This is a genomic window from Hymenobacter sp. BT491, assembly GCF_014349165.1.
Taxonomy (GTDB): Bacteria; Bacteroidota; Bacteroidia; order Cytophagales; family Hymenobacteraceae; genus Hymenobacter; species Hymenobacter jejuensis.
This window is the reverse complement of the sequence record NZ_JACSJJ010000012.1, coordinates 1-56,108: the sequence shown is the minus strand read 5'-3', so window position 1 is coordinate 56,108 and position 56,108 is coordinate 1. Positions and strand designations below refer to the sequence as shown.

At 56.4% G+C, this 56,108-nt stretch carries 55 protein-coding genes and 1 pseudogene; 34 read left to right on the top strand and 22 right to left on the bottom strand.

Annotated elements, in window-relative coordinates; genetic code table 11:
- From H9I52_RS22820 to H9I52_RS22760, 13 genes are all read left to right on the top strand, one after another.
- On the top strand, window positions 1–434 hold a 434-nt coding region (locus H9I52_RS22820; protein ID WP_187455793.1), incomplete at its 5' end, for a transposase.
- 101 nt (window positions 435–535) lie between these two features.
- Window positions 536–889, top strand: coding sequence for a hypothetical protein (locus H9I52_RS22815; protein ID WP_187455792.1), 354 nt, complete (start codon window positions 536–538; stop codon window positions 887–889).
- 462 nt (window positions 890–1,351) lie between these two features.
- Window positions 1,352–2,023 carry a sigma-70 family RNA polymerase sigma factor gene (locus H9I52_RS22810; RefSeq protein ID WP_187455791.1) on the top strand — a complete coding sequence of 224 codons (672 nt, stop codon included), beginning with the start codon at window positions 1,352–1,354 and terminating at the stop codon, window positions 2,021–2,023.
- 63 nt (window positions 2,024–2,086) lie between these two features.
- Window positions 2,087–3,265: a FecR family protein gene (locus H9I52_RS22805; RefSeq protein ID WP_187455790.1), complete on the top strand. Its 1,179-nt coding sequence runs from the start codon at window positions 2,087–2,089 to the stop codon at window positions 3,263–3,265.
- Window positions 3,262–4,749: a hypothetical protein gene (locus H9I52_RS22800; RefSeq protein ID WP_187455789.1), complete on the top strand. Its 1,488-nt coding sequence runs from the start codon at window positions 3,262–3,264 to the stop codon at window positions 4,747–4,749. Before H9I52_RS22805 ends, H9I52_RS22800 begins: the two co-directional genes overlap by 4 nt.
- Window positions 4,750–5,377: 628 nt before the next feature.
- Complete coding sequence (locus H9I52_RS22795) at window positions 5,378–5,665, top strand: acyl carrier protein (RefSeq protein ID WP_187455788.1); 288 nt, start codon at window positions 5,378–5,380, stop codon at window positions 5,663–5,665.
- A 65-nt stretch (window positions 5,666–5,730) separates the two neighbouring features.
- The gene (locus tag H9I52_RS22790; protein WP_222940622.1) at window positions 5,731–6,915 is read left to right on the top strand and encodes a cytochrome-c peroxidase; all 1,185 of its coding nucleotides are present in this window, start codon (window positions 5,731–5,733) and stop codon (window positions 6,913–6,915) included.
- Between the two features lie 35 nt (window positions 6,916–6,950).
- The gene (locus tag H9I52_RS22785; RefSeq protein ID WP_187455787.1) at window positions 6,951–7,121 is read left to right on the top strand and encodes a hypothetical protein; all 171 of its coding nucleotides are present in this window, start codon (window positions 6,951–6,953) and stop codon (window positions 7,119–7,121) included.
- Between the two features lie 293 nt (window positions 7,122–7,414).
- On the top strand, window positions 7,415–9,361 hold the full coding sequence (locus tag H9I52_RS22780) for a gliding motility-associated C-terminal domain-containing protein (protein ID WP_187455786.1): 1,947 nt from the start codon (window positions 7,415–7,417) through the stop codon (window positions 9,359–9,361).
- A gap of 229 nt (window positions 9,362–9,590) precedes the next feature.
- On the top strand, window positions 9,591–10,259 hold the full coding sequence (locus H9I52_RS22775) for an ion channel (RefSeq protein ID WP_187455785.1): 669 nt from the start codon (window positions 9,591–9,593) through the stop codon (window positions 10,257–10,259).
- 212 nt (window positions 10,260–10,471) lie between these two features.
- Complete coding sequence (locus H9I52_RS22770) at window positions 10,472–11,206, top strand: intradiol ring-cleavage dioxygenase (RefSeq protein ID WP_187455784.1); 735 nt, start codon at window positions 10,472–10,474, stop codon at window positions 11,204–11,206.
- Between the two features lie 73 nt (window positions 11,207–11,279).
- Window positions 11,280–11,780, top strand: coding sequence for a hypothetical protein (locus H9I52_RS22765; protein WP_187455783.1), 501 nt, complete (start codon window positions 11,280–11,282; stop codon window positions 11,778–11,780).
- Window position 11,781: 1 nt separating this feature from the next.
- Window positions 11,782–12,501 carry a hypothetical protein gene (locus H9I52_RS22760; protein WP_187455782.1) on the top strand — a complete coding sequence of 240 codons (720 nt, stop codon included), beginning with the start codon at window positions 11,782–11,784 and terminating at the stop codon, window positions 12,499–12,501.
- A 188-nt stretch (window positions 12,502–12,689) separates the two neighbouring features.
- Here H9I52_RS22760 and H9I52_RS22755 read toward each other — a convergent pair whose 3' ends face one another.
- The 11 genes from H9I52_RS22755 to H9I52_RS22705 all read right to left on the bottom strand — a co-directional run bounded on the left by H9I52_RS22755 (window position 12,690) and on the right by H9I52_RS22705 (window position 23,353).
- A complete protein-coding gene (locus tag H9I52_RS22755) occupies window positions 12,690–13,340 on the bottom strand; it encodes an HAD family hydrolase (protein ID WP_187455781.1) in 651 nt (216 codons plus the stop codon).
- A 127-nt stretch (window positions 13,341–13,467) separates the two neighbouring features.
- Window positions 13,468–14,187, bottom strand: a complete 720-nt coding sequence (locus tag H9I52_RS22750) for a LytR/AlgR family response regulator transcription factor (protein WP_187455780.1) — start codon at window positions 14,185–14,187, stop codon at window positions 13,468–13,470.
- Window positions 14,162–15,337, bottom strand: coding sequence for a sensor histidine kinase (locus H9I52_RS22745; protein ID WP_187455779.1), 1,176 nt, complete (start codon window positions 15,335–15,337; stop codon window positions 14,162–14,164). The genes H9I52_RS22750 and H9I52_RS22745 overlap by 26 nt, the downstream gene beginning before the upstream one ends.
- A gap of 12 nt (window positions 15,338–15,349) precedes the next feature.
- Window positions 15,350–15,496, bottom strand: coding sequence for a hypothetical protein (locus tag H9I52_RS22740; protein ID WP_187455778.1), 147 nt, complete (start codon window positions 15,494–15,496; stop codon window positions 15,350–15,352).
- A gap of 447 nt (window positions 15,497–15,943) precedes the next feature.
- Window positions 15,944–16,339, bottom strand: a complete 396-nt coding sequence (locus H9I52_RS22735) for a hypothetical protein (protein ID WP_187455777.1) — start codon at window positions 16,337–16,339, stop codon at window positions 15,944–15,946.
- 100 nt (window positions 16,340–16,439) lie between these two features.
- Window positions 16,440–17,870 carry a toprim domain-containing protein gene (locus H9I52_RS22730; RefSeq protein WP_222940621.1) on the bottom strand — a complete coding sequence of 477 codons (1,431 nt, stop codon included), beginning with the start codon at window positions 17,868–17,870 and terminating at the stop codon, window positions 16,440–16,442.
- Between the two features lie 100 nt (window positions 17,871–17,970).
- The gene (locus H9I52_RS22725; RefSeq protein WP_187455775.1) at window positions 17,971–19,398 is read right to left on the bottom strand and encodes a DUF4099 domain-containing protein; all 1,428 of its coding nucleotides are present in this window, start codon (window positions 19,396–19,398) and stop codon (window positions 17,971–17,973) included.
- A 146-nt stretch (window positions 19,399–19,544) separates the two neighbouring features.
- Window positions 19,545–19,910 (bottom strand): hypothetical protein, encoded by a 366-nt coding sequence (locus tag H9I52_RS22720; RefSeq protein ID WP_187455774.1) that lies wholly within the window; start codon window positions 19,908–19,910, stop codon window positions 19,545–19,547.
- Window positions 19,907–21,934 carry a conjugal transfer protein MobC gene (gene mobC, locus H9I52_RS22715; RefSeq protein WP_187455773.1) on the bottom strand — a complete coding sequence of 676 codons (2,028 nt, stop codon included), beginning with the start codon at window positions 21,932–21,934 and terminating at the stop codon, window positions 19,907–19,909. The genes H9I52_RS22720 and mobC overlap by 4 nt, the downstream gene beginning before the upstream one ends.
- Before the next feature lie 127 nt (window positions 21,935–22,061).
- The gene (locus tag H9I52_RS22710) at window positions 22,062–23,024 is read right to left on the bottom strand and encodes a relaxase/mobilization nuclease domain-containing protein (RefSeq protein ID WP_187455772.1); all 963 of its coding nucleotides are present in this window, start codon (window positions 23,022–23,024) and stop codon (window positions 22,062–22,064) included.
- Entirely contained in the window at window positions 23,021–23,353 is a 333-nt protein-coding gene (locus tag H9I52_RS22705) for a plasmid mobilization protein (protein ID WP_187455771.1), read from the bottom strand. Before H9I52_RS22705 ends, H9I52_RS22710 begins: the two co-directional genes overlap by 4 nt.
- A gap of 584 nt (window positions 23,354–23,937) precedes the next feature.
- Between H9I52_RS22705 and H9I52_RS22700 the strand changes: the two genes are divergently transcribed.
- From H9I52_RS22700 to H9I52_RS22635, 14 genes are all read left to right on the top strand, one after another.
- The gene (locus H9I52_RS22700; RefSeq protein WP_187455770.1) at window positions 23,938–24,705 is read left to right on the top strand and encodes a ParA family protein; all 768 of its coding nucleotides are present in this window, start codon (window positions 23,938–23,940) and stop codon (window positions 24,703–24,705) included.
- Between the two features lie 11 nt (window positions 24,706–24,716).
- Window positions 24,717–25,205 (top strand): DUF3408 domain-containing protein, encoded by a 489-nt coding sequence (locus H9I52_RS22695; protein ID WP_187455769.1) that lies wholly within the window; start codon window positions 24,717–24,719, stop codon window positions 25,203–25,205.
- Between the two features lie 96 nt (window positions 25,206–25,301).
- Complete coding sequence (locus tag H9I52_RS22690) at window positions 25,302–25,985, top strand: hypothetical protein (protein WP_187455768.1); 684 nt, start codon at window positions 25,302–25,304, stop codon at window positions 25,983–25,985.
- 67 nt (window positions 25,986–26,052) lie between these two features.
- Window positions 26,053–26,397: a DUF4134 domain-containing protein gene (locus tag H9I52_RS22685; RefSeq protein ID WP_187455767.1), complete on the top strand. Its 345-nt coding sequence runs from the start codon at window positions 26,053–26,055 to the stop codon at window positions 26,395–26,397.
- Window positions 26,398–26,401: 4 nt separating this feature from the next.
- The gene (locus H9I52_RS22680) at window positions 26,402–26,719 is read left to right on the top strand and encodes a DUF4133 domain-containing protein (protein ID WP_187455766.1); all 318 of its coding nucleotides are present in this window, start codon (window positions 26,402–26,404) and stop codon (window positions 26,717–26,719) included.
- On the top strand, window positions 26,716–29,184 hold the full coding sequence (locus H9I52_RS22675; protein WP_187455765.1) for a TraG family conjugative transposon ATPase: 2,469 nt from the start codon (window positions 26,716–26,718) through the stop codon (window positions 29,182–29,184). The genes H9I52_RS22680 and H9I52_RS22675 overlap by 4 nt, the downstream gene beginning before the upstream one ends.
- Window positions 29,185–29,226: 42 nt before the next feature.
- A complete protein-coding gene (locus tag H9I52_RS22670; RefSeq protein ID WP_187455764.1) occupies window positions 29,227–29,784 on the top strand; it encodes a hypothetical protein in 558 nt (185 codons plus the stop codon).
- A gap of 29 nt (window positions 29,785–29,813) precedes the next feature.
- Entirely contained in the window at window positions 29,814–30,470 is a 657-nt protein-coding gene (locus tag H9I52_RS22665) for a hypothetical protein (RefSeq protein WP_187455763.1), read from the top strand.
- Complete coding sequence (locus tag H9I52_RS22660) at window positions 30,467–31,108, top strand: hypothetical protein (protein WP_187455762.1); 642 nt, start codon at window positions 30,467–30,469, stop codon at window positions 31,106–31,108. The genes H9I52_RS22665 and H9I52_RS22660 overlap by 4 nt, the downstream gene beginning before the upstream one ends.
- Entirely contained in the window at window positions 31,108–32,169 is a 1,062-nt protein-coding gene (traJ, locus tag H9I52_RS22655) for a conjugative transposon protein TraJ (protein WP_187455761.1), read from the top strand. Before H9I52_RS22660 ends, traJ begins: the two co-directional genes overlap by 1 nt.
- Before the next feature lie 21 nt (window positions 32,170–32,190).
- The gene (traK, locus tag H9I52_RS22650; RefSeq protein WP_187455760.1) at window positions 32,191–32,808 is read left to right on the top strand and encodes a conjugative transposon protein TraK; all 618 of its coding nucleotides are present in this window, start codon (window positions 32,191–32,193) and stop codon (window positions 32,806–32,808) included.
- Window positions 32,809–32,819: 11 nt separating this feature from the next.
- Window positions 32,820–34,043 carry a conjugative transposon protein TraM gene (gene traM / locus H9I52_RS22645; protein WP_187455759.1) on the top strand — a complete coding sequence of 408 codons (1,224 nt, stop codon included), beginning with the start codon at window positions 32,820–32,822 and terminating at the stop codon, window positions 34,041–34,043.
- The gene (traN, locus tag H9I52_RS22640; RefSeq protein ID WP_187455758.1) at window positions 34,040–34,939 is read left to right on the top strand and encodes a conjugative transposon protein TraN; all 900 of its coding nucleotides are present in this window, start codon (window positions 34,040–34,042) and stop codon (window positions 34,937–34,939) included. Before traM ends, traN begins: the two co-directional genes overlap by 4 nt.
- A 62-nt stretch (window positions 34,940–35,001) precedes the next feature.
- The gene (locus tag H9I52_RS22635) at window positions 35,002–35,172 is read left to right on the top strand and encodes a hypothetical protein (RefSeq protein ID WP_187455757.1); all 171 of its coding nucleotides are present in this window, start codon (window positions 35,002–35,004) and stop codon (window positions 35,170–35,172) included.
- Between the two features lie 994 nt (window positions 35,173–36,166).
- Here H9I52_RS22635 and H9I52_RS22630 read toward each other — a convergent pair.
- The 11 genes and pseudogenes from H9I52_RS22630 to H9I52_RS22585 form a co-directional block, all read right to left on the bottom strand.
- A complete protein-coding gene (locus H9I52_RS22630; protein ID WP_187455756.1) occupies window positions 36,167–37,351 on the bottom strand; it encodes a replication initiation protein in 1,185 nt (394 codons plus the stop codon).
- A gap of 309 nt (window positions 37,352–37,660) precedes the next feature.
- Entirely contained in the window at window positions 37,661–38,032 is a 372-nt protein-coding gene (locus H9I52_RS22625; protein WP_187455755.1) for a hypothetical protein, read from the bottom strand.
- Window positions 38,029–38,793, bottom strand: a complete 765-nt coding sequence (locus H9I52_RS22620; RefSeq protein ID WP_187455754.1) for a ParA family protein — start codon at window positions 38,791–38,793, stop codon at window positions 38,029–38,031. The genes H9I52_RS22625 and H9I52_RS22620 overlap by 4 nt, the downstream gene beginning before the upstream one ends.
- A gap of 591 nt (window positions 38,794–39,384) precedes the next feature.
- A complete protein-coding gene (locus tag H9I52_RS22615) occupies window positions 39,385–39,705 on the bottom strand; it encodes a hypothetical protein (protein WP_187455753.1) in 321 nt (106 codons plus the stop codon).
- 44 nt (window positions 39,706–39,749) lie between these two features.
- Entirely contained in the window at window positions 39,750–40,055 is a 306-nt protein-coding gene (locus tag H9I52_RS22610; RefSeq protein ID WP_187455752.1) for a hypothetical protein, read from the bottom strand.
- Between the two features lie 162 nt (window positions 40,056–40,217).
- Window positions 40,218–41,105 (bottom strand): annotated as a pseudogene (locus H9I52_RS23340) (ArdC family protein); the annotation flags it as partial.
- A 210-nt stretch (window positions 41,106–41,315) separates the two neighbouring features.
- The gene (locus tag H9I52_RS22920; protein ID WP_222940620.1) at window positions 41,316–41,585 is read right to left on the bottom strand and encodes a hypothetical protein; all 270 of its coding nucleotides are present in this window, start codon (window positions 41,583–41,585) and stop codon (window positions 41,316–41,318) included.
- Between the two features lie 235 nt (window positions 41,586–41,820).
- Window positions 41,821–43,416, bottom strand: a complete 1,596-nt coding sequence (locus H9I52_RS22600) for a c-type cytochrome (protein WP_262386200.1) — start codon at window positions 43,414–43,416, stop codon at window positions 41,821–41,823.
- A 467-nt stretch (window positions 43,417–43,883) separates the two neighbouring features.
- On the bottom strand, window positions 43,884–44,018 hold the full coding sequence (locus H9I52_RS22915; RefSeq protein WP_222940619.1) for a DUF4113 domain-containing protein: 135 nt from the start codon (window positions 44,016–44,018) through the stop codon (window positions 43,884–43,886).
- A 298-nt stretch (window positions 44,019–44,316) separates the two neighbouring features.
- Entirely contained in the window at window positions 44,317–45,066 is a 750-nt protein-coding gene (locus tag H9I52_RS22590; RefSeq protein WP_316248074.1) for a recombinase family protein, read from the bottom strand.
- A 573-nt stretch (window positions 45,067–45,639) separates the two neighbouring features.
- A complete protein-coding gene (locus H9I52_RS22585) occupies window positions 45,640–46,629 on the bottom strand; it encodes an IS110 family transposase (protein WP_187455750.1) in 990 nt (329 codons plus the stop codon).
- Window positions 46,630–47,142: 513 nt separating this feature from the next.
- Here H9I52_RS22585 and H9I52_RS22910 point away from each other — a divergent pair.
- The 7 genes from H9I52_RS22910 to H9I52_RS22560 all read left to right on the top strand — a co-directional run bounded on the left by H9I52_RS22910 (window position 47,143) and on the right by H9I52_RS22560 (window position 56,010).
- Window positions 47,143–47,538: a transposase gene (locus H9I52_RS22910; protein ID WP_222940618.1), complete on the top strand. Its 396-nt coding sequence runs from the start codon at window positions 47,143–47,145 to the stop codon at window positions 47,536–47,538.
- A 72-nt stretch (window positions 47,539–47,610) separates the two neighbouring features.
- Window positions 47,611–48,030, top strand: coding sequence for a hypothetical protein (locus H9I52_RS22905; protein ID WP_222940617.1), 420 nt, complete (start codon window positions 47,611–47,613; stop codon window positions 48,028–48,030).
- Window positions 48,031–48,048: 18 nt separating this feature from the next.
- Window positions 48,049–48,795, top strand: a complete 747-nt coding sequence (locus H9I52_RS22900) for a transposase (protein ID WP_222940616.1) — start codon at window positions 48,049–48,051, stop codon at window positions 48,793–48,795.
- 836 nt (window positions 48,796–49,631) lie between these two features.
- Complete coding sequence (locus H9I52_RS22575) at window positions 49,632–51,242, top strand: S8 family peptidase (protein ID WP_187455749.1); 1,611 nt, start codon at window positions 49,632–49,634, stop codon at window positions 51,240–51,242.
- A gap of 507 nt (window positions 51,243–51,749) precedes the next feature.
- Window positions 51,750–52,271 carry a hypothetical protein gene (locus H9I52_RS22570; RefSeq protein WP_187455748.1) on the top strand — a complete coding sequence of 174 codons (522 nt, stop codon included), beginning with the start codon at window positions 51,750–51,752 and terminating at the stop codon, window positions 52,269–52,271.
- A gap of 920 nt (window positions 52,272–53,191) precedes the next feature.
- Complete coding sequence (locus H9I52_RS22565) at window positions 53,192–54,472, top strand: hypothetical protein (RefSeq protein ID WP_187455747.1); 1,281 nt, start codon at window positions 53,192–53,194, stop codon at window positions 54,470–54,472.
- A gap of 59 nt (window positions 54,473–54,531) precedes the next feature.
- On the top strand, window positions 54,532–56,010 hold the full coding sequence (locus tag H9I52_RS22560; RefSeq protein WP_187455746.1) for a caspase domain-containing protein: 1,479 nt from the start codon (window positions 54,532–54,534) through the stop codon (window positions 56,008–56,010).
- Window positions 56,011–56,108 lie beyond the last annotated feature (98 nt).

The window sequence follows — 56,108 nt, the reverse complement described above, 5'->3', positions numbered from 1 at the left end:
CCCTCTTAGAACAGCGCTTTGGCTCGGAACTGGCGCTGCTCTGCTCCATTCCCGGTAGTGGGCGAAAGACCGCGGGCCTGTTGCTCTTGTTTGCCAGTGGCTTTGTGCATCTCGATAACTACCGCCAGCTCATCGCGATGGCCGGCTTGTCGCCCCGGGAGCACACGTCGGGCACCCGCATTCGGGGCAAGGTCCGTATCACCAAGATGGGTGGGGCCTTGATCCGGGCCAAGCTCTTCAGGTGCAGCTTTTCGGCGAAGAAAACGAATAACGCCTGTGGGGCGCTCTTCGACCGACTCGTGGCGAAAGGCAAGAACAAGAAGTTGGCCTTGATTGCCGTCTGCAACAAACTGCTGAAACAAGCCTTCGCCATTGTCAGATCGGGGGTGCCGTATCAGGCTGGTTTTACTTCTAAACCGGCCCTGAATCCTTGACTTTCAACACAGTTCGTGTTAATGAGTTTTTTAGCAAGGAGTTGGTAATATGCATCTTCCTAATGGCTCTAAAATTCTATTTTAGGAATGCGTAATACTCCATGGAAGATCTGAAGGCAAGAACCGAATGGTTCGACGATACGGCCAACCTTTGTGGCGTTGATGTGAACGGCTCAGCAGAAGTACTCGAAGGAGTTCTGTATGAGGATTTTGCGGTATCAGTCCACACCTTCTTTCATCCGGATAACTTGGCCGTATTAGCCCGTGCCGGCATTCTTACGGCAGAAATAACAGACCTATGCACGTTGATCCGAGACCAGGTAGCGTTGTTAACCGAAATGCCTGAAACAGCTACCAGCAGATCTCAGAAATGGGCCGCAGTGATTTCCGCATGCGAGCAAGTGCGGGTACTAAAGCAGGAGCATACGAGGAAGAAGCGCGACTTGCAACAGTAGCGTAAGAAAGCCAGCAGTGGAGGGACCTTCTGAATCTAAATCAGAAGAGGTGTCTTAGAAGTCATTTTTATGTTAAGCAAGCGTACCGGGTGGGGCGTTTTTTGGCACCTATGCCAGTCGGTGCTACGTTAAAAAGACCTCTAAACCGTTCTAATGCTCTTTTTGAGCGATTCCAGCCAGGCATAGCGGTGATTTGCCCTTGTACCGGCAGTCCTTATAAAATCAACGCTATGAGCAGGGCCTGGGCAGCTTGTGGGAACCGTCCAGCAAGGCTGCTAGCTCGGCGATGCACACGGGCAAGCGCGGGACGCGGGAACAACAATTGCCAATCCTATTCCGTTAGCTGGCACGGCCGCCGGGATCGGATGCAATAGCGGCAATCCGTTTGTCCGTTGTATCTTGGGCGGGCCGACAAGAGCGGCCGCGGCCGCCGACAACCTGCTCCTTATCCGTTTTCGCTGAATGGCTGCTTCCGATGACGCTTCGCTGAATGCCCGCCTGGCGCGGCTGCGCCAGACCGACCCCGAGGCCTTTTTCGAGCAGCTCTTTGAGGCCTTGTACTCCCCGTTGGGCACGGCCGTGTACCGGGTAGTGCCCGACCGGGAGGCCGTCGAGGACATTCTACAGGAAACCTTTCTGGGTATATGGCAGGGGCTCGACGCGTTGCCGGTCATTGAATCGTACCGCGCCTATTTCACGCGGATGGCTGTGAATGGGGCCTTGCGCTACCTGCAACGAAATAAACGCCAGGTGGCTTGGGACGAGGTCCTACCCGTTGACCCGGTAGCCCCCGATGCCTTGGAAGGCCTGCATGCCGCGGAAGCTGCCGCGGCAGTGGCGGCGGCCCTGGCGCAACTTCCACGCCAGTGCCGGATTATCTTTGAGCTAAGCCGCTACGAGGAATTGAGTTACCAGCAGATTGCGGAGGCGCTGGAGCTTTCGCCTAAAACGGTGGAAAACCAGATGGGCAAAGCCTTGCGGATCCTGCGCCGGGAACTGGCCGGCGTGTTGAAAAACTTGTACTGGCTGCTGTTGTGCTGCAGTATGACCAGCTTGCGGCAACCAGCGCACGGAGGAGACACGGGTTCCCGTTCGCCGGAGCGGCCCGCGCCCAATTATTTTCGGACCGCATAGGGGTTGCGCGGCAAAAATCGTATCCTTTATGTACGGCACGTGCATTTTCCTTCGGCCTTTCCCATGACAACCAACTACCCCGACCCAGCCGACGCACCCTGGACGCTGCTGGCCCGCCACCTGGCGGCCGAAACGACGGCGGCCGAGCGGGCCGACCTGCGCGCGTGGGTGCAGGCAGATCCCGCTCACCTGCAAATCCTGACTACTGTCACCCGGGCTTGGGAACGGGCGGGCGAGGCAGAGGCGGGTCCCGTGTTGTTTTCGCCTGCCGACGTGCAAGCGGCGTGGCAACGCCTTCGTCCCAAGATGGCTGCCGTTCGGCCCGCCGCCGTTACTGTTGCTGCGCCCACGCCACCAGCTGCAACGGCGGCCCACGCCCCAGCCACCCAGCCGCTCTGGCCGCTGCAACGGCGGGTGGCAGCCCGGCGCCGGCAACTGGCAGTCGGCTTGGTACTGGTACTGGGCGTTGGGTTTGCCCTCGCCCGGGTGTTTAGGGCTAAGCCGCCCACGCAGGTGCAGGCCTATGCCAGCACCACCGGCCGTCGGATGGTGCGCCTGCCCGACGGCAGTACGGTCTGGCTCAACGCGCATTCGCGGCTGCATTACACAGGGGTAGAGACATCGGATGCCCATGGGCCGCGGGCCGTGCAGCTGACAGGCGAAGCGTATTTTGAAGTTCAGCCCAATCCGGACCGACCCTTCGTGGTGACCACCACCACGGCCCGCGTGCGCGTGACGGGCACGGCCTTTAATGTGCGGGCCTACGCGGCCGAGGATTCGGTTGAGGTCAGCGTCACGCACGGCCAGGTCTGGCTGGGGCACGTTCTCCCCGCGGATAGCGTGCAGCTCACCGCCGGTACACGTGCGGCGCTGCACGCCACCGACGCCCCGGGTCGGATAGCCGCCCGGCTTCGCCGCGCCCCGCTCGCCGACCCCAACTTCCGGGCTTGGCAGACCGACACCTTGCGGTTTACCGACGCGCCCGTTGCCCAGGTGGTGCGTACCCTGCGGGCCACCTTTGGTACCCAGGTGCAGGTGGGCAGCGCGGCGCTGGCGCGGTATCGCTTCACTGGTACGTTTCCGCATCCGCAGCCCAACCAGGTGCTGGCCGTGCTGGCCGCCGCTACTGCCAGCCAGATGACACCCGACGGCCAGGGTGGATACCAGCTATCCGGTGCAGGCTGCCCGTTGGCGGCTCCCAAGTCGGATTCAGCCTCGCCTACCCGTGCACCTCAGCTGTGAGAAAACCCAGTACGCCTCGGATTGCCCGACCCTGGGCCTGGCTGTGGGCGGTCGTGCTGGGGTATTTGCTGCCCGTTGGGCTGGCGTGGGGCCAGGGTTCTCCCCCGCCGCTGCTGCGCTCGGTGCGGCTTGCTCCCGGCACACGTCCCTTGAGCGAGGTGCTGGCGGAGTTGTCACGCCAAGCCCAGCTGCCGTTCAGCTACAGCAGTTCCCTGGTGCCGGTTAGCCACCCGTGTATCCTGCGGCCGGGGCCGGCCCGCCCGTTGAACGTGGTATTGCGCGAGGTGTTAGCCGCGGAACACTTGTCTTATGGACTGGTAGAAGGGCAGCTGGTGCTCTGGCCTGCCCACCTGGCCCCACCCGCGGGCGTGACGTCGGTGAATGGTCGCGCAGTACCCTCCCGGACTGCCGCCGTGGCGTCTTCAGCTACCGGTGCGCCCCAGCCGGCAGTTGCTGACGCTCGTTCCGCCGGCAGTCCGGCGGTAACGTCTGGCGTGAAGCCACGGACGGGCACTTCTCCACCGACGCGGACCGCAACATTGAGCAGCAAGGCTTGGCTGCGGGCAAAACGGGTAGCACCGGGTGGCCAGGCAGGGGGCTCTGTGGCCCGGCCGTACCCTGAATCCAAATCGCCCCGGCGGGCCACACCTGGCAGCCCGCCCACTCGCTCCGTAGCCTCCATTTCAGCTAATGCGGGTAATAGAAAGCCCCTCAAGCCGAACCATATAACTCCTGCCCCGCACCGAGGCCAACCTCGGGAGCAGGCTGCCGAGCAAGGCGGACGGCGGACGCCGAGCAGGGTGGCAGCTTCTTCATCGCCCCGCCAGATACGGGTAGGGTGGGGGCTGTCATCCCTTGCGACCATTCCCGCCCTACCCGTATCGGTAAAATCATTGCCGGAACCCAGCGGTATGCCGACGGTTAGTCAGCCGGCAGCGGCGGGAACAGTTGCGCCCACCCCTGCGCGGGTTTCCAAGTCCGTTCCGGCTGCCGATTCTGGTGCAGAACAATCACATACGCGCACGAGTTGGCTGCACGGCCAGGTCTGGGCGAGTGAATGCCTGCCGCTCAACGTCGCCGTGCAGATTGGGCCTCCCCGGATCTATGCCCTCGTGGGCGCGGCGGCCGGACCGCGAGAGTACCGGTCGAGCTGGGCGTTGGGGGCGGGCGCCGGAACTTCCGGCAGGTCTTGGGGCCGCTTCACGCCCAGCTTGGAGGTGCTGCAGTGGCTGTTGGTCAACGAACGGGAAGACCCGCAGGGGTGGTTGACGCAGCTCCGGCCCTTGGTCAGCTGGCAAGTCAAACAAGGCCGGCGTGGGCAGCTCGTGGGCGGGCCGACGTTGAACCTGGCCGCTGCCCCCCGCGAGCGGGGAAGAACCCGCTGGGCGCTGGGCCAGGACCAATGGCTCTGGCTCAATGTAGCAGACCGGGGGCAACCCCGCCTGCGCCTGTGGCCGGGTGTGCAGTTGGGCCTACGATTCTAAGTCGCCTCCTGCACTAGCCTGCATAAGTACCGGGACCCGCCCGCTTTGAGGTGGCCGAACAATTTTTCACCTCGGTCCCTGGCCGGGGCTTTTTGTGGGCCGCTCCGCGCCTCTTAGTTAGTGCTTGTGATCGTGCCGACGCTCATGCAGCTTGGTTCGGCGAGTGGTTCGTGGGGCAGGCGGCTCCAATGCTTTTAACGTTGCTCCCAGCCCTAGTCTATACTTGGGCAGCTCCGTAAGACGATGAGAGGCACCAAGAGCACGTGCCGCCCTGCGCCAGAGGTGCTAGACCGTCGACTTGAAAGATTCTGCGGTTACCAATGCGGTTGCATTTCATCATTAGTGAACTGATAGTAAAAGGCTTGCCTGCTGTGCTGGGGGCAGGTGAAAAATATTTTTTGCCAGCGAATGGGGGTAAGCCCAGCCGCCGAGCATCTTACTACTAGACCGCCGCGCCTAGCTGCCCCACTCGACCTGGGGTAACGAGGGGTGCTGGCACCAACGCGGCAGCCCTTTTCTCATCACCTGATCACTTTCACCAACAGCTTCAAGCACAAGGCGCTGACTCAAAGCGGCTTCGCGCCCCTCGACGTCTTCCAGACCCTGTGCGTGGCGCAAACTCTCCGTTATGGCTACCCAGCTTTTATCCGCGTCGCCCTCGCCGACCAAGTTAACCCGGCAGGTCCAGCACATAATCCGTCGGCGTAAACATCTGTCTCTGAGCCGTTTGAGCCCGGCAGCCGATCTGCACACAGAACTGGGTTTTGACATGCTGGACGTGGTCGACATCATTCTGGAGGTGGAGCAACGCTACCAACTCACCATTCCGGACGAAGTGCCGCTGCGTACCATCAACGATTTCGTGCGCTTCCTCGGCCCTTGCGTGACGGGCGCCTCTGCGGCCCAGGCAGCCTGATCTTCGGCTGCTGGCCAAACGGTTGATCAGACCCCTTTGCCCATTTGCCCCACTATTCCTGCCTTATGTTCTCCTCTGCCGGTTGCCTGAAGCGCCCCGTGGTTTCCCGAATGCTGCTGTTGCTGGCCGGCGCCGGATGGTTATGCGTGGGGTCCTGCCAGCGGCAGGACCCCACCCCCACCAATGACTTCGCCGCTTTGCCAGCTACGGTCGCGGCACCGGCGGATAACCCCGGCAGTCCGGCCAAAGTAGTCCTGGGCCGGGCTTTGTTCTGGGACCCCGTGCTTTCGGGGCAGCGCGACGTGAGCTGCGCCACCTGCCACCACCCCAGCGAGGGCTACGCCGATGGACTGGACCTCTCCATCGGCGTCAACGGGCAGGGCCTGGGCACTGCCCGCCGCTTCCGGGTGCCCAACGCCATTCCGTTCACGAAGCGCAACTGCACCAGCGTGCTCAACGCGGCCTTCAACCGCATGGCGGCCGACGGCAGCTACAACCCCAGCACGGCCGTCATGTTCTGGGATAACCGGGCGCAGTCACTGGAGGCCCAGGCGTTAATGCCCATCGCCACACTAGAAGAAATGCGCAGCGACCGTTACTCCGAGTCGCTGGCGTTGGACTCGGTGGTGGCGCGGCTGCGGCGGATTCCGGCGTATGGTACGCTGTTTCAGGCGGCCTTCGCCGGGTCCGCGCCCGTCACGGCGATCAACCTGGGCAAGGCCCTAGCTAGCTTCGAGCGCACGCTGGTGGCCACGGATTCGCCCTTCGACGAGTACTTGCGCGGCAACACCAGCGCCATGACCGCACAACAGGTGCAGGGCCTGAATGCCTTCGTCGCGACGGGGTGTGCCAAGTGCCACAGCGGCCCCATGCTCAGCGACTTCCAGCCCCACGTGCTCGGGATAGCGGATAACGGCAAGCTGGCGGCATCCGACGCGGGTGTGAACGGCAGCTACGCCTTCCGCACGCCGAGCCTGCGCAACGTGGCCCTGACGGCGCCTTACATGCACAACGGCACGCTGACCACCCTGCAGGCGGTGCTCGACTTCTACGACAGGGGCGGGCGTAACCGGCGCATCTCGCAAAACCCGCACGTGGCCGCCCGCCAACTCGACCCGCTGCTGCCCAACGGCGTGCAAAACACCCAAGCCATTCTGGCCTTTCTGAATGCCCTCACCGCCAAAAGTTTCGACCGCACGGTTCCGGCTGCAGTGCCCAGCGGGCTGCCGGTTGGCGGAAACATCTATTGATTCCTTTACTTTTTTCATCCTTTAACTACTTCTGTATGAGCACTTCCACCATCCTGCGCACGGCTTGCGGCTTGCTACTGTTCCTCTCCATCAGCAGCTTTGCGGGCTGCGACAAATCGGGCGACGCCCACCCACGCAGCGGCAAAGACTGCAACAAAACGACGACCACCGCGGCGGATTCCACCAGCACCGGCGGCGCCAGTTAACGACCCGCGCCCGCTGCCCCGCCCAGACTCCGTTCCGGGCGGGGCAGCCTAGGGCCGCAGCCGACGGCTGCATCTCCGGAATGATTGCTGCGAATGCAGGCGACTGGCTAGGCATTCCGAAGTTGTCCGTTTGCCAACGGCAGCCTTATAGAAAGGGGGTCGCGGCTCGACGCGCATCTCCCCGGCATTGGCCTTTGCTGGCCTCCGGCTTCCCTATTCTCTTTTCCCGCTTTTTTCCTCCTGCCGACGGGGCCCCAACGGCCCCGCCAAGCGAGCCATTCCCTTTTTAGACGATGACGCTACCTGCCAAAGGTCCCATTTCTAGTCGCCGTGCTTGGTGGACTCGCGTGCCGGGTATGGTCCTGCTGCTGCTGAGCCTGGGGTTGCAGGCGCACGCCACCCACATTGTAGGCGGGGAAATGGAGTTGCAGCACCAGACCGGCAGCGCCTACACGCTCACCCTCAACCTGTACTTCGACGCCATCAACGGCGACCCGGCGGCATTGGACAACGCCTTGTCGGCCAGTATTTTCGACAAAGCCACCAACCGCCGCATGCTCGACGTGACCTTGCCGTTGGTCAGCAACACGTTCGTCAGTTATACCAACCCCGCCTGCACCCAGCCCTCGCTGAGTACGCGCAAGCTGGTATATACCCAAACCATTACGCTGGCCGCCGACACCTACACCAGCCCCGCGGGCTACTACGCGGCTGTGGAGCGGTGCTGCCGCAACCTGAGCATCAGCAACATCCAGAACCCGGGCGCGGCGGCCCAGACATTTTACCTCGAGTTTCCGGCCGTGGTGCGCAGCGGCCAGTCGTTTATCGATTCGACGCCGCACATTTTTCCACCGTTGGGCGACTATGCCTGCCGCGGCGAATTATTCTACTACGATTTTGGCGGCCAGGACCCCGACGGCGACTCGCTGGCCTACGACCTGGTGACGCCCCTGAATGGCCATTCTACCGCGGCCCCCACCAACTCCAAGCCGCTTGCGTCGGCGGCCCCCTACAGCACCGTCACCTGGAATACCGGCTTGAGCGCCCAAAATCAAATTCCGGGTACGCCCCCGCTGGGCATTGACGCCCACACGGGCCGCCTGACGGTGCGGCCCACACAGCTGGGTCTGTTTGTATTCGGGGTGCGTTGCTCGGAATACCGGAAGGGCGTAAAAATGGGCGAAACGCGCCGCGACTTCCAGCTGTACGTGCTCAACTGCCCGCGCAACACGGCCCCGAGCCTCCAGCTCTTTACCTCGGCCAGCCCGAAGCCCTACCAGCCGGGACGCGACACGCTGCGCCTGCTGCCCGGCGCCGATCCTTGCGTGCGCCTGCGCTTCACCGACCCCGACGCCAATTCGCAGCTGACCGTCTCGGCGCGGCCGGTCAACTACACCGGCGCCGGGCCCGCCTTCACGACCGCGACCAGCGGCACGGTGCGGGCCCCGGGCGCCCCGGATACGCTCACGGCCACGCTCTGCTTTCCGGCGTGTTACGATACCAAAAACAAAGTCTACCTGCTCGATCTGATCGTGGCCGACAACGGGTGCAGCCTGCCCAAGCGCGACACGGTGCGGCTGGCGTTTACGGCGCTGCCGCCGCCCAATGCGCCGCCCGTGCTCACGTCCACGTTTCCCCCCGCGGACGCGGCCAGCAGCGAGCCGGTGCTCGTGCGGGTGCCGCTCGGCACCGTGTTCACCGCCACGCTGACGGGCACCGACGCCGACCGCAACCCCTTGACCCTGACGGCTACGGGGCAAGGATTTGACCTGGCGAGCGCGGGCATGTCGTTTACGGCCCAGAACGGCATGGGCACCGCGTTCGGCACGTTTCGTTGGCAAGCCAGCTGCCCGGGCACGCAGTCGCCTACCCTGACGGTGGTGTTTCGGTTGCAGGAAACCGTGGCCTGCGGGCCGCAGCCGCAAACCCGCACCGTGCGCTTTCAGGTCGTGCCCTCGGCGGATACGGTGGCGTTTTTGCCGCCCAACATCATCACGCCCAACGGCGACGGCCTCAACGACGAGTTCACGCTGCCCGATTTGCCGCCCGATTTCTGCGACGTGCAGTTTGCCGGCATCCGGATTTTCTCGCGCTGGGGCACCGAGGTGTACCACTCGCCCGAACGCAGCTTTCGCTGGAACGGCATCGGGTCGGCGGGCATGTATTACTACCTCATTACCTACACCAACGGCCGTCGTTTCAAAGGCTGGCTACAAGTAATGTCAGCGGCGGGCAACTAATTAAATTCTGGCCTGTACCTCCCGTGCGGCGAGGGATATCAATCCGCTGGCCCCGCCGTGGAAAGGGGTGGCCCTAGTCGACGTTGCGCTCTGCGTGGGCTGTGCGCCGAGTCGCCGACGAGCAAAAATAAGCGGAACAGCGCACCACTACTTCCCCCGCGACGTATAGCGCTTGCCGATGTGCCAAGCAGTACGGTACCGGGAGGCAGGCTTCATCTTTACTGCTGCCATGTTTCGTCCCCTTTCTGCTCGCCTTACGGAAACCCTAGATCGCTGGCAGGACCGGGGGCGCGAGCCGGCTTTAACGGCATTGCTCCTGGGGCAAGGGGGGGTGCTGTTTGTCGCGGGCCCGTTGCTTAGCCTGCGGCTGCTCAACTTTGCCGTGATGGACGGGCTGCAAGTCCTGCTGTTGCTTATTGCCTCGTTCGCCTTGCCCCGGGGCAGCCCGCTGCGCGTCCTGATCCTGGGCTGCGTCGGGCTCATTACGGGGATGTTGATGGCCGCCCCTAATCCGCACGTGGGCTTGCTGCTGCACACCGTGGCCACGTTGGGCATCACCTTGGGGGTCGGCCAAGCCGTGTTTCGGGCGCGGCGGGTGACCCGTCACCAACTGCTGGGAGCGGTGGTCGTCTACCTGAACCTGGCGCTGCTGTTTGTGGGCGCCTACGACAGCCTTAACGTAGCGTTCCCGGGGGCTTTCGCCACCGCGACCCACACCTCCTTGCAAAGGGGTGAACTGGTGTATTTCAGCCTTACCGCCCTCACCTCCACCGGCTACGGCTCGCTGTGCAGGCTCACCAAGCGGGCGCGCAGCCTGGCCAACCTGGAAGCCGTCGTCGGGCAACTCTTCCTGGCCATTTTGCTCGCCCGCTTGGTGAGCCTGCACAGCGAGCCGTAATACGGTGTCGGGTTGTCGGAGGAAAACGGGCGCGTCTGCTGCAACATGTCGCTCGCCTGCAAGCGGCGTCCGCTCGTCCATTGCGAAGGAATTAAGGGGTTTGTCGATGCAATGATCTTGGTTGTCGATTCTGAGGTGCGGAGGCAGGTAGTAGAATCTACCTTCCCTTATCCAATTACCAGTAGCCTCCACTTTTAGCTCCGCATAAGATCATGATAAGAAAAGACTTTCTCAAGAGCCTGCTGGTGGGGGCCGTCTCCACACCAGCCCTGCTGATGGCCTGCAGCAAGGAGTCGGACCCCGTTACTCCTTCTACCAACACTTCGGGCTCCACCGGCACCCCGGGTACCACCGGCTCCAGCAGTTGCACGGTAGCGCCCACCGAAACCGAAGGCCCGTTCCCGACCAAAGCGCCGGCTGCGTACGTGCGCAGCGACATCACCGACGGGAAAACCGGCTACAAGATGACGGCCAAAATCACCATCACCAACGCCAACAGCAGCTGCGCGGCCTTGGCCGGGGCGCTGGTCGATATCTGGCACTGCGACGCGGAAGGCAACTACTCCGAATACGGCGGTTCGGGCATGCAATCGACTAACTACCAATCGGTTCACTTCCTGCGCGGCCGTCAGACCACCGATGCGAACGGGCAGGTAACCTTCACCACCATTTTCCCGGGCTGGTACAGCGGGCGGGCCACGCACATTCACGTGCACGTGTACTCGGCCAGCGGCACGTCGCTGAAGGTAACGCAGATTGCATTTCCGGAAGGCACGGGCTCGGCAGTGGCGGCCGTCAACGGCTACGCCAAAGGCATGAGCGGCTACACTTATAATAAGAGCGACAACGTGTTCAGCGACGACACGGCCGGCGCCGAAATCGCGACGGTAACGGGCAGCACCACCGCCGGTTTTGCCCTCACGATGTCCATCGGCGTGCCGGCCTAATCATTTTCTGAAATCACCTTTTAGAAGGCAAGACGCTGAAGATTAGCCTTTAGCGTCTTAGTTCTTTTTTGCCATGGCCGAGTACACCATCACCATCTGTTACCGCAAAATCATCAACGCCGCTTCTGCCGGTGCATGGGATAAGCTTGTGTTTGAGGACACGTACGCCGAGTTTCGGCTGCAGGCGCAGAACTTCAATCCGGAACGGAAGTACCGCTCGTTCGGGGAGCTGCTGCACCACGCGCCGGGCGCCGAACAGCTGCATTTTCTGGTGAGTGCGGCGGTGCGCGGGTATTTGCAACAGTTGAATGGGCTGGTGCCGGAGGTGCTCAACAACCTGGGCCGGCACTTTCTGAAGTTCAGCAAGTTCCAGTTCGAGATCCTCAACTCCGACCTGCTGGACAAAGCCAAGCACCAGGTCGCGATCAATTTCTATTCCGAGCCGCTGGTGTGGCACGAAACAGTGGGCACCTACCTGCTGGTTTCGGAGAAACAGGCCGGCGGCGAAGTGCTGACCAACATGTTGCAGCTGCAGCCTTATGTAACCATTCACTCCCTGCACACGACCGCGTAAGATGATTAAGCAGACACCCGGAAAAATCTTCCTGGCCGATCAGCGGGGGCTGACCGAAACCGCGCAGTTCCGACGCTACAGCACCTTCAACTTTGGCCGCTATGAACACGAGCACAAGGTGGCGTTCGGCAGCCTGGATGCCGTAAACGAAGAAATTCTGGCCGGCGCCCAGAGCATCGCGCTGCCCGTAGAGCAAGCCTCGTATGTGCTCATTATCCCGATCACGGGTGCGGTGATTGCCAGTAGCCTGCAAGGCGAACCCACTACCGTCGAGGTGGAAGAAATCCAGATCCGTACGGTTCCGGCTTATAGCGTGCTGTACCTGACCAATCCGTATGAAACGGAGCTCATCAGCTTCCTGCACATCTGGATCAAAGCCGGACCGCAAGTAAAGGATGCTGTTAATCAGATAGTTCCGTTCAGTGCGCAGGCAATAAACAACCAACTGGCCGCCGTCATAGCTGCCGGGATGCAGCGCCCAACGGAGCCGCCGCTTCCGTTTGCAGTAAGCCTTGGGCGCTTTGCCGGACGGCGGGAAGCAACTTATCTCCTTCAAAGCAGCCGCTCGCGCTTCTTCGCGTTTGTGGTGGCCGGCGCTTTCGAGGCAGAAGGCCGCCTGTTGCACGAACACGACGGCTTGGCGCTGTGGGAAGTGGAAGAAGTGGAGCTGGAAGCACTGAGCAACGATGCGCTGGTGTTGGTGCTGGAGTTGATCGATTAATATAAAGCCGTCATAATCTATTAGTTATGACGGCTATTAAGGTCTGATAGTCAAACAATTACGGCTGTACTGAATTTCAGCGGGTCTGGGGTAAAGGCTCTGTTCCGGCACCGCAATAAAACAGAGGCTCTCGGCTAATGGCAAGGGCTTCTGTTTGTGCATTTTATGCGTGTCGCACGAGTCAGAGCTTATATAAGTGCTCGAATAAATGCGTCGGTAAAGTCGGGGGCGAAGTGCAGCACGTTGTCGAGGCTGACAAATTCGTGTGCTTCGTGCGTGGTCGTGAGCACAATGGCTTTCATGCCGGCGTTTCGGGCGGCTTCAGCGCCTTTGGGCACGTCTTCAAAGACAATGCAATCGGTGGGCGCAACCCGTAGCTGCTCGGCGGCTTTCAGAAATGTTTCCGGATGGGGTTTGCTCAACGTGACATCGTCGGCGCTGACAACGGCGCTGAAATACTGCCGGATGTTTAGGTTATTCAGGACGAAGTCAATGTTGAACGGGATGGCGGCCGACCCAATGGCGAGCGGAATATTCTGCTGATGAGCCCGTTGCAGAAAGTCCTGCAAGCCGGGCAGAAGCTGCAGATGCGGCAGAAATTCCTGCTGATACCGCTTTTCCTTCTCAACGGATACGCGATGCATTTCCTCCTCGGTAAACCTACCGGCGCCAAATATTCTTACCAGCACTTCCTGGTTTTTGCCATACATCTCTGGCTTAACCTCTTCCCAAGTGAAATTGCCGCCCAAGTCATGGTTGAGCACGTGCTGCCAGGCCCTGGTATGGTAGTCCATATCATGGATCATGGTGCCGTTAAGATCGAAGATGAACGCTTTCATAGTGGTTTCGGATAAGAGAGACGGGCGCAAACCTACTGGTCGCCAACCATAGGTGCTGCTTTTGTGCCCTCATTCCTACCTCCGCTGGCATGCTCCTGACGCTCGCAAAGCCCGCTTCTGCACCCGCTTAGTGCATATTGCGCTCCTCAATGAGCTTATGAAACGCTTCGGTATAGACGTCCCCAATCGGAATTACCGCATCGCCCAAGTAGATGCGATTGGTACGGATGGAATCGATGCGGCTCAGGGCCACGATAAACGACCGGTGCACCCGCACAAACTCGGAAGCGGGCAGGCGCTCTTCAAAGGCCTTCAGGGAATTGAGCGTGAGCAAAGGCTTGGGCGCCCCCATGTGAATCTTGACGTAGTCCTTCAGCCCTTCGAGGTAGCGAATGTCGCGCAGATTCACGCGTTGGGTGTGGTAATCGGCTTTGACAAAAATATAGTCGTCGATGGATGCTACCGACGGGGCGCTTGGCGCGGCGGCTGGCGCGGCCAATTGCTCCTGGGCTTTCCGCACTGCCTTCAGGAAGCGCTCAAACGAAAAGGGCTTTAGCAGGTAATCCAGCGCGTCCAGGTTGAAGCCTTCCACGGCGTACTGCTCGTAGGCGGTGGTAAAGATGACGAGCGCCTGCGGCCGCAGGCTGCGCACAAACTCGACGCCCGTGAGGTCGGGCATTTGAATGTCGAGGAAAATCACATCGACCGGCGTACGCTGCAGCGTTTCCAGCGCCTCCAAGGCGCTGCGGCACGTACCGGCCAGCGTTAGGAAAGGTACGCGCTCCACAAAGCTTGCCAGCAGGCGCAGGGCGAGCGGCTCATCATCCACTAACAGACATCGGAGCATGTTGCAACTGTAAGGTGAGGGTAACTACGTAGCGCGCGTCGGTAGCGGCGACGACCAGCTCGTGGCGGTTGGGGTACAGCAGCTTCAGGCGCTGCCCCACGTTTTGCAGCCCAACTCCACCGCCTTCCGAAGGCGTGCTTTGTAAAGCATTGTCAATCAATCGGTTATCAACAGTGAACTGCAAAACCGTGGCCGTGATCCGCAGATGGACGTTCACCCATGATTCGTGCTGGTAGCTGATGCCGTGCTTAAACGCATTTTCCACAAACGGAATCAGCAGCATGGGCTCGATCTGCACGCCCCGCAGCTCGCCTTCGCTAGTGAAGGCGATGGCAACGCTGTCGGGATCGAGGCGCAGACGCTGAAGCTCGATGTAGTTGTGTACATACTCCACTTCGCGCTCCAGCGGCACGCGGGCCGCGTCGGCTTCGTAGAGCATGTAGCGCATCAGGTGCGAAAGCTTAAGAATGGCGGCGGGCGCGTCGTCGCTCTTGAGCTCAGCCAGGGAGTAGACGTTGTTGAGGGTATTGAACAGAAAGTGCGGATTTACCTGCGACTTGAGCAGCGACAGCTCGGCGCTCAGCTGGTTGCTGTGCAGCAGGCGGCGCTGCCGCTCGGCTTCAAACCATTCGCCGGTAATGCGCAAACCGCTGCTCACGGCCAAGACCAGCATGCCGATCAACAGCGGGCCGTCGCGGCCTGGCCGCGGGCGAGGCTTGCCTGGCGGGCCCGGCCGATGGGCAAAATCCCTTGGCGGTGCTGGCGGTGGCCCGTAGCCGAAGTACTCCAAAGACATGGGCAGACTGGCCAGAAAAAGCGCAACCAGCACGGCTCCGAAATACGCTACAAACTGCCGGCGAGCCAGCAGCTGCGGCACGAGCACCCAGTAATTCAGGTAAAAAAGCCCGGCCATTTTAAGCGGAGCCCACAACAAATGCCACAGGCTAAAATCTTCCGGCAAACGCGTTTCCGGTACGGGCGAAAACACCAACGGCAGCAGGGCCAGCCCCACCCAGGCCACCACGTGTAGGGCTATGCGCAGCAGACGCTGTTTGCTCAGGGCAGGCACTGGTACGGGCAAAGTGGGCGGCTTAAACGCGCTGAGAAGATCGCTGCTGGGAAGATTATCAAGTATAGCAAAAGTCGGCATACCAAGGCGCGATCAGCGCTTGGGAGGGCGTCGACCGGGCCGCCAGTTTTGCTGGAGCGAGGCGCGCTGCGTCTGGTATTTGGCGTACTGATCAGACGTCAGGACATGTTTGAGTTGGCTTTCGTCCTCGTCGCGGAGGCGTTGTTGTGTAAGCTTCATATTAGCAGGCAATTGCGTTGGCGCTCGCAGGAGAGGAGCCGGTGAGAAAGACCAGACGAGAGCGCAGGCACCCAGTACCGGCCTCCTTTAGCAAAACTAACGAACCCTTAGGCCAGCGTTCGCTCAACTCTGCCACCGAGTTGCTTCTCTCGACCAAGGGCGGTTTTTTCGCTACGTACGCAGCGTTCTGCCGCCCCCTACTCTGACCAAGCTGCTCAAGGCTATTGAGTTGACCATTCCTTCAAGGAGATGGAGCTATCTTATCCGTCGCAGAAAAACGGGCCTTTTAACGCGACAACCCGCCCGCTCAAAAATGGGTCAATAACCTGTCAAGAAGTGTCTCATGAGGTGATCTCCCGAATCAACGTCTCACGCTCTCCAGGGTCCCTGACTTCGTAGCAGCAGGCGGTATCCCGCTGGGCCTTGGGGGCGCTCGCCGGCCGGCCTTCAGTTGGGGGAAGGCTCGTCGGTGGTCTGGTCCAGGGGCGACACCCCGCTATCGAAGCCTTTCAGCTGCCGTTGAAAGGTGCCCAAGGCCGCTGGGGTGGGAAACAGGAAACGGTGCGTTTTGTGGTCCGGGGCGAGGCGAATGATCTCCACCGGCACCGCCAAGCTGCGCAGCAGGCGCTGCACGAGGCGGATCTCCTCCGACTTGAGCGTGCCGTTTTTCAGGTTGACAACCGTGGTGTAGGGCAACGCCTGGCGTTGGCAGAACGGCTTTAAGTCGCCCCGGCCGAACATCTTCAACCGGTACTGCGCGTAGCGCAGCCCGTCGGCATACGGGATGGTCAGGGACGGGTCGGGAAAGCCGACCGGCGCGGGGTCAGGAGCAGTGGGTCTCATCGGGGCGGACTGAGTGGGGCATGGCAACAGAAGCGGGGCAAGAGTAGCGAAAATTTCTACTACCCTTCCCTCCCGCCGGCCGCAGAAGACCCCGCGTTCCCTATCGGCCTAACCCTTTCCGAGTCTGCCCGGGGGGCGCCTCACTGGGGGTACGCTTCCTTTCCAGTTCGAGTGCAGGGCCCCGCCGGCTTTCTTGGAGCTGCTGGTTCCAATCCCAGGCCCGGGCCTTCTCCAGGTCAAGCTTCACGCTCATGGGGTAGCTCTGGATCAGGGCCCGGTTGAAAAACGCCAGGGCCTCCCGCCGTTTCGGGATGTGAAACTGATAGCAGTTGTCCGCTTCCTTCCCGGCTAGGATCAGTTCACTTTGCAAGGCGGAATTGCCGAGCGGTGCTTGGCGGCCGGCCAACTGGATATACCCCTCCGTAACCTGCTGGTTGTAGCGCTTGGTGTGCTCATGCAACTTGCGGAAGTAGGCCTCCTGCGCGGCGTGGATGGTGACCGTGAGCAGGCCGGGCAAGGTGCGCTCAATCTGCATCGGCGTGGACACGTGCGCCAGCCCCGTAATCAGCCGGGTATCGCACACGTGTCCCGCCAGCGTATTCGCGAAGGCGGGCTTCACCGTCTTGAGGTTCTGGTTGGTGATGAGCCGTTTGAGTTCGACCACCTGGTTATCGGTCAGCGGACCCGAGCAGGACGCGTACATCGCATGGGTGGGCTGCTGGAGCTGATAGTGTGACAGGGCGTCGAGGGCGCTTTCCAGCACCAGTAGGGTATGGGTCTTGGCGGTGCTATTAGAAAGCCACAACGCCGACGAAGTTAGCGCGTCGGCGGCCTGCCCCGGCAAGCCCTGGGCCTTGCTTTCCAACCCGACAATCTTGTCGTGGTAGACTTGCGGAAAGGCCGTATGCACCACCTGGTACGGCTGGCCGGTCTTGCTCACGCCCTCGTGCACGTGATTCAGGATGCGCCCCTTGAAACAGTCGTTGCCGAGCGTCTCCTCGCGCAGCCCCCGGGCGCTGAGGTAGCGGGTGTCGGTCAGGGGCGTCGTCTGCAACAGGAAGTCGGGTACGTACTGATCCCCGCGCTGCACCGGGGTAATGGCCTGCTGCAGCTGCGGGCTCCGCTTGCGCTGGGGCTCCGGCAGCTGCAGAAAGCGGCGGGCGTTATCCAGGACGCTGGCCCACACATTCTTTCCCGGAGAAGCCGTAATGCCGGGGATGCGGGGGTTCTCCAGGCGGTTCTTGATAAAGCTAATGACGTCGCCCTGATCGCGGTCGTCGGCCCGGTTGAAGTACCGGTAGTCACCGGAGGGAGCCTGGTAAATAATCACCTGATCCAGGGTCGACCTGCCCCGGTAGTCGAAGACGTGAAACGGGCCCTTCTCCCGCGAGGGGCCGCTTTTCGGGCGGTGGTGCTCATAGCCGAGCGTCAGGACGAAGTCCACCAGGTTGATCGCCTGCTTAAGTTGGCTGAAGTTGAGTTCGGGTTCACGTAGCGGTGCATCCTTGGGGGGAAGTTCGGCGTGTGGCATAAGGTAGGTGTGCGGGCGTGGGTACGAGAGCGGGGGTACTAGGAAAAAGAAAATCAGTTCCCGCGCTACTCGGGAACTGATTCTGGCAAAACTAGCAGATTTATCCTCTCATTTGGGGGCGGGCCGCCACCCATTCAACCTTTTCGGTTTTCTCCTGCCCCCCGTGCGGCTGGACGTCGCGAAAGGCGAGCACCCGCTTCACGGGATCGAGCACCACCGTGGCATCAAACAGCTGTCCCTTGCCATTGGTCAGCGCTTCCATTTTGGTTGGCCGGCCCTCCAGTAACGCTTCGCTCTGCTGCGGAGTCAACGGTACCCCCAGCACCACTTTGGGCAACGCTATCCCATCCCGGCGCACGGCCACGACCCGATTCATTTCCTGATCGATGGCCACGTAAGCCGCAAACGACTGCCCCTGGCCATCCCGGAAGCCTTCGCTCAACGGCACCACGCCGTGCCTAGTTAACTGCTCTTTCATCTGCGGCGTAATTTCCTTCCCTAGTATCTGCTCTGGCACTACCAACCGGTGTTTGGGCAAGTCGAATTGCAGGCTGGGTGCTCCCGCCGCATCCCGGCGCAGCACCAGCTTGGCGGCAAAGGGTACGGGCTCCCCTTGCTCATTGCGCAGGGAGAAGGACGAAATAAGGTCGGTTTTCTGCCCCCTCAGCAGCTTGTGCAACTGTCCCGACTGCTCCAGCTCGTCTAGCTTCACCCCCATTTTCTCTAGCAGGAGTACCGGCAAATCTTCCCTGGTGAAGCCGGTACCGGCCTGGGTGAGGCCCGCGTTGTTTTCCTGATACAGGGCTCGGGCTTTCTGCAGGACTTCCGGCGTGAGTAGCGAAGCAGGCTTTGTCTCAGCCGCGGGCGCGCCCAGGTGAGCGGGTGCCACCTGTGGCGCGGTCTCCTGCGGCACGGTGGCTGCTGGCTTCTCGGCCAGGGCTTGCTGCCCGGCGGGCGTGGACTTGCCAATTAGGGCGGGCTGCTGCGCACGAGCGGTGGAAAGGGCCGACTCCAGCACCCCGACGGCGTTGGGCTTCGCGATGGGCTTCGGTCCGGCCTTTTGCGCCTGGGTGAAGTTGTCGGCAAAGTTGCTGACAAAGCTCACGATTATCCCATCGCGAATCGTGATGGTGAGCAGGCCTGCCCCATCAAGTGCTTGGCTCGCCTTCCGTAGGCTCTGAGCCTGCGGCAGCTTCTTTAGCTCGGGATCCTGCTCGATGACATCCCAAATATTCTTAAGCACACTGCTTACTGACTCACCCTGCAAAGCATCGCCCGGGGTGGGCTGCGGGGACTGGGAACCGACGGCTAGTCCAATGACTTTTGCCGCCTGCTCCAGCTGCGCCGCCTCCCCTCCCCTCTCCCTCTTGCGCAACGCATCAGCTACCGGCGGCGCATTCCGGATAAACTCATCCCGCGTTTCCTCGACGTTGATCGCGGCGGGGGTCTTCGGGGCCACTGCTGGCCCGACAGCCGGGGGAGCCTGCCGCTCTCCGGCACTAGGTTGTTTTTCGGTTGGCTCAGACATATCGCTGGTAGATAGAGAGTTATATCGCCTGCCTCTTCGTGGGGCCCACATTACCAAATATAACAATTCACGACTGCGATACTGAGTAATTAATGAAAATCCAAATGATTAATCAGTAACTCAATAACCACTTCTTCCGGCGGGCTTCAGCTTTCCAACACGGCGATCGCGCTATCTATCTCTTTGCCAACGGCTTGTCGTACAACATTGAGCTGATGCACGGCCGCAATCACGTCAATCGCCTTGGTACTTTCACTTAGGATCATCTTCGAGATATTGGCATTGTTCGGGGTCAGGATCCAGTTCAGGTTGTAGCCCCGCTTTTGGAAGAAAAGCAAGTAGTCTAGAAAGGCTTCGATACGGGCCGCCCCGGACAGTTCCATATTGCCAATCATGTTCAGGGTGAGGCCGGTTTCAGCGCTGACCCGCGCCTGCGTCCACTTATCTTCCCCGGGGCAAGCTAGTTCATCGCGTAACTGTGCTAGTCGCTTGCCAATAAATTCGGTGTTCATGTTGCCTTGACCTTTTTGGTGTGGAGTAAGTGCTGCAAATTGGGGTCGCCAGCAATTCTATCCAACTCCTGCCGCACAATGGTCGCAATATCATCTTTGATGGCTTGGTAGTTGGCGCGGATAACCTGCTCCGCGCGGTCCTCCCCCGTCGCCGGGTCTACAAAGCTGGTGATATCAGGAATAGCTTCATAGACTGCCTCTTCCTTCGTGGTTTTTGTAATATCCACGACGATTTCGGCGTGGAACACCTTCTGACTTATTTCTTCTCCGAAGTTATCGGCCACGGCGCCCACGAAGGTGCCTTGACTCAGGCCGGCGATCTTGCTGGCCGGAATCATGCTGTCGAGCTGGGTGGAAATACTGCTGCTCGTGTCGCGGCTGTTGATGCTTAGGCTCTGCCGCTTTTGTAGGATACGGCCGAAGCGCCTGCTCAGCATTTCGGCACTGTCGCCGGTGACCTGGCCCGAAATCAAGTTGCCAATCAATTCTTGCAGGGCCGTAGACTCGGCCTTGCCGTAGTCGCGGTCCAGCTGGGCCTTGGTCTGAATACCCAGGCAGGTGGAAACCTTATTGCTGCGGGCCGTGGCAATCAGGTCATCCAGCCCCTTGAAGTAGAACGTGGGCAACTCGTCAATGATGAGCGAAGACTTCAGCCTACCCTTATGGTTGATGAGCTTCACCAAACGGGCATTGTAGAGGCCCAGAGCCGCCCCGTAAATGCCTTTGCGCTCGGGGTTGTTGCCGACGCACAGGACCTTGGGCTCCGCGGGGTTGTTGATATCCAACGTGAAATCATTACCACTCATCACCCAATAGAGTTGCGGGCTGGCCAGCCGGCTCAGCGGAATGCGGGCCGAGGCAATCTGCCCCTCCAACTGCTCCATCGCGTCGCCTTCGTAAGCCGACACGAACGGCCGCACGTAGTTTTCAATCTCGGGATAAGAGCCCAGAATCGGGAACATTTCTTTGTAGTCGCGGCCCAAAAACTCGATGAGGTGGGGGAAGGTGCAGTACTTACCTTTTACACCATTTTCCTCATAGCTTCGCAAAAACCAGATGATGGCGGCCACGAAGTTGATGGGCGACTCGACGAAGAAATCCCCTTGCTTCTCAATCCATTTCTTGTTCAGGTTGAGCATGATCGTGGCCGATGCCTCGTAGGCATCCATGATGTCGGTCATCATGGCCGGCAACAAGGGGTTGCAGCGGTGGCTTTTGCGCGGGTCATCGAAGTTGATGACGTAGAAGCGCACCGGGTGCTCGTACTTGTCCTGGTGCTGGAGCAGCTCGTTATAGACAATGCGGCTCAGGTCGGGAAATTTGAAGTCGTACACATACATCGCAAAGCCCTTCGCCAGGTGCTGCTTGATGAACTGATTGATGACGGCGAAGGACTTACCCGAACCGGGCGTACCATAGACCACGGTGGCTCGAAATGGGTTGACGATGTTCACCCACCCCTTACGCTGCTGGCCCTTCAACTGGTAGGTGGTAGGCAGATTCACCGAGTACTCGTTCTCCAGCTTCCTTTCTTCCTGGGGAAACGTCTCGTTCTCCAAGTTGAAAATGTCGCTCATCAGGTTCACCTTCAGCAGGCGACTAATCGAGTTGCCGGCCCTGAGCAGCAGCAGAAACCCGACGGCCGTGGTGCCACCATACAAGGCCGTGCGCACGGCCGGCGTGTAAGGCAGCTCCAGCAGCAGCCCACTCCCAAAGAATAAAGCCAGCCCCAGCGCCAGGCTTACCAGGATGGGCGTCCAGGTTTGGCCCTCCTTGGGCTTACCACGCGTGCCCAGGCACGAAAGCGCCAGGAACACCGCCGCCGCTAGCTTCGTCACGTAGGGAGCGTAAAACAACACCGTCTTGGTGCTGAATCGCGTCAACACCTTCCCTGACCAAGCCGCCGTCAAGTGCTGCTCGGTAAAGAACCCGTAGCAGTAGTAATACACGTGCAGCAGCACGAGCAGCACGCTGATCAGGCGCATGAAGTCCATGATTTTTTTCAATCCTCTCTCCTCTTCCATGTCCGTTCGGTTGAATTGGGGGCGGATGATTGTTTATGTGACTGTTATGTGATTGGGACTTGCAAAAACGTGGCGGGTGGGCGCGGTTGGCCGTTTTCTTAGGTGACCGTTATGTAACTGCGGCTCCTTACAGCTTCGGCCGACGCCGGCGCCGACGCACTTCGTTCTCGTTGCGCTCGGCATCATCCGGGCCTGGGCCGTTGCCGGCCGGGCCTGATTCCCCACTCAGGCTAAGCAGGCTACCACCAGGTGCAGCGTCCGGAGCAGTAGCCAGCGTCGACCCTGCGGCACGAGCACTGCTCCGGACGGTTGCCTTCTGCGGGTCGCTGGTGCGCAGGGCCTCACGCCCATAGGGCCGGAAGTGGTCCCGCAGCTGCCTGGCCCGCACACCCACGTCGGTGCCCTTCACGCTGCTTTCCTGATAGCGGAAGCTGGTGCCCACGAGTACACCCTTGGCATCGCGCTTCAGCTGTACCGCTATCTGCTGCTCCTGGAGGCGCGCAGTCAGTTGGTCGAGGGAGCGAATGCTTCCGTCCTGCAAGGCGGCCGTCAGCTGCTCGCGCACGTGGCTGCGGGCGGTTTCCTTCTGCGGGTCGAGGTCTTTGGTGCTCAACCGGCGCTCGGGCAAGGGCGACATGTCCAGCTGCTCCCGGATCTGGCGCGTGACTTTCACATTACGAGCGTAGTTCTGCGCCGTATCAAGGGCGGCTCCGCCATCCATCGGCACGCGGTTGATGTAGATGTGAAGGTGGGGGTGGTCTTTATCCATGTGTTCGTAGACGGCGACCTGGTGGCGCTCCAAGCTGGCGCCCATCAGCTCGCAATAGAGCCTGGCCGCCGCCACTTTCTGCGCCCGGCTCACCACTTCGCCCGGGGCCCACGACAAGACCGTGTGCCACACGGGCAACTGAATCCGGCTGCTCATCTCGGCCACGGCCCGCATTTCAGCCGCCATACCGGCCACGTCTTGGCTACCCAGATTAGCCATACTTAGTAGCTCCGATTGCTTGTTGGTGCGGTCGGAACGCAGGCCCGCCCCGTACTCCAGGGCGCCGCTGAAGTCATTTCCGGTAACAGTTTTGGCTATCATCTGAGCGTTTCGAGTAACCGGGCAAGGAGTTCGTTCAGCGTCTGGGTGCTGGCGCCACTGAGCTTGCCGGCGTTGGCCAGGCGGGTGAGCTGGTTCAGATTGCTGCCGGTCGCAGCCAGCAAGCGCCGGAAATCAGGCGGAATCTTGCCGGTAATCTTCCGCCCAAGTGCGGCCCGGCGCATGTATTCACCGGTCCTTAGGCCCGCTTCCGCTGCCTTTTCCTCCACCAATTTCTTGTCAGTGCTGGAAATGCGGATGTTGATATGCTGATCCTTTTGGCTTTGATCGTTCCCCTCGGGAGCCAGCTCAGGTAGTGCTTCTACTTCCATTTTTGCTTCAGCTTAGGTTAGGTCTGACAAGACAAGGAGAAATAGCTTGCGTCAATTTCCCCGGTGACTTTGTGCGCACTTACCCGAAGGGTTTGTGCGCACAAAGTCATGGCTTGCTGACCAACATTGAATGATCCGTAAGACTAATTTTTTGAGGCAAGCTGATATAGGAAAAACAATACTTTTCTCTAAGCAAAACCAAGCTGAACTGAAGGCTTCTACCTGCTTCTCCGGCCGGATTCTGCCTGCACGCAATCTCTGTTAACCATTCGAATAGTTAGTTTGATAGTTAAGTAGTTTGATAGCTACTTACTCTGATAGTTTGATAGTCTGATAGCTTGATAGGTAATGAATTAGTTAAGCTGTTGATGCACTATCCTCATAATCATTTTAGTGATTAACTATTACCAAAACTAATGAATGAAATAAATAACCAAATTGAAATTTTCATTTTTAATTAACTAAATCTTGTTTAATTCAGTCAGGCAATTAAATTTGTCAGTAGTGAAAGAGTGAAAGGTTTTCTTTGATGTGTGCCACCATCAGCCTAGGGTTTCCCTCCACTAACTTTTTCCGGTGTTCGCATGAGGACGACCAAGTACATTTCTATTTCCTCCCAGAAAGGGGGTGTGGGCAAAACGACCATCAACATCCTGGCCGCCTCGCTCTTTCACTTTCTGGGCCGGGAAAAAGTAGCCGTCATTGACTGTGACTATCCGCAGCACTCGCTGGCAGGACTGCGCCATAAGGAACTGGCTCAGCTACGGGCTGACCCCACCAAAGCCGCTGGTTTTCAAGCCTTGGGCCTTCCGGCGTATCCGATCGTGAGCTGTACCGTAACCGAGGCCTTAGACGTGGCCCAGGAAATGGAGGGGCAATTTGACCTGGTCTTCATCGACACCCCGGGCACGATCAACGTGCCGGGCCTGCTGGCCCTGTGGCAGCAGCTGGACTACGTGTTCATGCCCCTGGAAGCCGACGTGCTCAGTGTCGAGGCCACCCTGCCCTTTGCCGCCGCCCTGGAAGCGTTCGCCAAAGGCCAGCCCGGCAGTCGGCTCAAGCAGTACTACGCCTTTTGGAACAAGCACATCAAGAGCGAGAAGCAGGAGTTCTACCGACGCACGGAGGAGCTGTTTTCTCAGCAACGCATCCCCTTCCTTACCAGCCGGCTAGAGCACTCGGTCAACTACAAGAAGGAGGCCATGCGCTCAACGATGTTCCCCTTGTCCAAGGAGTTTATGCGTCTGGGTATCAGGGGCCTGATGCAGGAATTGTCGCAGATCATCTTTGCCGACGAAGCGCCGGCTCTCGCAAAAGTTACCCTGTTCACCGAGGCAGACAAAGCCCTTTAACTCCTTGATCTATGGCAGCCTCTAAGCATGCGCCCGACGTGACGGCCTTCGTGAGCACGTTTGCCCGCCATCGCCCACCTGCTGCTCCTGAGACTACGACGGAAGCTGATTCCTGCCCTGAACCCAGCCCGGCTATGCAAGCGGTACCCACGTCCGCTGCTGCTACCGAAACGACCCGAACGGTGCCCACCCTGACGGTAGAGCGTGGGGAAGAGACAGTACAAAAGGGAAGAAAAGAACCGGCCCCTGATGAGCAGCCCGGCCGGGTTGACTACGCCGTAACATTCCTCCATCGGGGGCGTGAGCGGAAGAACAAGGCCATTTACATTACCGACGACGCTCACCGCACCCTAAGTGCGATCATCCAGGCCAGCGACGGCACCCCCCTGACTGACCTGCTCGCCAATATCATTACCCACCACTTTGAAACCTTTGGCCCGGACATTCGCGCCTTCCTCACGGAGCAGGAAAAGAAGAACAAAAAGCGCCTGCTGATCTAACCCCATCCTCTGCTTAAGTTCTTGATTTACATACCCCTAACCCAGGGTTGCTAGCTACTGCTTTGCCTTCTTAATTCACGCTATACCGCTACCGCTATGTTTAAAATGATCACGTGGCCCCAGTTCTTCGGGGCGGTAGCCGTCCTGCTCGTTTTGTACTACGCGTATGTGGCGCTGGTCTATTACCGGGCGGAGTTAATCGGTCTGCTAACCGGCAAGGGGAGCAAAGCAACTGGTAGCCAGGCTTCGCCTACACCCCCTACCTCCCTGCTCAATCGTGGGCCCTTGATTCCCAAGGCCGCCATCGTGCTTCCTGTTCCTGAAGCGGTAGTAGTCTCATCGGACACCGATATGGACGAGGAAGGGCAAGAGGCGGAAGCTGACGATACACCAGCTACAGTTGAGGTAGATACAGGGTGGGTAACGGAAGAAGCGGCGGAATCAGCGAATGATGATTTCAACAGGTTTAAAGAAATAAATACTGATAAAATCAGCAAGTTCACAACCTCTGAAAGTGACCTAGACCCAGCAACTCCTCAGGACGAGTCTACCAACTCGACAGAAGACGGTGAGGAGAATTTTATGGTCAGCGTAACACAGCTCAACAGTGTTTTCGACCGCGCTGCTGCAGGAAAGATTACCCAGCAGCAGCTTACCGAGGAGGTACCGGGGCTGGTGAATACCCAAGTACTGGAAGCTTTCTACCAGCAAAGTAAAAAGCGCGCCCAGCAACTTACCGCTGCAACATATGCCGAGGTGGCTGAACCCGTGTTAAGCTAACGTTTTTAGTATTTTTTTTTCACCTTTTTCTTTCCTCACCCTATCCTACCACTTCTCCCTTATAGCCATGCATCCCAACCGCACAACCCCCAAAACCCGTCGTTCTTTTATCACGAACGCGCGGGCTCTCGGCACCGCACTCATCGTTCTGTCCACCGCCCCCGCGGCCCTTGCCCAGGGCAATGGCGCAGCCGGCATTCAGGAAGCCACAGCCCAGGTCACGAGCTACTTTGAGCCCGCCACGACCCTGATCTACGCCATCGGCGCCGTGGTGGGCCTGGTGGGCGCCGTGAAGGTCTTCAGCAAGTGGAACTCAGGCGACCAAGACACCCAGAAAGTAGCTACTTCCTGGTTCGGTAGCTGCATCTTCCTGGTGGTCGTGGCCACGGTGCTGCGGGCCTTCTTTCTCTAGAACCATGGGCTCCTATCCCCTGAATAAGGGCGTGAACAAGCCCGTCGAATTTCAAGGACTCGTGGGCTCGCGCTACATCTTTATGCTGCTGGGGGGCCTCGGCGGCGTGTTTCTGGGCTACATCGCCCTTCACGTAGCCGGTGTTAACCCCTACTTCTCGGTAGTACTGGCCCTGGGTAGTGGGTTTCTCTGGGTGACCCGGGTATTTGCCCTAAGTGCTAAATATGGGGAACACGGGGCCCGGAAGCAGACTGCCAAAAGCCGGCAGCCGAAACGCCTGGTCAACCGCACGCCTCGCCTGTTTAAAAACCTGCCCCGATGAGCCACCTCCTTCAACCCGCCGCCACGCTGGAAGAAAAGCAGCCGATCTACAAGGTCGAACAGGGCTGCCTGATCAGCAAGAATGCCGACGTGACGGTGGCCTATCGCCTAGAGTTACCAGAAATCTTCACGCTATCACCTGGCAACTACGATTCCCTGCACGAAGCCTTCAGCAAGGGCGTGCGGCTGATGCCCAACCATACCGTACTGCACAAGCTCGACGCGTTCATCGAGGACCTGTACGCGCCGGAATTCGCGGAAGATTCCACGATGCTTTCGCATGCGTATCAGCAGTACTTCTACGAACGGCCGTTCCTGAATCATCACTGCTATCTGTTTCTCACCAAGACGGCCTCCAGCCGCGAGAACTGGAACAGCCTCTCGACGCTGCTTTCGCGGGCGAAGATTGTACCCAAGGACATGATGCAGGAGGAACTGCTCACCGAGTTCTTCACGGCCGTGGGTCAATTCGTGCGTGCGCTGGCGGATTCGGGCATCAAGCTGACCCAGCTCACGGATGAGGACATCTGCGGGACGGAAACGAAAACGGGCATTTTGGAGAAGTACCTAAGCCTAGACTTTCGCGACCAGGCACCCGCCGTGGATATCGACTTCACCAACGGTCTGAAAGTAGGTGCCAAGTCCTGCTGCTGCTTCTCGCTGGGCCGGTTGGATGGCTTACCCCCTGCCCTGCAAACCGAAACCAAGTTTGGTCCCCTGAGCAAGGACAACTCCCCGTTTTACGTGGGCTTTGCAGCCCCCCTCGCCCTGCTGCTGCCGGTCAACCATATCTACCACCAGTATGTGTTTATCGATGATCACAAAAAGACGCTCAAGACCTTCGAGAAGAAGCGCGACAACCTGAACGCGCTCGCCCTGTATTCGCGGGAGAACGCCATCAACAAGGAATTCTACGACCAGTACCTGAACGAGGCGCACAGCCTCAACAAGCGCTCCGTGCGGGCGCACGCGAACGTGCTGGCCTGGACGGAAAACCCGCACGAAGAGAAGGCCCTGCGCGAAACGGTGGGCGCGGCCATCACCTCGCTTAACTGCGCGGCCCGCCACAACACGGTCGATATCGGGGCCCTGTTCTGGGCCGGTATTCCCGGCAACGCCGGCGACTTCCCCAGCGAGGAAACCTTCTACACCTTCGAGGATGCCGCCACCTGCCTGTGGAGCGTGGAAACCAACTACCGCGACTCTTCCAGCCCCTTCGGCATCAAGCTCAGCGACCGCATCAGTGGGAAGCCCGTGCACGTGGACTTGTCGGATGAGCCGATGAAGAAAGGCCTCATCAAAAACCGCAACAAGTTCGTGCTGGGGCCTTCGGGCTCAGGCAAGTCCTTTTTCACCAACGCCCTGGTACGCCAGTACCATGAGCAAGGCGCCCACGTGCTGCTGGTCGATACCGGCAACTCCTACAAAGGGCTGTGCGAGCTGAAGGGGGGCGTGTACTTCACCTACGAGGAAACCAAGCCCATCAGCTTCAACCCCTTTTTGGTCGTTGGGAAGCCCGACGTGGAGAAGCGCCAGAGTCTGCACACGCTGATCCTGACGCTGTGGAAGTTCGCCGATGAGAAGGTCACCCAGTCGGAATCGGTGTCGATATCGACTGCCATCTCCCAATATTACCAGCTGCTGGAGGCGGACGCCACCATCCCGCCCAACTTTAACTCCTTCTACGAGTTCCTGGATGGCCCCTACCGGGCGCACCTGGCTACCGTCAACGTGCGGGAGAAGGACTTCGACCTGCACAACTTCCTCTACGTCCTCTCGCCCTACTATAAGGGGGGTGAGTACGATTACCTGCTCAACTCGGAAAAGCAGCTGAACCTGACGCAGGAGAGCTTCATCGTGTTTGAGCTCGACAACATCAAGGACCACCCCATTCTGTTCCCCGTGGTAACCTTGATAATTATGGATACCTTCCTGCAGAAGATGCGCCACCTCAACGGCGTGCGCAAGATGATCCTGATCGAGGAGGCCTGGAAAGCGCTGGCCACCGCCAACATGGCCGAATACATCAAGTACCTATTCAAAACCGTACGCAAGTTCTTCGGCGAGGCCGTGGTCGTAACCCAGGAAGTGGAAGACATTATTGGCAACCCAATTGTCAAGGATACCATCCTCAACAATTCGCACTGCAAGATCCTGCTGGATATGAACGACTTTTTGAGTCGCTTCGAGGACATTCAGCGGCTGATGAGCTTATCGGATAAGGAGAAGGATCTGGTGCTGTCCATCAACCGCAACAACCGCCCCGGCCCCCGCTACAACGAGGTCTTTATCAGCTTGGGCGGGCGCATCTCAAAGGTGTACGGGGTGGAAGTGTCCAAGGAAGAGTACGTGACGTACACCACGGAGCAAACCGAGAAAATGCAGCTCTTTGAGAAAGTAGAGCAGGGCATGGACATGGAAACGGCTGTTCAAACCCTCGCCCGTGAACTACGCGAAGCAGGCTAGCTCACCCCGGAAGAAAAGACGACCGCTATTTTACCACGCACGATGAAGCCAACCTATCTAGTCGTTCTATCCGGCCTACTGCTATTCTCCAGCTGCGGGCAAGATGCCGCTTCGAAAGAAGCGGAGGCCCGCGTTATCGCCTCTATTCAGCAGACGCTGGGCAACACGAATACCAGCTTCGTCAACGTGGTGCATACCTGGTATCAGAGTGATCTGCCTAACACCGTTAAGCTCAATCCGAAGACGGAGAGCATCTATCGTGACCACGCCGCTATTCTACAGGAAGTAGCTACGCAGGAGCCCAGACTAACGGCTAATCCAATTCTGACCCCCGAACAGGCAGAAGGCATTCGGACCAAGTACAAACAACTTGCGGATGAAAGCGCTGCGAACGTGCAGGAACTATCGGTGCTGGCCGGTGGCACGACGAGCATGACTGAGACCGAACAACTGACCTACGTGTCCAACCTGGCGTCTAAGCAAGCCCATCAGCTCGCCTTGGTGCGCTACTACACGAAAAAGACGGCGGCCACCATTGCTCAAAAGGAGCAAGAGGCGACCACGAAGCGTCTGATGATGCAAGAGTTCGGGCACGAATAACCACGTCTTAATTGATCACCATTCAGGGTATGAAAAAGACACAGATATTGCTGTGTGTGGCCGCGCTTTGCCTGTTAGGCACGCACGCCGCCCAAGCCCAGGCCGTCATTTCAGCGCCGATTCTAGAGGGCACCAACTTCATTCAGACCGGTTTGCAGGCTACGCTCAAAGCCTTGAGCACGAGAGCGAATACGCTGGTCAACAATGGGGTAGTGGAGCAGGTACTGACCAAGGGCTTTACCGAAAAGAACATGCTGCTGGCCAAGAACTGGTATGACGGGCTGATACAAATCAGTCAGACCGTGCGCACCTACCGGCGGGTGCAGCACATCTTCGAGCGGCAGACCGCCATCATCACCATTTACTCGAACTACATCGGCCAGTTTAAGCAGGATCCGCACCTGACGCCGGCGCAAGTGGCGGGTATGGTCCGTGGTTACACGGTCCTGATTCAGGAGTCAGCGGGCTATCTGGATGAGTTGACGGCCATCGTCTCCCCCCTCCAGGCCAAGATGACCGACGCCGAGCGCCTGGAATTGATTGATGCCCTCGATGACAAGGTGACCCACCAGTATGAGCTGGTGAGCTACTTCACCCGCCGCAACCTGGCCATTGCCCAACAGCAAGCCCAGGTTGCGCAGGATAGACAAACCCTCAACCAGCTCTATGGGCTACCCCAGGAATGAGAAAGCTACTGTTATTGTTGCTGATTCTACTAGTCCGCCCAGAGGTTCGCGCTCAGCTCGTGGCGACGCTTCCCATTGCCGAAAAGCAGGCCACCAAGCAGGCCACCCACCAGGGATTTATCACCACGCTGCGGGGTATTGGCAATACCATCGTTAAAAAGGGCACCAGCACCCAGGCCGTCATTAAGCAGCTGACCGACCAGACGGCCGCGATGCACGAGGAATGGTACAGCAGCCTGCTCCAGATTAATTCCGTCGTCAAAGATTACCAACGGGTGAAAACGATTTGGACGTATCAGGAGCGCATTCTGACGCTGTATACGCAGAACATGACCCAGTTGCGGCAGAATCCCTACCTGACCCCGGCCCAGGTGCAGGGCATGGCGCGGGGCTACACGGTCCTGATGGGCGAGAACGTGGCGTTGCTCGATGATCTGACGACCATTCTCACCCCCGACGCGGCCAAGATGACGGATGCCCAGCGCCTGAAGTTCATCAACAAGCTCTCGGATAAGGTGGTCCACCAGTACCAGCTGGTGAGCTACTTCACGGCGCGCAACCAGGCGATTGCCGCCCAGCAAAGTCAGGCGGCCCGCGAATCTCAATTACTTAAACAGCTCTATGGGCTACCTAACTAATGTTGTTGCAAGTCTCTATTCCGGTTGAATCGCTCAATCAGCTGCTCGACAACCTCTACAATGAAATGCTGCCCCTGTGTTCGGACCTGATCAACGTGGGCCGGGCGTTGGGGGGCTTGGGCGCCCTGGTATTTATTGCCAGTAGGGTGTGGCGCAGTATGGCGGAGGCCGAACCCATCGACGTGTTCCCCTTGCTGCGGCCCTTCGCGATCGGCCTCGTGATTACGTTTTTCCCGGCGATGCTGGGCCTCCTGAACGGCGTGCTGGGGGGTATCTCCTCGGCGACCAACGCGGTTGTACGGGGGCAGAACCAGAATATCATTCAGTTGCAGGAGCGCAAGAAAGCGCTCTTAGCTGCACGTCCGGAAAACGCGGTCTACGAATCCAATGAGGCCTTTGATAAAGAGTTGGAGAGTAAAAATGCCCTGGATTTTGGCGGCAAAGCGGCCCTCTACTTTAACCGGCTCTCCTACGATGTGCAGAAGAATTTCCGCGAGTGGATGCGCAATACCCTGGAGCTGGCCCACGACTCGGCGGCGCTCATCATTAACACCATTCGCACCTTTTTTCTCATCATTCTCTCCATCATTGGGCCCATCAGCTTCGGGTTCGCCATCTGGCCGGGCTTCGAGGGCACCCTTACGAACTGGTTTTCCCGCTACATCAACACGTTTTTGTGGCTGCCGGTGGCCAACATCTTCGGAGCCATCATCGCCCGCATTCAGGTGATGATGCTTAACGCCGATATTACCCGCATTCAGAACGGGGTTGCCCTGGACAAGGCGGACTACGGCTACATGATCTTTTTGGTGATTGCCATTGCCGGCTACTTCACCGTACCCTCCGTTGCGAATTGGATTGTTGCTGCTAGTGGCATGGGCAACATAACCCGTATGGCAACGCGTGGGGGAGGAATGGTAGCCAGTGTTGGGAGTAGCGTCGCTGGGGCAGCATCGGGGCAACTTGCCGGGCGCGCCGCGGCAGTGGGCCGCGCCATGGGTTCGGTAGCAGCTGCGCCCTCCGTCGCGAACCCCTCGGGCTACAAGAACACGAATGCCTAATCACCTTTAGCCCTTACGACTATGTTCCGTTCCCTCAAGAATATTGATTCCGCTTACCAGCAGGTCAAAACCCTGGCCCTGCTGTTTATGGTACTCTGCTTCTCCGTGTCCGCTTATGCCATCTACGCAGCCCGGCAGACAGCGACCGAAGCCCAGGGACGTATCTACGTGCTCGATCAGGGTAACCTATTGGCCGCTGTTTCCCACAACGTGAAGGAAAACCGGCCCGTCGAGGCCCGCCATCACGTCCAGCGCTTCCATGAGCTGTTCTTATCGCTCGATCCCGACCCCAAGGCCATCGAGTACAACGTCAAGCAGGCGCTGTTCCTGGCCGACGCGAGTGCCCAGCGCGCCTATAATAACCTGAAGGAGAACGGCTACTACAATGACCTGATTCAGGCCAACATCAGCCAGGATATTCGGGTCGATAGTGTGCGTATCAACGCGGCCGTTTACCCTTACTACGCCCGCTGCTACGCCCAGCAGCGCATCATTCGGGCCTCCTCCGTCACGACGCGCCGCCTGGTATCGGAATGCTACCTGCGGGACGTGTCACGCTCGGCGAATAATCCCCACGGCTTTCTGATCGAGCGCTGGCGGGCAATAGAAAACGTGGACCTGCGCACCGAGCGCCGCTAAGCCCTACTCTTATGAGCACTTCCCCCAAGCTTACACAAGAGTTTATCAATAAGCGGCGGTTGATGGTCTTCATCCCCTTGCCTAGTGTTATCTGCCTTACCCTGCTCTTCTACCTGGGCGGTGGGGGGCGGGGCGTATCGAGCGCTTCGGCCGATACCGGGTCTGGCGCTAATGGTCTCAATTTATCGCTACCATCAGCCGGACCCAGCAGCCTGTTTGAGGATAAGCTAGCGGCCGCTAAAGCGCCGCTGGATAGCAGTCGCAATGGACTAGCCTTCGCGCCCATGGAGGAAATGACGCCAGTCAGTACCACTACGCCTGACGGTCTTAACTACGCCGTACAGCCCGGCCAGTCCACGCAACGCTTCGACCCCGCCGTTGATCCCAACGTGGCCGCCGTGCAAAGCCGTATGCAGCGGCTCCAGCAGCAAACCGCTGCCCAGGGGGAATACTTTTCCCATACGAAGAGTACTGTGGAAGCTACGCGCACTGCTGGCGCCCCCAGCTATGCGGCTGCCTCGGCTCCCCAGGATGAGCAATTAGAGCAAAGCCTGCGCGAGCTGGACCAGCTCAAGCGCCAATACGAGCAGCGCTTGCAGGCGATGAACGAACCCGCGCCCGCCGCAGCGGTCCCGAAGGCTACCCCACCGAAAGCCAGCGTTAAGCCCTCCGTCGTCGCGGCCGCCCCGGTCTCAGTCGTCAACCGGCTGGAAGCCTCGCCCCAGCCGGCTGCTCAGGGCAATAGCTTCCATAGCCTGGGGGGAAGCTCGGTACGGGCCACCGCGATCAATGCCGTGCCGGCCGTGGTGCATTCGGATCAGGTCGTGGTCCAGGGCCAAACCGTCAAGCTGCGGTTACTGGCCGATGTGCAGCTCGAGGGGCGGATGATTCCTCAAAACACCCTCGTGTATGGGGTGTGCAATCTCAGTGGCCAGCGCCTGACCATCAACGTGAGCTCGATCCAGTACGAGAATAGCTTGGTACCGGTGAACTTGCAGGCTTACGATCTGGACGGCGGGGAAGGGCTGAGCATTCCCGGTTCGGTGGATCGGGACGCGGCCAAACAGGGCTTGGCCAGCGGCGCCAGCTCGGCCGACCTGCTCACCATGTCCCCCAGCCTGGGGGCGCAAGCCGCCGGCATTGCCCTCCAGACCGGTAAAGCGCTAGCGGGCCGGAAAATCAAACTGGTCAAAATCCATCTGAAAGCGAACTACAAACTGCTCCTGCACGAATGAAAAAGCCCCTGATCTGCCTCGCCCTGTTCGCTTTTCTCGGCTCGTCCACCCTTGTACTGGGTCAGCAAAAGCCGCTGGCCTATCTGGCCATCGAATCCGAGCACCTGATTGCCTCCTATCACCTGGGCGTGGGTTTTCAGAAAACCACGCACCTGATCTTCCCCACGGCCGTCACTTACGTGGATCTGGGCAGCGGCAGCATCATTGCCGATAAGGCCCAGGGGGCCGAAAACATCGTCAAGGTGAAAGCGAATACTTCCAGCTTTGCCCAGACCAACATGACGGTGCTCACGGCGGATGGCCAGCTCTACTCCTTCCTGGTGGACTACGAGAAGGACCCCAAAATCATTACCCTCAACTTCACCGGCGCCGCAGTTGGGGGAGGGACAGGCGCGCTGGTCGTGCAGGCCAGTAAAGCGGTGCAGCACAAAAGTACCATTGAAGCCACGGCCGCTGACGTGAGCAGCAAAAAGCGCACGGTGCGCCGCCGCGTCCAGGCGAAGGATGATATTGTCCTGGGACTGCATGGCTTGTATACGGCCGATGACCTGTTCTATTTCCAGCTATCCATGCTCAACAAGTCGAACATTGGCTACGACATCGACTTCCTGAAATTCACGGTACGCGACAAGAAACTAGTGAAGCGTACGGCGATCCAAGAGTCGGAGGTAACCCCGCGCTACGTCCACAACGGCCAGCTGAGCGCGATACCAGGCCGAAAGCACCTGGAGCGGGTGTACGTGTATCCCAAGTTCACGATCCCGGATGATAAGGTGCTGATCGTGGAGCTGTTCGAGAAGGGCGGCGGGCGCCACTTGGCGCTGAAGATCACGAATCAGGATATTCTACGGGCCCGACTGCTCAGCGGGCCCTCGGCGCCAGTGGCCAAGCGCTAGCCCTACTGGACCACTTGCCGAAAAAGCGTATGTTTACTTAACCCTGCTTCTCAGATGCACCGATGAGAAAGTTTCTGTTTTTCCTCGCCCTGGCCATTTTTCTCTACAGCCCCTACGGCCCCAGTTGGGGGCGCTTCGCGGTGAACCTGAGCCTAGTCATTGTCATGTTCAGCATCCTTGGTAAAGCTGTTCCCCGTCGGCGCTCCTACGACGAAGAGGAGGAGTATCGCTAAGTGCCCATGTTCTCCACCTTCGATCCGATTGTGTTTGCCAGCATCACGGCCGGCTCGTTCGTGCTGAGCTACTTGGGGTGCCTGGTGCTAAAGGAGTTTTTTGGGGTTCGCTTTCGTAAGTAGACTTATCCCCTACCCTATTGAGTAAAAGAGCGAGGGTATACCGATTTGGTATGCCCTTTTTTGTTATCCTCGCTCAAAATTGGATCCTGATAATCAATACCTTACGAACTTCCTAAGATTTAGGGAGTTGAATTTGGTTAGGTTGTCGCTCGATCAGCAACCACGTGCGGCAACTCATGCACCGGGTGCATCGCATCGTCAGTTCCGTTACATCTCCGGATCTGCTCAGCACCTCCTCGTGCGTGTGCAGGGTTGCATCTGCGCACGGTTCGCAGGCGAGCAATTCGGCATTGTCCAGCATTTCTTCCAAAAAGGCGAGCGCGTCAGCATCCATGTCTGCACCGGTTTAATTGTCCTCTCGGGTGACAAGATAAGCAGTGGCCGCCGCGTCTTGGGATGCGTAGCTATTCTTCCCCTTTCGGCCTGTTCACTCGCGACTCACGATCAGCATAAAGCTCTGCCCTGTGGTGCTGCCTTCTGCCGAGTGGTCTACTCTCTATGGTCGGGGGTGCTACGCGTACGCCAGAGGCAAGCGCTGAGCGAAATTCACCCGTTTAGACTTGTAGCCCCACCCCAACATCATCCTAAAAGCTATTTGTTGTCTGCTTCGCTAGCGGTTGTTGTGGTGCTATTCCTAATCTTTTTTCTACCTATGAGAAGTAGGTGAACGAAATAAAACAGCATAAAAACACATGTCCCGCATTAGCGGCGAATTCCTATCGCCCATAAGGAGGATATACTGGTCCACCCAGGTTATTGCCCGATAGGCACCCACATTTCACCTGGAGGTTACCTTCCTGAACGAGCGAATCATCTGTTACGTGCCGCTCAGCGGTAGTAGGTTTGCCACCGCGCATCGCCACCTACTTGTCTATTGCTGCTTGACCAACCAAGCTTCGCCTTCCCTTTGCTCTACTTGGAATCCCACCTGCAGGTACACCTGCTGGAGATGCTGCTCGAAGGTTTCGGCGCGCTTCTGGCGCTTTGCGTACGGCCCGGGATTGTCGTACATCTCCCGAATCTCACGCAGGCGAAACGCAACCTCGGCCTGCTTTTCGGCGCTTACCAAGGTCTTTTTCTTGGGTGAGTTCACTTTGGCCGCCTTCGCGGCCTTATAATCATCTAGCAAATATTTATCAATCAGCGCTTTGTAGATAGCGCCGGCGGGCTTCTTGATTTTACCCTTGCGAAACTGGGTTTCTACGATGCGCACCACAAAGGCAATGTAGTCCACGTCGTACTCGTCGTTTTCGAGCTGATCGGCGATGGTCATGATACTACGCTGGCTTACCCCGATCTGCAGCAGAGCCTCCGCCCACTCGGCGGCTCCCGGCAACGTCTTTTTTGTAGCAGATGCCGCCAGCTGCTGAAACAGGAACTTAATCCGGGCAACCGTTTTTCCTTCCCGCTCCAGCTCATAGGTAAAGGGAATATCCGTGTCCGCAATCTCACTCTGGGCCTTATCCAGCACGCGGGCCTTAAAGTTGGAAAAGCGGGGATACTCCTGCTCATCGATGCCCAGTACAAAGCGTAATTCCTCCACGCTCATGGTGCGCCGGCCAAAGTCGGCATACTCCTTTAGCAGCCAGTAGATGCGCAGGGACTGCGGGCTCTTGAGCTTCAGTACCTGTTGCATATCCGCCATGGTGAAGTTGCCGCTCTCCCGCAATTGGAGCAGGTAGGGCATGATCTTGGGATTAAAGCTGGCGATTACGCCCCCCAGGTCGGCCCGGTAGCCGGCTTCGGCCATCAGCGGAATATAGGTGAAGCTGGGTTTACGCCGCCGCTTGCGCGTTTTCTCTTCTAGTTCCTCAATGTAGAGGGTGAACGAAGCCAGCCCCTTACACATCTCATCGACCTGCTCGTAGGCGGACCCGCCCCGCCGTTCGAACACGAGCTCATCCAGGGGGATAAAATGCTCCTTGAAGTCCACGTCATCAAAGTCGATGCGGGAAAGCAAGGCCACGAAGAGCCGCATCTGTAGCGGCACGAGGCTGAAGCGGGCGTTGATTAACGCGTTGTGTTGGGCAACTCGCTTCTCCGGGGTGGTATCCATTCGGGCAACGTCTTTTTTGTAGCAGATAGGTGGAAAAGTGGGCTATTCTGTAGCAGAAACACGGCTTATTTGTAGCAGCAGCACGTCTATTTTGTAGCAGATGACGTCTATTTTGTAGCAGGTGCCCCCTTTTTCGAACTGGTAATCAGTAAGTTACGGGTCCTATAATACTCTTATAAGGTTAGTAATAAAAAAAAAGACTAGTAAGACTTTTTTGAACGTCTATTTTGTAGCAGATAACCCCATCCTTAAAAGTATAAAAAAGTCCATTTCCGCTTAGAAAACGCGGTTTTTTATACTTTTTTATACCTAATGAGACTTGAGTTTTTTGTTCTTTTGCAGCAGCTTTTGATACTGCTCCTCTGGTAAGCGGCGATTAGCTCCTTCGAGTTTATCGAGCAGCTCGCTGACTACCTGCTCAATCTGCTGGCGCGCCACGAAGCCGGGCTCCCAGTACTCGGCCTGTTTTAGGCGCAGGTAGGTGCTGCGGCGCAGGTACGTACTGAACTGCACCCACTCGTGCCCGGGGGCTGCGGCGGGAGCCGGGATTGCCTCCGGGAGAGACGCTGGCGCCACCGGGGTAGCCGCCACGGGCTGGAGCGCTTCCATGCCGTAGAGGGAGGTAGTATCTAACACTGGTCGCGCGGTCTTGGCGGTGAAATCGCGTTTGGGGCTGTTCATAGTCTGGCTAGTATCTCATCGGTGAGGGAAACGTAATCCAGGGCTCCGTTGCTGTCGGGGGCATACGCTAAGACGGATTCCTGCATGGCTTGGGCCTCCCCGAGCTTGGTGTTCTGGCGAATGCTGACGGCCATGACTAAAGGCGCGAGCTGCTCATCTTGGTGCAGCAGGTCCACGTACTGGTGATGCATGGCGGCCCGGTAGCTGGGAGAGTATTTGGTAAAGAAGATCCCCCCTACTTTCAAGTGCTGATTATAGTGCTTGCGCACCCGGACGCAGGCCTGCAACAGAGAGGTCAAGCCGTTGTAGCCGAAATACTCGGGCTGCATGGGAATAAAGACCGCGTCCGCGGCAATGAGCGCCGAATACGTGATCCCCCCTAAGGAGGGCGGGGTATCAATCAGGCAATAGTCATACTGTTCCTCCACGGCCTCCAGGGCTTCGCGCAAGACAAACTCCAGGCCCGAACTGCCCGCCATGAGCTTTTCCACCAGCTGCAGGCGAGGCGAGGCCGCTACTAAGCTCAGCCCTTCCCCTACCCTCTCCACGAGCTCCGGCAGGGCGACTTTCCCATCACTTTCCAATAGTTCCCCTAGGTGCCTGGTGCTCTGCCGGTCAAAGGACATGGAAAGGTTTGTCTGCGAGTCGCTATCGATGAGTAAGACCCGCGAGCCGCGGCTGGCGAGTACCTGCCCCACGTTCAACGTCGAGGTGGTCTTGCCCACCCCCCCTTTGTGATTAGCAAAGCAAATTGTTTTCATTAGCGCCTGTTTGGTTGTGCGCAACACCTGTTTGGTTCTGCGCAACAATAGTACACATTGTATTTAAAACATACTACGCATATAATACATACAATACTTATAGCGCATACAATGTATTTATTACATATACTATGTGTTATGCATACATTGAGTATATTAAATATAATACACCCAACAAATACTTAGTATGCAACGTGTGTATTAAAGCAAACCTTCCAGCCGGTTATTAGCTACGATCTGTACTTCATGCATCACTCACCCCAGCACCCAGCAGGGACCCATGAGCTAGTCGCATCAGAATGTAATGTGTGTAATGTGTGTATTGTATACAGACGGTTAATCAATAGTCAAGCCACCATACGGCCCACATTACCGACCCTCGTGGGGGTACCGGCAACGAGTAGAATCCAGGCAAGTTTCTTCTGCATTTGCCCGGCGAACATTCCTGATTGACGGGGCCTTTGGTTGCACAGGGGCTCCCGTCGTGTGTTTAACCCTTTTGGTAGTACCAGCGAAAGGAAGCGTTTTTACCCAGCCTGCTTCTATTTTCAGCAGCTAAGAGCAGCGTGCGAAAGGATAGAGATTATAAGTCTAGTCTTGTTTGCCTTCTTTTGGCTGCCGTGGAAAATACTTGCGGCCGGCGGCCAACTCTACGGCCTCTTCCCGTTTCTGCGCCGCTTCCTTATTGCTGGTCACCTGCGCGAGTACCACCTTCATCACTTCTGTGATCGGCCGGCCGATAAGTGTCGCCAGCACCAACAGTTCGCCCACGGTAAACTGGGATGGGTCGGCTTCCCGGCGTTTTAGCTTCGGGTGGCCCATGGCCAGCACCTTCATGAAGTCGCGGTCCGTAAATTTATTCCCCTCCCGCAGGAGCTGACTGAAAGTCTGGGCATGGCCTAAGGTTTCCATAAGGGACGAAAATAGCAGAATGCCAGCCAGTAATAGGCCGCTCGCTATCTAGGGCGCCCGCGAAACGGACGGGTGCTACGGTACGCATACGGGGTAGAGGAAGAACACAAGGAAAGAAAAAGGGCGGGGCCGACAAGCCCCGACGCGCCAGGCGGGCCGGGGCGGGGGAGCGGGCTACTTACGGGCGCGCCAGGGGAGGGCGTGTATTCGTTGACTAGTTGCCCTTGCGCCGCTTCTTCCAAGCCTGCGGGTAGCGTTTCCCTGGCGAGCAGCCGCACCACCTTCTTCTGGTAGTTGTCGAACTCGTAGCTCCAGTGGTGGGGTACCAGGACCAGCAAGCGCAGGCGCATTCGCTGGGCCTTGTCGGCCCCCCAGCATCCCGGTGACCCGGCGGACAAGGACGCGCTTGGTGGCTTCACCAACGAAAGGGAAGAAGTAGGTGTGATGGAGTCTGTTCTAACCCCCTGCCGGCACCGGATAGCCGCTCTACCCGAAGCCGGAGGTGGCCGTTTTTAACCGGCCTTCATTGTGGTTCCCTCTGGCTGGGTCGGGGCGGGAATTGGCGCGGCGGCTGAACCGGAGCAGAGGGGCAAGCCTAGAATCAGGTTGGCGGCCTTCTGAGCATGGCTGGCGGCTTTAATCAGCAGGGTCTTATCCTCTTGCTTGCCGAGCCAGTATTGCAGATAAGCCGCCGTATTGGTATCCGTAGTGGCGGGGCTGATACCCGCGGCTCCACAGAGGAAAGCGGCCCCCATTTCGGCGGTCAATTCCTCGCGGGCGTACCCGGCGGCTCCTTTGACGGCCAGATTCTCGGCTAGGTCGGGGCGATTCAGCCGGGCGCGGTGGCCGGTGCTGTGAGTCAGCTCGTGAAACAGCGTCTGGTAATACTGCTCCACGGCGCGGAAGCTGCTCCGGCGCGGCATATTTACGTAGTCCAGGGCCGGCACGTAGAAGGCTGCCTGATGCCGGTGGACGAGGCGGGGGCGTTCGGCCCAACTCCTGACGATGGCCTCGGCGGCGGCAAGGGGCTCGTGCTGGATGGGGGCTGCTTCGGGCAAGTCCAGCTCAACTCCTTCCACGTCGGCCACCTGGAACACGGTCGAGTAATGGAGAAAGGGCTGCTTCTCGGTTTTGCCGTCCTGCTCTTCCTTCTCCACCAGCTTATAGTAGATGATGGGAAAGCCCTTGGCGCCCTGGCGAATGGTGCCGCCAAGGTGCTGGGCCTGCTTGAAGGTCAGAAACAGCGGTAGGCCCTCACTGAGGAAGTGTAGGAGCATCGCATTGATGCCGGTGTAGACATGACCACTGGCATAGTTGCGGGGCGACCCAAACGAGTGCCACGGCTTTTGCCACGGGATGTCACCGCCCGCCATCTTAGCCAAGATGCGGTCGGTAATGACTTGGTAAGCGTCGGCTTTTGCCGGGCCGGTGCAGGGGGTGAGAGTGGGACTAGGGCTTTCGCCAAGAGCTTGGGTGCTCTTGCTATACCCTTAAGATACTACTTTGTTGCTAAAATAGCAACAAAGTAAGCCGAATTCGTCACCCTTCCCTACTAAAAAAACTCTGCCATTCGCTGCAATCGGCCCTTTCGTAAAGCATAGCACCAGCCTTCAACACAGGCTTAGGTAACCCGAAGTAAATATTCCAGCCGGCCGGTATACTGGGGCGTGCGCCACTGTGCCTGCCTTGCCCAGGGAGGCCTTCTTATAGCAGGGGGGAGATAAAATTACTCCAAGTCCTTCCGGGTAGTCGGGGCAGTAGGTAAGCGCAGCCTGCAGGTCCTTGCGGTAGTGCTTGACGCTGGAGAGGCTAATGCCGGTCAAGTCCACCGTTTCGGCCACGGACAAGCCTTTTTCCAGCGCTTTTCTCAGGTTGGCCAAGTTCTCGGCGTCAAGCCCTGTGGGCCGGCCGGTGTGCTTGCCCTGGGCAGCGGCCAGTTGCTGGCCGGCCTTGGTCTTGTCCAGGATGCTCTCGCGGTCGTACTCGGCCAGCGAGGCGAAGATGGAGAGATGCTTCCTGCCTTATCGGATCAAGTACAAAAAAAGCCGGACCACCTACCAGGCAGTCCGGCTCCGGTGCTTACGAGTAATTCGCGGCTGAACTAGCGACGCATGGTCACTCCTTGTTCTGACCCGTATCCAGGCTTTTCAGGTAGGCGACCAGCGCCGTCCGCTCCTGGGCGCTGACCGCGTAAAACGGGTGGGGAGCGCCTTTGCCGCGGTTGGGATTGAGGAGCGCCTCCAGGCTGGGCACGGAATTGTCGTGCAGGAACACGGGCTTGCGGGCCAAGTCAAGCAGCAGCGGCAGGGCATTGCCGCGAATGCCGCCGCCGGGGCTGGCATCCACCGCAATCATCTTGTCGTCGAACGTGCCCGGCGCATTCTGAATGGGGCTCAGCGGGGCCGGGCGCTGGGCCAGGACCTTGGGCTGGTAGTCCGGGTAAATCTGATGCATCGGAATCAGCTTGGTCATCACCGGTTTGCTTTGGTCGGTGTTGTGGCAATTGGTGCAGTTGTTCGAGGCAAACAAGGCGCGGCCCTGGCCCACGAGGGCGGCCTCCGTGACCACGCCTTTCGGAGCCGCCAGGTGGGAAACGTAGGCGTTCAAATCGCGCAGCTTCTGCTCGTCGACGCGCTTGCCGGTGGGCGTGGGCGCCTCGCCGGGCTTGCCTTCCGTGGAGGCGGTCACGTAGGGAAAGCCCGTGACGCCCGTGGCGGCCAGGACCTTGGCGTAGCCGGCCAACATGGCGTCGCCGCCGGCCCCGCCCAATACATGAATAAACTGCTTGCCGCCGGGCGAGAGCAGGTTGGTTTGGTCGAAGAGGGCGGTGTAGACCGTGTTGTTGAAATCGTCCAGCTTGTCGTTCTGGCCGGAGCTGCCGAAGGGCGCGGCCAAATCCTGGCGGAAGAAGGGCGTGATGTGCACGGGGTTGCCGTTGCCGTCGGGCGAGTCGTCAAACGTGCCAACGGGGTAGAATTTGGGGTTGCTCAGGTAAGCGTCGACCTCCGCTTCGGTGGAGGTGGCGGTGAGGCCCTTCGGGGCCCGGCCAATGGTGCTGCCGTCCGGCTGTTGCAACTGCAGCGTGGGGAACAGGGCCCGCGAGTTGGCGGCGGTGGCCAGCAGCTTGCCCACGTTGAGCTGGTGGGGCGTGGGCCCGTCAATCCGCTTGCCGATGCTGCCCTTGCCGTCCAGGTCAACCATCGACTTGTCGGTCACGGCGTGGCACAGGGCGCAGCTCACGCCCACCAGGCCCCCCTTGGGCACCATGCCGATGACGGCGTTGGCTTTCACCAGTGCCTCCATCGTGGACGGGTCGTTGAGCGTGGGCGCTTTGGCCGGCGAGCGGTCGGTTTTCAGTTCGCGGGCGAAGGCGGCTTTCACGTCGGCGGGCAGGGCGTCCACGTCGAAGCTGACGCCGGCTTTCAGCGCGTCGAGCACCGTGAGCTTGGCGGCCTTCATGCCCTGGGGCATGCGCACGGCGTTGGTCCAGTAGCCTTCGGTGCCGAAGGTTTCGTTGCGAAACACGTCCCGGCCCGCGTCGGCATGGCCGGTGGAGCCCGCCACCGCCGGAGCCACCCCCGTCGAATCGGCGGCCGTCTGCGCGGTGCCCTCCGTGGTCTTGGTGGAATTGCCCTGGCACGTAGCCAGCGTCAAGACAGTAAGGGCGGACAGGCCCAGGGTGGGCAGTCGCCATCTCGTAAAAGAAACCATAGGGGGTTGGATTTAAGCGCGAAAACAAAAAGGTATTCGGCTAACGAGTTCCTGCTCTGCGAGGTTACTGTGGGGTGGTCTAGAGGTAGCGTCCCCAGGGGGGTGGAGTAGGGGTCGGGCCGGTCACCGACGCCGCCGGCGGAGCAGCCAGAACGCGCCCGCTACCAGTACCACCCCGGCGGGGGCGATGGCCGCGGCCGGCACCGCGCGCGACGGTGCCGGTGCCGAACCCGCCGCAGCAATGTCCTCGTCGCGGAACGCCTGCCGGGACACGGCCGCCAGACCGCGACGAGCACATCAACCGCCTGGGTAAGTACTCCTTTCCTAGCCAAGTGGAGGTGCAGCCCAACGGGCTGCGCCGCCTGCGAAAGCCGCTGGAAACGGCTTAGCGTAATTTTATCCCCCCGCTGCTATAAGAAGACCAGGGAGCTACATGCTGGCCAAGAGCCAAGGCGCGGCCGCAAGCTTTACGTGCCTTTGCCAAAGCGGCGGTTGAGCGCGTCCAACTCGGCCATGAGGCGGATGCGCTGTTCCGAGACAGGCGCGGCCTCAAATAACGTCAGTTGGGTTTGCCCGGCGAGCTCCAGCCCGTCGAGGATCACGCCGGCCTTAGTGAAGCGCTGACCCGGCTGCCAGGGTTTTTTCAGCGCGGCCTGGACGTAGCGCGCCCGCTCTCCCGTGTCACTCGGGGCTATGGGCAGCGGGAGGATGGTCAGCAGAAATAGGGGAAGCTCCAGCCCGTAGCCGCTTTTGCGGAGAAAAACAGCAGGGGAGGTGCCGCATTCCCCAGTGCCTTCGCTTCCGTACTGCGGGACGGTATGGAGGCGAGTGGAGCGGCAGATCAGGTCAATGGTCTGTCCCGCCCCCCCTGGGCCGTAGGTCGAGCGCCCCCGGGTGCGGTCACTTGGCGGACGGCGGGCTCGCCCCATGGGCCCGGTCCTGGTCGGCTTGCGCGTACATAAGCAGGCGCTGGACCTGCACGTGGGAGTAGGACTTGCCTTTTAACGTGGTAAACCCGGCTGCGGTCAGGCGGCGGGCGATGGCCGCATAGGCGACCCCCTGCGCGTGCAGCAGCGTAATCAAACTCAGGGCTTGCCGCAGGGCGGGCTCCTGCTGGCGCTTCTGTTGCCGGACCTGGATGCTCTTCTCCCGGGCCGCATCGGTCAGGTTGGCCGGCGTACCCAGCGTAGCCCCGCGCGCCTTCTTGGCCCGGAGCGCATCCTTGGTGCGGGTGGAGATAGTCTCGCGCTCGTGCTGGGCCAGAATGGCGAACAAGCCCACCGTGAGGGAGTTGGCATCGGGGATGTCGCAGCAGGTGAAGTCCACCCCGCTATCGCGCAGGGCGAAGATGAAGCCCGCGTTGCGGCTCAGCCGGTCGAGCTTGGCAATGAGCAAGGTGGCCTTCGCGGCCTTGGCCACGGCAATGGCTTCGAGCAGTTTGATCCGCTGGTTCTGCTTGCCGCTTTCTACCTCCGTGAATGCCTGCAGAATGAGCCCATCCTGGGCGAAGGTCTGCACGGCCGCCTGCTGGGCTTCCAAGCCCAGACCCGAGGCCCCTTGGCGGGCCGTGCTGACCCGGTAGTACGCGACGTAGGTACGCATCCTTAATATAGAGTGTAAGTGAGCTGAGAAGGTAAGGGCGGAGGGCACCCGGGTAAACGGGGCGTCGGCCCCGTCCGATTCCCTTACTGGCCCGACGCTCCTTTAATATAGTTAAATGTATATATGCTTAGGGAGAAGAGATTCGTCAAAGATAAAGGAAATGGCGTTTCCCTGTACAGTTGTTAAACGGACGTTCAACACCTGTACAGGATAAAAGTAATGTGCAATTAGGACTTGTAATAACACAAAGTATAAAATTGCCTTTTTATACTAGTAGGAATAATCATATAAATCTTAATAATGTTAAAGTAAGTAGCCAGTTTGCATATTTACGAGTGGATATTGGCTACTTAATAATTAGGTGCAATATTTTTCAGTAAAGTGCAATTGAGTTGCAGGCCCCTCTGCTACACCTCAGTTAAGTAGGAGAGGGGCTTACCATTTCTATCCTTTCGCCGGGCTACCCCCGGCTACTGTGTGCACGACAGAGGTGGGCTCGAATTGCTAGCTAGGGGGCCATGGTCCTGCTCGGTTGCCTGTGACGACTAATCCCGGAAAAGGGGACCTGGTGTAGCCCGCTTGCTTTCTATAATTGAGCATTATCATGAACTGTGTTAAAAGTCAAGGGTTGAGGGCCAGTTTTGAGGTAAAGTCTGCTTGGTAGGGCACACCCGATTTGACGATGGCAAAGGCCTGTTTGAGCAGCTTGTTGCAGACGGCAATGAGCGCGAGCTTCTTGTTTTTGCCTTTCGCTACGAGTCGGTCAAACAGGGCGGCGCAGGCGGCGTTGGTTTTCTTGGCCGCGAAGCTGCACATGAACAGCTTGGCCCGGATCAAACCGCCACCCATCTTGGTGATGCGCACTTTGCCGCGAACACTGCTGCCTGAGGAGTGCTCCCGGGGTGAGAGGCCGGCCAGGGCAATCAACTGACGGTAGTTCTCCAGGCGGGTAAAGCCACCCGCAAACAACAGCAACAGGCCGGCGGTCTTGCGCCCAAGCCCCGGGATCGAGCACAGTAATGCCACTTCCCGGGCAAAACGCTGTTCCAAGAGCGTTAACAGCGCGGCTTCTACCGCTTCTAGTTGCTGGGTTAAGGCTTTCAAGGTGTATTGCAGGGGCTTTACGGCCAGCTTGCTGATCTGTGGCTGTTGCTGCAGCGCCTCCAAGGCATTACTGACCATGGTTTTCTGCTTGAGCAGTTGCTCATTTACTTGCTCGAGTTGCCGACACTCAACTAACAGCTTTTCCTCCGGTTCCCAGACTTTCACGGGTTGCTGCTGGCCATAGCGCAAGAGCCATTGCGCGTCCTTTCGGTCACTCTTGCCTTTTCCCAAGTGCATCTGAATAAAGCGTCGAATGACCAAGGGATTGAGCACCGCTACCTGCCCGCCCTGCTCGTGCAGGTAATAAGCTAAGGCTAGATTGTAGGTGCCGGTGGCCTCCATCACAAACAAGCACTGGGCGCCACAAGCCTTCACCAGTTGTTGAAAACCGGTTTTGGTGTTGCTGACTTCCAGGTGTTTGACCTGTTCACCGACTTGGTAACAGATGGCAAGGGAGGCTTTGCTCACATCAATGCCGACAACAGATACAGGAGGTTGCGTAGCCATAACCGATGGTGGTAGAGGAAACTCAACGACGAAAAAGGACTTCCAGGGAATCTTTTGCTATCCTAATTCAGGCTCTCGGGCCTTATGGAACTGTCCAAAGTAGCCCCGGAAAAGAGAGGGGATTGTCATGATAAACGAGTTCGAACCTCCATAACCAAGGAATCTTACGCCTCTCTTTTCCTTTTCAGTAGCCCCTTTACGGTAGCTAGGCGAACATAGGATAACCAAGTGCTGGCCAGGGACAGGCGAGCGACCGCTTGTTGGTGCAGCGACTAAATTACAGGAAAGCAACCACTGCCAGTCGCTGCCATCGCGGGAAACGGGCAGCTTCCTTTCCCGCTTCGTACCGCGATCCCAGGTTGCCGAAGCAAAGAACATGCAATTCTGCACCCACCTAGCATAAAGGCTTGGGCAAGAGCTGTTGCGGGGGTTCTTCTTCTAAAAGGATACTGTTGGCGAATTCGTTTTAGGGTAGAAAAGCTATTTTCAGAGGCCTCTTAATCGCTTCTGCTCATGAGCTTACACCCCCAACCCAGCACGCCTGTTCCGCTCCAAACGCGCCAGGTAGCGCAGGCGGCTTTCCCCCGCGGCAATTGCTACCTGCCGTTGCGCGATACCCTGGGCACGCTGTATGACGACGCCCTCTTTGCCGACCTGTTTCCGCCACGCGGACAAGCAGCCCAGGCGCCCTGGCAGTTGGCGCTGGTAACGTTGCTGCAATTCGCCGAAAACCTCTCGGACCGACAAGCGGCCGATGCGGTGCGCAGTCGCATTGAGGGGAAGTATCTACTGGGTTTAGAGCTGACCGATCCCGGATTTGCCTTTAGGATCCTCTCGGAATTCCGCCAGCGGTTGGTGGCCGGCAAGGCTGAGGACCGCCTGCTCACGCATCTGCTGACGTGTTGCTAGGATCACCAGTGGCTGAAAGCCAGGGGCAACCAGCGAACGGATTCGACCCATGTGCTGGCGCGTGTCCGGGACATGAACCGATTAGAGTGCGTGGGAGAGACCATGCGCTTTACGCTCAACCGCTTGGCTACCCTCTTGCCCGATTGGTTGACCACTCGTCTGCAACCGGAATGGGCTGCCCGGTACGGTCCCCGCGCCGAGGAGTACCGCCTGCCGCACACCACACCCCAGCGGATAGCCTACGCGCAGCAAGTCGGTCAGGACGGCTGGTGGCTCCTGGAGCAAATAGAGCGGGATGACCAAGCCGCTGGGCTATGGCAGCTGCCAGCGGTGGACATCCTGCGCCGCGTCTGGCTCCAACAGTTTCGCGTGGTGGACGGCCAGCTCCGCTGGCGCGTGGAGAATCAGGACGAGTTGCCGCCTTCGGCACAGCTCATCCGCTCTCCTTACGATGTAGAGGCGCGTTTTAGTCGCAAACGCACCACGACGTAGGTGGGCTATAAAGTGCATTTGACGGACACCTGCGAGCAGGATCACCCGCATTTGATCACGCAGGTCGCCACGACCGTCAGCACCGAGGCGGACTCGACTACCTTGCCGCAGCTTCAGCAAGCATTAGCGGACCAGTCGTTACTGCCGTCGCAGCAGTTGGTCGACACCGCCTATGTGAGCGCCGAACGGCTGGTCCAGAGTCAGCAACTCCATCAGGTAGACTTAGTCGGGCCCGCTCGCAAAGACCAGAAATGGCAGGCGTTAGCGGGGCGGGGGTACGCGGCAGCGGATTTCCAGGTGGATTGGGACGCGCAGCAAGCCCCTTGTCCCCAGGGGCATACGTCGCACTCCTGGTGCCATACGCTGGAAAACGGCCAGCCTCGCGTGTTCATCAAGTTCGCCACGAAGCAGGGCGGACCCTGCCCCGTTCGCGCGCAGTGCACGCGCATGAAACGCCGGGGCATTAAGCTGCGAGCCGACGCCCCCTATCAAGCCTTACAAGCAGCTCGGGCGCGCGACAGCCAGGCGGCCGGGCCCTTTCTGTATAATCAGCGAGCAGGCATCGAAGGCACGCTCTCGCAAGGGGTCCGGGGCTTTGGCCTGCGCCGTTCGCGCTACGTGGGCCTGGCCAAAACCCATTTGCAGCACGTCTTTATCGCCGCGGCGATACACCTGTGGCGGATCATTAACTGGGTAAACGAGGTACCGTTAGCCCAGACTCGTCAGGCCGCCTTCCAACTATTGACTCCGCCAGCAATGGCTTGAAACGAATTCGCCAACAGTATCCAACGGGGCGGATTTACACGCTAAGGAATTTTACCGGCCCAGAAGGGCTCCTACGGCTGGCGTAAGGGTCGGCGGTGCAGCGGGTCCACCTGCGCCAGCCGTAGGAGCCCTTCTGGAAGAAGAACCCCATCTATGGCTAAGTACATAACTCGTCATCCAGTTTAGGTCACGGGTTAAACCTTTATAGTTCGTTTTTTCTCAATAGGCGAGTATATCCACTAGTAGTGCTCATAAACAGAGGTTACATCACCTTGCATGTTTGACGCTACGCGCTATCAGCATCCATTGATTACGAGTTCTGCAATAGTCATTTTATGCTCTTTAATTCAAAACTGGCCATATAAATTCAACATTCAATACCACTCTTGTTAATAAATGATATACAATTCAGTGCTACCACTGATTTCAAGATTGATAAGTTATCGCACCTTTTATTCAATTAAACCTATACCCAACAATCTCCCAAAAGCTATGCTCCGCCGTCCACTTATGAGTTAAATCAAAGATGAGATATTTGCTTTAGAGCACTGGTTGATAGCCGCATCTTTGCAAAGATGTCCGCTTGCTGTCAAATATTTTTTTGATGTAAATAATAGCCCAAATCAAAGTAATGTTCAACTTTATGTTTGTGAATACATTTGATTTAAAAAGCTAAGGTGGTTAAAAAGAAACACTTAAAAGCGCAAATATTATAAAAAACTGAAGTCAAACAGCTTTTGAATGACGCTAATAGTTTGCTCGGCATTTATGCGTGATAACGCAGGTCCATAATTTTATATGTAACAGTCTCTGTACTTTAACAAAAGCCTCTTTACATGGATTTCAAGTACATCGTTGCTGGCAAAGTCATTTCGTTGCCTGTCAATCCGCAAAAAATTGCTGTCCAATTTAAAGAACCTTCAACACATGAATTGCGAAGGGCTTCAATTGGGGAGAAGTCTGAAATCGGTGAATTCGAAAATAGGATTGAGATTCCTGGTGAAAAAATTACTGTGGTTGATGTTCCTCAACCAAAGCCTCAGCTAGAAAACAAGGCGCTAGCCTCGGCACACTATGCTCTCAATGCTGATAGTACAGTAGAAAAGACTGTACCAGTTTTTAAGTTAGGGTCATCACAAGTTGTTCCTTCGGATCGAATCCTGATTGGTTTTCACCCACAAACTAATGCTAGCGCGAAGAATATCATAGCTGATATCAACGGCAAGGTTCTTCGGGAAGACAATAATGAATACCTTATTCAGTTGCCGGCAACTGCTGATCCGCTTGATACAGTTACTAGATTGGCCAAGCTTGCGGAGATAAGCTATGCTGAACCGGACTTTATTACCATTGGTAAGCATACGCCCTTGAAGCCGGTAAGAGAAGAAGGAGAAACCAACGGCACGGAATCTTTTAGTAGGTGTAAACGCTCGAAAGAAGAATTAACCGCTGATAACGCAGTTGGAAAAACGCAGGAGCCTTTAGCTGTCAAGCAATATGCCTTGGCAATTACTCAAACGTTGGCAGCAAAGGAATTAATCAGCCCTAACAAAGATATAAGCATAGCTATTCTAGATGAAGGAGTCGATCTACGTCATCCTGATCTAGCAAATTCTATAATTGGGACTTATGATGCGACGGAAGACGACTCAGACCAAAGCCCGATGCCATGGGATGCTCATGGTACTGCTTGTGCTGGCCTAGCAGCAGCAGTACCGAGCAATGAAGTCGGTATGCAAGGAGTAGCTGGGGGATGTTCCCTTATGGCCGTTCGCCTAGCTTATTCATCTACAAAGGGAGGTAATTGGATAACTACACCAAGTGCCATCAAAGCTGCTATAAAATGGGCCTGGCAGCAAGGTGCTGATGTCTTGAGTAATAGCTGGGGCGGGGGTGCCCCATCCACTGCAGTAATCAACGAGTTTGAAAATGCACGCACCCAAGGAAGAAATGGCAAGGGATGCATAATTGTGATTGCAGCAGGCAACAGCTCAGGTCCTGTGGATTTTCCTGGAGATCAGCCGAATGTTCTCACAGTTTCTGCCAGTAACGAGTACGATGAGCCCAAAACTAAAACAAGCCAAGACGGCGAGTATTGGTGGGGCTCAAATTTCGGTCCTGAAGTAGATATTGCAGCGCCGGGTGTACACAATTACACTGTCGATATGGTTGGCATTGACGGCTATAATGAAGCTAATGATATTCACGGAAACTACACCGATTTTAATGGCACATCTTCTGCAACTCCTATTGTGGCAGGCGTAGCAGCCCTTGTACTTTCTGCCAACCCCAATTTGTCTGAGGCACAAGTTCGAGAGATTATTATAAATACGGCTGAAAAAGCAGGGAAAGTTGTCTACAAAAATGGGCACAATAATCAAATGGGCTATGGAAGAATAAACGCTTTAAAAGCAGTCAATGCAGCTCTAAACAACAACATAGTTTAGCTTTAAATTATCATAATTTAAATTTGTATCAAATCTTAGATGAATGGCAAAAACCACAAACATTTGATAAGTTGATAAATCAAAGCTTTTTATTTATAATTTTATAATTAGATAGTATTATAACAATTTTTTGATTAAATAATATTTAACTTTTGGTTTTTTATTTTATTTTTTGCAAGTAGAAGTAGTAAGTGATCATAAATTTAAGACAATGTATAAACTAACAAAATTATAATATTTCTATATTTACCAAAATACAATTATTGAATTATAAAAAATTAAATAATTAGCGGGTTCAGTTCATTGTGGGCCTTCTCAAAGCATGACCTATTAAAAAAATCATGCTAATTTCTTTCAGTTAATTTTTAGTGAGCGGATACATGACATGAGAATACCAGCGCCAGAGGTAATCAAACTAATGCTCATTGCATTTATACTTTCACCAATGTACTTTCTGCTAAGATGCCGTATATCTCCATCCTTCTCGCGCTACTAGTTTCGCTTAGCGTGGCTGCTGAGCGCTTAGTTGAAATAATAAAGAATGTTCCCTTCATAGGTGAATGGCTAAAAACGGAAAAACCTAGTCCTAATAGAGAGGGATTGCGGCGAATCGTGCTCCAATTTCTGGCCGTGGGTGCGGGATTCTTCACTATCTATATTGCTCGAGAAATGAATGTGTTACCGATTATATCTGATACTGGACTTAAAGGCAAGAATACAGATATCGGGCTTTTATGGGCGCTCGGTTTTCTAGCCAGCGGTGGCTCCGGTTTCTGGACTTCTATTCTAGGCTATGTCAATAATGTTAAAGATATTAAGAAGGCCGAAGCAATTGATACTACTGTTCGCGCGGCAGCAACTGTTGTATCTATAGCAAAAGCTTATCCTGGTCCAGCACCCCAGGGTGCAAATGCAAATGCGGCTTATAGACCCGACAACGCCGCCGTTGACGAAAGAGAGCAAAATAATGCGCAAAAAAATCTAGAGGATATTATAGAAATAGCCAATTCTAGGCTAAAGCTAAAATAGTCAGGTTCATAATATGGTACTGTAATAGTAGATTCAATAGACCGAATAGATAACGCAGAAGTCACCTCATTGCGGGATTCTGGTGGTGTTGGGGCATGCTTGGCTTTCACCCGATTCACATTTCCTTGGTAGAAATGGTGCCTCCGCCACGCTTATCAGCGACTGCTGCTGACGAACGGTTTGAGTTTTGTCAGGCCTCTTTTTGCGCCTTTTTACAACGCTGGTGGGCAGCCCTCATTAGATCCGGCTCGGCTGTATTTGTCATGCTCTTAGTAGGGCACTTGGAAAACATCACCTAGGCTTGGAAGCCCTTGAAACTGGCCTATCTTCATCTGAGTGCCCATCTGTTCCTCGGTTACGACCTAGACCAGCCCTTGCCCTGACACAGCACCCAATCCGGGACACATAAACGCATCCCGATTTCGGTTTTCGAATCTTGCTTTACACACATTGCCGCCCTATTTATCCAGAACGGGCTGGTGGTAGTTGCACCTAATTCATGGATTGGACTTAAATCAAAGCCTAGGCTTTCCCAGTGGTCGGCTGAAGTTACTATCGTCTCAAGTACACTATGGCAGCCTGTGCTTTTCGGATGTCACGAATGATGTTTTTGTTTTTTGCTGCGCCGTAAGGCAAGTTTTGACGTTGGCTTAGGTCCAAATTGGCAAGATATATGGCCTTATAGGGAGAGCTCTAGTTGAAACCCATGGTGGGAAAGCAAGCACACTAGCACTTGGGTCGTAGCTAAAGCTACTGATAGTTGATTGCCATACCTTATTTCAGTGTTAGCACTGATGCTATATATAGCAAGACATTCGTTATTACTGCCTCTGTTCCCAAAGTCAATGGACTTAAATATGGGAGTTGAATGGGATGCATTAAGGTGAATAAATTACACTTCTATTATGGTAGCGCGCAGTATGAAATCCTTTGTAGTGCTTTGTGTATCCCTGATGAATCTTATATGCATTTCAGGGGTGAGTCAAAATATCAATATTTACCACGGAGATGCTAGTAGTAAGGAGCTGATGCTTCTTGATCGCGATTTAAAAGGAATCTCCCCTAGTGTGAGAATCGTTCTGGGAAAAGGTGAAGTAATTTATTTTCAGGTGTTGAATCCAAATTTGTTGCATTATGATTATGAGTTCGAACAAGAGGAAATCAAGGAAGACACACAGCAAGAGAGCTTGCCAACTGATTTCAGCGTTCTTTTAAAAGCCCTTAGTCCATTACTGAAACCAGTAGCTCCATCTGACGCACTCGTAGCAAGAGACGCTGAGCGCTCAAAATTTGATATTTATAAGGGGTTGATAACACGATTGATAACCGATATCAAGACTGCAAATAATAGTATAGCTAAATCTGACATTCCTGAATCATTAAATCAAGTCGAAGGAAAAGCACCTGTTTCTGCAGGTTTTCCTTTAGCAAAAAAGGAAATAAATGATTTATCGAGTTCTGCTGGGCACTTTAATGATCCCGATTTACTAAAAAACTTAAATGATTCATTATTGGCTGCAAAGGCAGAGATAAATAATGATTTGGTTTTTCAAGCGCTTAGTGAATTAAATTCTAGTTATGTAGGCAAGGCTACTCTAATTAAAACGATGGTTAACAATGTTAAAAATGACCTCATAACTCACTATGTTACTATGGGAGACAAGAAGTTAAAGATTACACTTGTTATTACTGCGAAAAATAAAGATAATCACAAAAGACAAGTCGGTAAATTTAATATCGCAACTATTGATCCTATTTATGATCGAAAAACTTTTGAACTTATACCTGTTGCAAATCTAGCTTTGACTTCAGGCGTGCCTAGGTTTTATTTGGAAAACGGAGTTGTGCGAAAGGGTGAGCAGAATGATCCTATTATAGATGTTGGTGCAGCGCTTTTATGGAACATTCATAATTTTGGTCCTGTAAAAGAAAAGTCAGTCTCAGTAGGGCTAGGCTATAATTTTTTGGCAAAGAATTCAAATGCAATTAATCATTTATATGCATTGGGGTTGCTATCATTCAAAAATATTTTCAGGTTGGGGTTAGGCTATGGGTATTCTAGGTTTCCAAGCGGACTGACTAATGGAGGTAGTATCGATGCTCCTCTACCTCCTAACATTAAGGATTTAAACGATATAATATCATATAAAGCTAAACCAGTCGGTTTTATTACAGTTTCTTTTAGCGGAATAGGATTGTAAAATATCATTAATTGGAAGATGAAGCAAAGTTCAATCGTGATTTATTAACATATATCGCAATGGCTAAAATCATTCTAATTATCTTTTTTGCATTGACATCAAACTTGGCTTTTTCTCAATTAACAGAAACTGAAAAGCACGTACAATTTGGTGTCGACTCCGTCTTTATTGAGAGATTTAACAATAATACTAATAGTAAAGGTTGGGATATAGTCAATAATGATACATACACTTCTAATATAATCAATGGCAAATACATATGTAACATGCCCTATGATAATGAGGAAAATTGGAGGTGGACTTGGGTCGACTTGCCAAAGAGCATAAAAGACATCTTTAATAAATCATCTAGAGTGAACTTGAGTTTTGATTTAAGTATGGATGATAATATAGATGGCAATGGTTTCGCGCTGCTATTTGATCTCCATAATGTTACTAAACGATGTCCTGGAGGCGATTTCTATGAACTGTATTTTACGAAAAGCGGAGAAAAACTAAATACTAATTTCAGAAAAAATAACAATTGTCATCCTTTGAGGTCTTCTTTTTTTAGAGGCGGAATTTCGACTACGTTAAAAAAACAAAATACAATTAGTGTTCACAAAGCAGGAACAAGGTGGTCTATACTTGTGAATGATTCTACTGCATTAGAATTAGACTTGGCAGGGGATATATCTTTAGATAGGCTTAAATTCAATAAGGGTAGTTACAGCTTTGATAACTTCTTGGTTAATGTAATTGACATTACAAATAGTGGGGGTAACCTTGTTCCAAGAGGAAGAGATGCTTCAGCGAAGGTGTGGGCGATTTGTATTGGCGTTAATGATTATAGAGGCTATTTAGGCTCTCGAATGCCAAATCTAGAATTTTGCATGAACGATGCTTCTGAGTATTATAAATTTTTGTTGTCAGCAAAAGGCGGCAAAGTCCCCCCTGGGCAAGTTGCTTTATTACTTAATGATCAAGCGACTGAAATCAATGTACTAAATGAAGCTGAAAGGCTATTTTCTAAAGCCGGAGACAATGATATAATAATAATATTTATGGCTGGTCATGGTGGGAGAGGATACTACTGTGCAAGTAATGGCCCATTGTTATACGAAGAATTAAATAGAATACTAACCGGCAAGAAAGCTAGTCGGAAACTACTTATTGCTGATGCATGCCATGCTGGAACTTGGCCTCAACAAAAAGAAGTACTAACACCTCGCGGGAAGTTATTGACAGATGAAGAAGCTGTTGAACTATACTATAAAAAGCTTGAAGAATCTGGCAGAGGGACTGCATACTTGTTAGCTGCAGGCCCTGATGAGTCTTCATATGAATTTAATGGTCATGGCATTTTCACGAATTATTTATTAGAAGGTCTTAAGGATTGTAAAGCCAAGAAAGCCGGGGAATTTGTAACCATTGTAGATATACACGACTATATTTTGAAGCAGGTCTTTGCTGCTACTCAAAAAGAAGCTTTACCACAACGCCCATTGCTTGTTGGCTCATATGATAAGGCATTACCAATGTCTGTCTGTAAGCCATAAGTAAGTATCGAAAGTATAAGTACAAAATTCATTTTAAATGTAACGCGTGCTAATTCGCATTAATGCGAATTAGCACGCGTTACATTTAAAATGAATTT

Coding starts and splice junctions, on each gene's coding strand:
- H9I52_RS22750 (WP_187455780.1), bottom strand. CDS start 14,187: ATGCTCCGATGTCTGTTAGTGGATGATGAGCCGCTCGCCCTGCGCCTG.
- H9I52_RS22695 (WP_187455769.1), top strand. CDS start 24,717: ATGGCAGCCTCTAAGCATGCGCCCGACGTGACGGCCTTCGTGAGCACG.
- H9I52_RS22680 (WP_187455766.1), top strand. CDS start 26,402: ATGGGCTCCTATCCCCTGAATAAGGGCGTGAACAAGCCCGTCGAATTT.
- H9I52_RS22785 (WP_187455787.1), top strand. CDS start 6,951: ATGAGCACTTCCACCATCCTGCGCACGGCTTGCGGCTTGCTACTGTTC.
- H9I52_RS22690 (WP_187455768.1), top strand. CDS start 25,302: ATGTTTAAAATGATCACGTGGCCCCAGTTCTTCGGGGCGGTAGCCGTC.
- H9I52_RS22705 (WP_187455771.1), bottom strand. CDS start 23,353: ATGGAAGTAGAAGCACTACCTGAGCTGGCTCCCGAGGGGAACGATCAA.
- H9I52_RS22615 (WP_187455753.1), bottom strand. CDS start 39,705: ATGGAAACCTTAGGCCATGCCCAGACTTTCAGTCAGCTCCTGCGGGAG.
- H9I52_RS22710 (WP_187455772.1), bottom strand. CDS start 23,024: ATGATAGCCAAAACTGTTACCGGAAATGACTTCAGCGGCGCCCTGGAG.
- H9I52_RS22585 (WP_187455750.1), bottom strand. CDS start 46,629: ATGGCTACGCAACCTCCTGTATCTGTTGTCGGCATTGATGTGAGCAAA.
- H9I52_RS22815 (WP_187455792.1), top strand. CDS start 536: ATGGAAGATCTGAAGGCAAGAACCGAATGGTTCGACGATACGGCCAAC.
- H9I52_RS22670 (WP_187455764.1), top strand. CDS start 29,227: ATGAAGCCAACCTATCTAGTCGTTCTATCCGGCCTACTGCTATTCTCC.
- H9I52_RS22810 (WP_187455791.1), top strand. CDS start 1,352: ATGGCTGCTTCCGATGACGCTTCGCTGAATGCCCGCCTGGCGCGGCTG.
- H9I52_RS22775 (WP_187455785.1), top strand. CDS start 9,591: ATGTTTCGTCCCCTTTCTGCTCGCCTTACGGAAACCCTAGATCGCTGG.
- H9I52_RS22805 (WP_187455790.1), top strand. CDS start 2,087: ATGACAACCAACTACCCCGACCCAGCCGACGCACCCTGGACGCTGCTG.
- H9I52_RS22905 (WP_222940617.1), top strand. CDS start 47,611: ATGAACCGATTAGAGTGCGTGGGAGAGACCATGCGCTTTACGCTCAAC.
- traN (WP_187455758.1), top strand. CDS start 34,040: ATGAAAAAGCCCCTGATCTGCCTCGCCCTGTTCGCTTTTCTCGGCTCG.
- mobC (WP_187455773.1), bottom strand. CDS start 21,934: ATGGAAGAGGAGAGAGGATTGAAAAAAATCATGGACTTCATGCGCCTG.
- H9I52_RS22660 (WP_187455762.1), top strand. CDS start 30,467: ATGAGAAAGCTACTGTTATTGTTGCTGATTCTACTAGTCCGCCCAGAG.
- H9I52_RS22685 (WP_187455767.1), top strand. CDS start 26,053: ATGCATCCCAACCGCACAACCCCCAAAACCCGTCGTTCTTTTATCACG.
- traM (WP_187455759.1), top strand. CDS start 32,820: ATGAGCACTTCCCCCAAGCTTACACAAGAGTTTATCAATAAGCGGCGG.
- H9I52_RS22910 (WP_222940618.1), top strand. CDS start 47,143: ATGAGCTTACACCCCCAACCCAGCACGCCTGTTCCGCTCCAAACGCGC.
- H9I52_RS22625 (WP_187455755.1), bottom strand. CDS start 38,032: ATGAACAGCCCCAAACGCGATTTCACCGCCAAGACCGCGCGACCAGTG.
- H9I52_RS22760 (WP_187455782.1), top strand. CDS start 11,782: ATGATTAAGCAGACACCCGGAAAAATCTTCCTGGCCGATCAGCGGGGG.
- H9I52_RS22740 (WP_187455778.1), bottom strand. CDS start 15,496: ATGAAGCTTACACAACAACGCCTCCGCGACGAGGACGAAAGCCAACTC.
- H9I52_RS22610 (WP_187455752.1), bottom strand. CDS start 40,055: ATGCGCCTGCGCTTGCTGGTCCTGGTACCCCACCACTGGAGCTACGAG.
- H9I52_RS22635 (WP_187455757.1), top strand. CDS start 35,002: ATGAGAAAGTTTCTGTTTTTCCTCGCCCTGGCCATTTTTCTCTACAGC.
- H9I52_RS22795 (WP_187455788.1), top strand. CDS start 5,378: ATGGCTACCCAGCTTTTATCCGCGTCGCCCTCGCCGACCAAGTTAACC.
- traJ (WP_187455761.1), top strand. CDS start 31,108: ATGTTGTTGCAAGTCTCTATTCCGGTTGAATCGCTCAATCAGCTGCTC.
- H9I52_RS22780 (WP_187455786.1), top strand. CDS start 7,415: ATGACGCTACCTGCCAAAGGTCCCATTTCTAGTCGCCGTGCTTGGTGG.
- H9I52_RS22665 (WP_187455763.1), top strand. CDS start 29,814: ATGAAAAAGACACAGATATTGCTGTGTGTGGCCGCGCTTTGCCTGTTA.
- H9I52_RS22630 (WP_187455756.1), bottom strand. CDS start 37,351: ATGGATACCACCCCGGAGAAGCGAGTTGCCCAACACAACGCGTTAATC.
- H9I52_RS22720 (WP_187455774.1), bottom strand. CDS start 19,910: ATGAACACCGAATTTATTGGCAAGCGACTAGCACAGTTACGCGATGAA.
- H9I52_RS22790 (WP_222940622.1), top strand. CDS start 5,731: ATGTTCTCCTCTGCCGGTTGCCTGAAGCGCCCCGTGGTTTCCCGAATG.
- H9I52_RS22700 (WP_187455770.1), top strand. CDS start 23,938: ATGAGGACGACCAAGTACATTTCTATTTCCTCCCAGAAAGGGGGTGTG.
- H9I52_RS22675 (WP_187455765.1), top strand. CDS start 26,716: ATGAGCCACCTCCTTCAACCCGCCGCCACGCTGGAAGAAAAGCAGCCG.
- H9I52_RS22560 (WP_187455746.1), top strand. CDS start 54,532: ATGGCTAAAATCATTCTAATTATCTTTTTTGCATTGACATCAAACTTG.
- traK (WP_187455760.1), top strand. CDS start 32,191: ATGTTCCGTTCCCTCAAGAATATTGATTCCGCTTACCAGCAGGTCAAA.
- H9I52_RS22620 (WP_187455754.1), bottom strand. CDS start 38,793: ATGAAAACAATTTGCTTTGCTAATCACAAAGGGGGGGTGGGCAAGACC.
- H9I52_RS22765 (WP_187455783.1), top strand. CDS start 11,280: ATGGCCGAGTACACCATCACCATCTGTTACCGCAAAATCATCAACGCC.
- H9I52_RS22745 (WP_187455779.1), bottom strand. CDS start 15,337: ATGCCGACTTTTGCTATACTTGATAATCTTCCCAGCAGCGATCTTCTC.
- H9I52_RS22565 (WP_187455747.1), top strand. CDS start 53,192: ATGAAATCCTTTGTAGTGCTTTGTGTATCCCTGATGAATCTTATATGC.
- H9I52_RS22735 (WP_187455777.1), bottom strand. CDS start 16,339: ATGAGACCCACTGCTCCTGACCCCGCGCCGGTCGGCTTTCCCGACCCG.
- H9I52_RS22600 (WP_262386200.1), bottom strand. CDS start 43,416: ATGGTTTCTTTTACGAGATGGCGACTGCCCACCCTGGGCCTGTCCGCC.
- H9I52_RS22770 (WP_187455784.1), top strand. CDS start 10,472: ATGATAAGAAAAGACTTTCTCAAGAGCCTGCTGGTGGGGGCCGTCTCC.
- H9I52_RS22730 (WP_222940621.1), bottom strand. CDS start 17,870: ATGCCACACGCCGAACTTCCCCCCAAGGATGCACCGCTACGTGAACCC.
- H9I52_RS22755 (WP_187455781.1), bottom strand. CDS start 13,340: ATGAAAGCGTTCATCTTCGATCTTAACGGCACCATGATCCATGATATG.
- H9I52_RS22575 (WP_187455749.1), top strand. CDS start 49,632: ATGGATTTCAAGTACATCGTTGCTGGCAAAGTCATTTCGTTGCCTGTC.
- H9I52_RS22725 (WP_187455775.1), bottom strand. CDS start 19,398: ATGTCTGAGCCAACCGAAAAACAACCTAGTGCCGGAGAGCGGCAGGCT.